The sequence below is a fragment of the Streptomyces sp. YIM 121038 genome (assembly GCF_006088715.1).
Lineage (GTDB): Bacteria > Actinomycetota > Actinomycetes > Streptomycetales > Streptomycetaceae > Streptomyces.
Window position 1 is genome coordinate 969,110 of record NZ_CP030771.1, and the last position, 57,671, is coordinate 1,026,780.

Annotated in this window: 7 protein-coding genes and 1 pseudogene (2 of these 8 running past the window's edge); all 8 read right to left on the minus strand. The window is 77.0% G+C overall.

Features of this window, described 5'->3' with window-relative positions:
* Positions 1–670 carry the 5' portion of an acyl-CoA dehydrogenase family protein gene (locus tag C9F11_RS04065; protein WP_138966028.1) on the minus strand. 470 nt of this gene lie to the left of the window's left edge, so the window shows 670 of its 1,140 coding nt (coding positions 1–670); the start codon lies at positions 668–670; the stop codon falls past the left edge of the window.
* A gap of 43 nt (positions 671–713) precedes the next feature.
* Positions 714–986 (minus strand): acyl carrier protein, encoded by a 273-nt coding sequence (locus C9F11_RS04070; protein ID WP_138957956.1) that lies wholly within the window; start codon positions 984–986, stop codon positions 714–716.
* On the minus strand, positions 986–1,951 hold the full coding sequence (locus C9F11_RS04075; RefSeq protein WP_138957957.1) for a 3-hydroxyacyl-CoA dehydrogenase family protein: 966 nt from the start codon (positions 1,949–1,951) through the stop codon (positions 986–988). Before C9F11_RS04075 ends, C9F11_RS04070 begins: the two co-directional genes overlap by 1 nt.
* A 28-nt stretch (positions 1,952–1,979) precedes the next feature.
* Positions 1,980–8,168, minus strand: a complete 6,189-nt coding sequence (locus C9F11_RS04080) for a type I polyketide synthase (protein WP_138957958.1) — start codon at positions 8,166–8,168, stop codon at positions 1,980–1,982.
* A 25-nt stretch (positions 8,169–8,193) separates the two neighbouring features.
* Positions 8,194–18,384, minus strand: coding sequence for a type I polyketide synthase (locus tag C9F11_RS04085; RefSeq protein WP_249401586.1), 10,191 nt, complete (start codon positions 18,382–18,384; stop codon positions 8,194–8,196).
* Entirely contained in the window at positions 18,381–30,167 is an 11,787-nt protein-coding gene (locus C9F11_RS04090; RefSeq protein ID WP_138957959.1) for a type I polyketide synthase, read from the minus strand. The genes C9F11_RS04085 and C9F11_RS04090 overlap by 4 nt, the downstream gene beginning before the upstream one ends.
* 63 nt (positions 30,168–30,230) lie before the next feature.
* Entirely contained in the window at positions 30,231–45,152 is a 14,922-nt protein-coding gene (locus C9F11_RS04095; RefSeq protein ID WP_138957960.1) for a type I polyketide synthase, read from the minus strand.
* An 18-nt stretch (positions 45,153–45,170) separates the two neighbouring features.
* Positions 45,171–57,671: pseudogene (locus C9F11_RS04100) on the minus strand (type I polyketide synthase); it runs 1,736 nt beyond the window's last position.

The window sequence follows — 57,671 nt, forward strand, 5'->3', positions numbered from 1 at the left end:
CGCCGCCGAGCACATGCGTCGCGGGCACCCGCACCCCGTCCAGGGAGATGTCGGCGTGCCCGGCCGCGCGGCAGCCGAGCGGGTCGGCGACGCGGGTCACCCGGACGCCGGGGGTGTCCGCGGGCACGACCACCGCCACGGCGTCGTCCCCACCGGCCGCCCCCGAGTCCGTCTCCGCGTGCTCTGCGTGCTCCGTGTACTTGCCGAACAGGACGAGGAGGTCGGCGTAGTGCGCGGCGGTGACCCAGACCTTGTGGCCGTCGAGGACGACCGTGTCGCCGTCCCGCCGGACCCGGGTGGTCATCGCGGAGAGGTCGCTGCCCGCGCCGCGCTCGCTGAAGCCCGCCGCGGCGAGTTCGCCGCCGGTGAGCCGGGGCAGGAACGCCGCCTGCTGCTCGGGGGTGCCGAAGCGCTCGATCGTCCAGGCGGCCATGCCCTGGGAGGTCATGACGCTCCGCACCGAACTGCACAGGCTGCCGACGTGCGCGGTGAACGCGCCCGCGGCCGCGCTGTCCAGGCCCCAACCGCCGTACGCCGCCGGGACCTGGGCGCACAGCCGTCCCTCGGCGCCGAGGCCGCGCAGCAGGTCGACGGGCAGCAGGCCCGCACGGTCCCAGGCGTCGGCCCCGGCGGCTATCAGGCCGGTGACGGCGGCGCCGGCCTCGTCCAGAGCGGCCGGGGAGCCCGGGCCCGAGGGGGCGGTCAGGGGGCGGTCACTCACCGGCTCCCCCGTCCGCCGCCGCCCGGAGGCGCCCGACGAGCGCCGTCATCGAGGCGACCGTACGGAAGTTGTCCAGGCGCAGATCGGCGCCGCGCACGGAGACGCCGAACGACTTCTCCAGGTGGACGACCAGTTCCATCGCGAACAGCGACGAGAGGCCGCCGGAGGCGAACAGATCGACGTCGGCCTCCCAGGAGCGCTTGGTGCGCGCCTCCAGGAAGCGCATGATCTCCTTCTCGGTGGCCCCGGTGTCGAAGCTGTTCATCAGTTCTCCTCCTGATACGCGTAGAATCCACGGCCGCTCTTGCGGCCGAGTTCGCCCCGGCGGACCTTGTCGAGCAGCAGGTCGCAGGGGCGGCAGCCGTCGTCTCCGGTGCGCTGGTGCAGGACTTTCAGGGAGTCCACCAAGTTGTCGATGCCGATGAGGTCGGCGGTGCGCAGCGGCCCGGTGGGATGGCCGAGGCAGCCCTCCATGAGGGCGTCGACGTCCTCGGCGGTCGCGGTGCCCTCCTGCACCACCCGGGCCGCGTCGTTGATCATCGGGTGCAGGACGCGGCTGGTGACGAAGCCGGGGGCGTCGCGCACGACGACCTGCTGCCGCCCCAGCGCGGTGAGCAGCGCGCCGGCGGCGGCCATGGTCGTGCCGCCGGTCCGCGCGCCCCGGATGACCTCCACGGTCGGGATGAGGTACGGCGGGTTCATGAAGTGGGTGCCGATGACGTCCTGGGGGCGCTCGGCGTACCCGGCGAGTTCGTCGATGGGAATGGACGAGGTGTTGGAGATCAGCGGGGTGCCGGGGCGCACCCGTGCCGAGACCTCGGCGAGCGCCTTGGCCTTGAGTTCGGCGACCTCCGTGATGGCCTCGATGACGGCGGTGGCGTCGCCGACGCCGTCCGTTCCGGTGGCCCGGGCCAGGGCTCCGGTGGCGGCGCCCGCCGGGAGCCGTCCCATGAGCTGGGCCATGCGCAGCTCGCGGTCGATGTCGTCCTGGGCCCGGTCGAGCCGCTCGGCGTCGACGTCGACGAGCAGGACCGGGACGCCGTGCCCGAGGGCGAGGGCGGTGATGCCCACGCCCATCACCCCGGCGCCGAGGACGGCGATCCGGTGCGGGCCGTGGCCGGTGTCCGGGTCGGGGCCGGTGTCCGGGTCGGGAGCGGTGTCTGGATCGCGAGCGGTGTCCGGGTCGGGGGCGGTGGGCGTCTCGGGGGCTGTGGGTGGCGCTTGCGTCATGCGCCTCTCCTAGGTCGCTGATGGGTGGTCAGGGCGTGGTGCGGGGTGGGAAGTCGACGACCTCGGCGAGCCAGTCGGAGACGGCGTCCGCGGTGGTGGTGACGTGCTCCTCCATTAGGGAGAAGTGGTCACCGGGCACGTCCACGACGGACCGCGCGGTGGGCCAGGTGGCGCGCCAGTCACCCGCGTCGGGGTCCGGTTCGCCGAGCGGCTCGCAGGCGCGGACGAGCAGGGTGGGCGCCCGCACGGCGGGGGGTGTCCAGGTGTCGAGGAGGCGGAAGTAGCGGCCCATGGCGGTGAGCCGGGTGCCGTCCATGGGGGTGGCGCGCTCCTCGCGGGCGAACATCCCGCCGACCAGGACGTCGTTGAACTGCGTCATCCCGGCGTTGTCCGACAGGTACGTGTCGAGCAGGACCACGGCGGCCGGGCCCGCGCCCAGCTCCTCCAGACGGGCCGCGACGCCGTGCGCGAGCGTGCCGCCGGAGGAGGAGCCCAGCAGGACGAGGGGCCGCCCGCCGAGCTCCGCGCGCAGGGTCCCGGCCTGGAAGTCGAGCAGCGCGGCCAGGTCGGCCGGGACCGGTTCGCCGGGCAGGAAGCCGGGGGCAGCGAGGGCGCTGACGCCGTACCGGCCGCGGAACCGCGCGGCGAAGCGGGCGTACTGGTGGGCACCGCCGAGCGCGACGACGGAGCCGAAGCAGACCAGTTCCGGGGCGCCGTCGTGCGGGCACAGGCGCAGCAGTTCGGGCTTGGCCGGGGCCGCGAGGAGTTCGGCGCCGGTGCGGAAGTCGGGGCGCAGCGCGGCGGCGTTCTTCAGGAGGGCGATGCCCTCGTCGACGCGGCCGAGTTCGCAGGCCTGGCGGAAGAGGGTGCCGACGGGGTCCGTGGCCGGGCCCGGCGCGGGCCCGTCGGCGGCGGCCGGTGCCGCCTCCTGGGCCAGTTCGCCGCGGAGCCGCTCGGCGAGGCGGGCGGGGGTGCCGCTGTCGAGGACCGTGGTGGGGCGCAGCCGCAGACCGGTGCGGGCGGCGAGGCGGTTGCGCAGCTCGACGGCGGTGAGCGAGTCGAAGCCGACGGAGAGGAACGCGTCCTCGGCGCCCAGGGCCTCGGGCGTCGCGTGGCCGAGCACGTCGGCGGCCTGGGCCAGGACGAGGCCGAGGAGGATCCGCCCGTGCTCGCCCGGCTCCGCGGCGGCGAGGCGCTGCCGCAGCGGCGCGCTGTCGGCCGCGGGGCGGGGCCCGGCGGGCGCCGCCTTGACGAGGCCGCGCAGCAGCGGCGGCACGGCCTGGTCGCGGTAGGCGGCGAGGTCGAGGTGGACGGGGACGAGGACGGGCTCGGCCAGGGCGAGCGCGCGGTCGAACAGGGCTGCGCCCTCCTCGGCGGAGAGGCCGCGCACACCGCTGCGGCGCATGCGCCGCAGGTCGGTGTCGGACAGCTCCGCGGTCAGGGCGCTGCGCTGCTCCCAGAGGCCCCAGGCCAGCGAGGTGGCGGGCAGGCCGAGGCGGTGGCGCTCCGTCATGAGGGCGTCGAGCGAGGCGTTGGCCGCGGAGTAGGTGGACTGGCCGGGGCTGCCGAAGACGCCCGCTGCGGACGAGTAGACGACGAAGGCCGTCAGGTCGGCGGCCCGGGTCAGGTCGTGCAGGTGCCGGGCCCCGTCCGCCTTGGGCCGCAGCACGGCGCTCAGCCGTCGGGGCGTCTGCGCGTCGAGCAGCCCGTCGTCGAGGACGCCCGCGGTGTGGACGACGGCCCGCAGCGGGTGCTCCGTGGGGATGCCGTCCAGGGCCTGGGCGAGGGCCGCGCGGTCGGCCACGTCGCAGGCCGTGACGGTGACGTGGGCGCCGGACTCCCCCAGTTCCCGGGCCAGTTCGGCCGTGCCCGGCGCCTCGGCGCCCCGGCGGCCCAGCAGCAACAGGTGGCGTACGCCGTGCCGGGTGACCAGGTGGCGGGCGATGATGCCCGCGAGGACGCCGCCCCCGCCGGTCAGCAGGACGGTGCCGTTCGGGTCGAAGGCGGGGCTCGCGGTGTCGGGGGCCGCTGCCGCCCGAGCGAGTCTCGGTGCGTACAACACACCATCGCGTAGGGCGAGTTGGGGCTCTTCGGCGGCCAGTGCCGCGGGCAGGGCGGCGGCCGTGGCGGCCGGGTCGTCGGTGTCCAGGAGGACGAAGCGCCCGGGGTGTTCGAGCTGGGCCGCGCGCAGCAGCCCCCAGACGGCCGCGCCCGGCACGTCCACGGGCTCGGCTCCGGCTCCGGGCCCAGCTCCGGGCCCGGCCGCGCCCCGGGTCAGGACCACGAGCGGAGCCGACGCGGCCGCGGGGTCCGCAAGGCGGGCGCGCAGCCGCTCCAGGACGTCCGCCGTGGCGGTGTGCACCGCTTCGGGCCCTTCGGCCCCGGCGAGGGGCGGGCAGGGCAGCAGGACCGCGTCGGCCTCGGCAGGGTCCGACCCCGCGAAGTCGTCGGGCAGGAGCCGCGCGTCGCGCTCGGCGAGGAGCGCCCAACGCGCCCCGGCCCCGGGCGCGGGCACGGCGGGCCGGTCGACCGGCGACCAGTCGACGCGGTACAGCGAGCGGTCGGCGACGCGCAGCCCGTCGTACGACGCCGCACGCAGCGTCAACGCGCCGATGTCGGCGACGGTCCGGCCGTCCTCGGTGGTGACGCGCACCGTCACGGCGTCGTCGCCGTCGGGCCGCAGGGCCACGCGCAGGGTCCGTCCGGTGCCCGGGCCGAGGGTGACCCGGCTCCACGAGAACGGCAGCGGCACGGCGTCGCCGGTGGCCGCCGCGGTCCGCAGGCCGGTCGTCTGGAGGGCGGCGTCGAGGAGCGCCGGGTGGGCCACGGCGAAGGTGTCCGGCGTTCCGTCGGGCAGGGTCACCTCGGCGTAGAGGTCGTCCCCGTGCCCCCAGGCGGCGCGCAGCCCGCGGAAGGCGGGCCCGTACGCGACACCTCGGGAGGCCATGGCCTCGTACAGGTCGTCGACGTCCAGCGGTGTCGCGCCCGCAGGGGGCCAGGCCGTCCGGGCGGGGGCCGCCCGCTCCGCCGGGGCGGGGGCGAGGGCGCCGCCCGCGTGCTGGGACCAGGGCTCGTCCGCCGCCGCGTCCTCGGCCCGGGAGTGGAAGGCGAGCGTGCGCCGGCCCTCGGTGTCGGCCGGGCCCACGGCGAGCCGGAGGTGGACGCCGCGGGCCGCCTCGTCCCCGTCGGGCAGGAGCAGCGGCGCGGCCAGGGTCAGCTCCTCGACCTGGGCGCAGCCGAGCGGCGCACCGGCGTGGGCCGCCATCTCCAGGAAGGCCACGCCGGGCAGCAGGACGGCACCGGCGACGGCGTGGTCGGCGAGCCAGGGGTGGGCGGCCACCGAGAGGCGGCCGGTGTAGAGGGTGCCGCCGTCCGGCAGGTCCACGGCCGCGCCGAGCAGGGGGTGCCCGGCGGCGCTCTGGCCCGTCGAGGCCGGGTCGCCGGAAGGGGCGGGCGCGTCCAGCCAGTAGCGCTGCCGCTGGAAGGCGTACGTGGGCAGGCCGACGCGGCGCGCGCCGGTGCCCTCGTAGGCGGGCCGCCAGTCGACGGGGAGCCCGGCCGCGTGTGCCTCGCCCAGGGCGAGCAGCAGGCGGTGCGGGCCGCCGTCGTCGCGGCGCAGCGTGCCGATGACCTCGACGTCGGCGGCGTCCGCGTCCGCCGCCGTGTCCGCGATGCCGTAGGTGAGCGTGGGGTGCGGGCTCACCTCGACGAAGGTGCGGTGACCTTCGTCGAGCAGGCGGCGCACGGCCGGGTGGAAGCGGACGGGCTCGCGCAGGTTGCGGAACCAGTACCCGGGGTTGAGGTCGGCGGCGGTGAGCCAGTCGGCGTCGACGGCGGAGAGCAGCGGGATCGCGGGCGTGCGCGGGGCGATGTCCGCGAGCGCGGCGTGCAGTTCGTCGCGCACGGCGTCGACGGCACCGGAGTGGGACGCGTAGTCGACCGGGATGTGGAAGGCCATGAGGCCCTGCCCGGTCAGGTCGGCGACGAGGTCGCGGACGGCGGCCGCGGAACCCGCGACGACCACGACGCGCGGGCCGTTGACGGCCGCGACCGACACCTCGCCGCCGCGCGCGGCCAGCAGCTCCTCGGCCTCGTCGCCGGACATCATCAGGGTGGCCATGCCGCCCCCGCCGGTGACCCGGGACAGGGCGCGGCTGCGCAGGGCGATCACCCGGGCGGCGTCCTGGAGGGTCAGGGCCCCGGCGACACAGGCCGCGGCGACCTCGCCCTGGCTGTGGCCGACGGCCGCCGCGGGCTCGACGCCGTACGAGCGCCACACCTCGGCGAGGGAGACCATCACGGCGAACAGCGCGGGCTGGAGGACTTCCACGCCGTCGAGGAACGGCGCGTCGTCCTCGCCGCGCAGCACCCCGCCGAGCGACCAGTCCAGGTGGGGGGCGAAGGCCTGCTCGCACTCCGCCACGCGGGCGGCGAACACCGGCGAGGCGTCCAGGAGTTCGGCCGCCATGCCGGGCCACTGGGCGCCGAGCCCGGGGAAGACGAACACCGCCTTGCGGCCGCCGCGCGGGGCGGTGCCCGTCACGCCGTGGGTGAGCGGCTCGCCGCGCGCCAGCGCGCCGAGCCCGTCGAGGAGCGCGCCGCGGTCGGCGCCCACGACGACGGCGCGGTCGGCGAACCGGGAGCGCCCGGTGGCCAGGGAGAGGCCGATGTCGGCGGGGCGCAGGGCCGGGTCGGCCAGGACGTGGGCGTGCAGGGCGGCGGCCTGGCCGCGCAGGGCCGCCGGGCCCTTGGCGGACAGCGGCCAGGCGACCGGGCCCGTGGGCGCCGCGGGCTCGCCGTGCTCCTCCGCCGGTTCCTCGGGCGCCGGTTCCTCGGGGGCCTGTTCGAGGACGAGGTGGGCGTTGGTGCCGCTGGCCCCGAAGGAGGAGACCCCGGCGCGGCGCGGGCGGTCCGTCGCGGGCCACGGCGTGGCGGCGGTGAGCAGCGAGACGGCGCCCTCGGTCCAGTCGACCTGCGGGGTGGGCCGGTCGACGTGCAGCGTGCGCGGCAGCAGGCCGTGGCGCAGGGCGAGGACCGTCTTGATGACGCCGCCGACTCCGGCGGCGGCCTGGGTGTGGCTGAGGTTGGACTTGAGCGAGCCGACCCACAGGGGCCGCCCGGCGGGCCGGTCCTGGCCGTAGGTGGCGAGCAGGGCCTGCGCCTCGATGGGGTCGCCGAGGACGGTGCCGGTGCCGTGCGCCTCGACGGCGTCGACCTCGGCGGGGGCGAGTCCGGCGCTGTCCAGGGCCTGCCGGATGACGCGCTCCTGGGCGGGGCCGTTGGGCGCCGTCATGCCGTTGCTCGCGCCGTCCTGGTTGACGGCGGAGCCGCGGACGACGGCGAGCACGGGGTGGCCGTGCCGCCGGGCGTCGGAGAGGCGCTCCAGGAGGACCATGCCCGCGCCCTCGCCGAAGCCCGCGCCGTCGGCGGCGGCGGCGAAGGACTTGCTGCGCCCGTCGGGGGCCAGGCCGCGCTGCCTGCTGAAGCCGACGTAGAGGCCGGGCGTGGCCATCACGGTCACGCCGCCCGCGAGGGCCAGCGTGGCGTCGCCGGAGCGCAGGGCCTGGCAGGCCAGGTGGATGGCGACCAGGGAGGAGGAGCAGGCGGTGTCGAGGGTGACCGCGGGACCTTCGAGACCCAGGGTGTAGGCGACGCGGCCGGAGGCGACGCTGGCGATGGAGCCGGTGCCGAGGAAGGCCTCCAGGTCGTCGGGGACCCGGTCGAGGCGGGAGCCGTACTCGCTGTAGATGACGCCCGCGTAGACGCCGGTGCGGCTGCCCTTGAGGGAGCGCGGATCGATCCCGGCACGCTCGACGGCCTCCCAGGAGGTCTCCAGGAGGAGGCGCTGCTGGGGGTCCATGGCGAGGGCCTCGCGCGGCGAGATCCCGAAGAAGCCGGGGTCGAACGCGCAGGCGTCGTGCAGGAAGCCGCCTTCGCGGGTGTACGAGGTGCCGGGGGCGTCCGGGTCGTCGTCGTACACGCCGTCGAGGTCCCAGCCGCGGTCGGCGGGGAAGGCGGTGACGGCGTCGCGCTCCTTGACGAGCAGCTCCCACAGGTCCTCGGGCGAGCCGACGCCGCCGGGGTAGCGGCAGCTCATCGCCACGACGGCGACGGGTTCGCGGGAGGCGTCGGCGAGGCCGCGGTTCTCCTGGCGCAGCCGCTGGTTGTCGAGGAGGGAGGCCCGCAGGGCCGCCACCACCTGGTCGTCGGTGGACATGTTCTTCCTTTCCTTGCGCGCCGGATCAGGCACGATCGCCGCCGCCCAGTGCCATGCGCACGAGGCCGTCCAGTTCCATCTCCCTGATCGCCGCGGGGTCGTCCGCCGGGTCCGCTCCCCCGCCGTCCGCCCCGGCCGGGGCCCGGTCCCCGGGTTCCGTGAGGCGCAGCAGGGCGTCCAGGAGCCCTGCCTCGCGCAGCCGTGCCACGGGGACGGCTGCGAGGCGGCGTTGGAGCTCCCGGTCGCCGTCCGGGCGGCGGGGGGCGGCGGGCGCGGTGGCCGGGGCGAGGCGCGCGGTCACGTACGCGGCCGCGGCGGCCGGGGTGGGGTGGTCGAAGACGAGGGTCGCGGGCAGGCGCAGGCCGGTCGCCGCGTTGAGGCGGTTGCGCAGGTCGACGGCCGTCAGGGAGTCGAACCCGAGGTCCTTGAAGGCCTGTTCCGGGTCGATGGCGTCGGGGCCGCCGTGCCCGAGGACGTCGGCGACGCGGGCCCGCACCACCTCCTCGATCCGCTCCCGGCGCTCCTCGGCGCCCAGCCCGGCCAACTGCTCGCGCAGCGAGGCCACTTGGGTGGCATCGGTGCCCGTGGCCGCGGGCCGGGCGGCGCGGACGAGGCCGCGCAGGAGCGGGGGCACGGTGCCGCTCGCGGCGCCCGCCCGCAGCCGGGCGGCGTCGAGGCGCACGGGCACGAGCAGGGCGTCGGCGCGGCGCAGCGCCGCGTCGAACAGCGCGAGTCCCTGGGCGTCGGACAGCGCGGTGACACCGCCGCGGGTCATCCGCCGCAGCCCGGTGGCGTCCAGCGTGCCCGTCATGTCACCGGCCTGCTCCCACAGGCCCCAGGCGAGGGACTGGGCGGGGAGCCCGGCGGCGCGGCGGTGCTGGGCCAGGGCGTCCAGGTAGCCGTTGGCGGCGGCGTAGTTGGCCTGGCCCGCGTTGCCGATGACGCCCGCGGCGGAGGAGAAGAGGACGAACGCGGACAGCGGCAGGCCGCGGGTCGCCCCGTGCAGGGCGAGGGCCCCGTCGACCTTGGGCCGCAGGACGCGGTCCAGGCGCTCGGGCGTGAGCGAGGCGAGGACCCCGTCGTCGAGGACGCCCGCGGCGTGCACGACCGCGGTGAGCGGATGCGCGGCGGGCACGCCCGCGACGAGCCGCGCCACGGCGTCCGGCTCCGCGACGTCGCAGGCCGCGAACTCCGCCTGCGCGCCCAGGGCCCGGAGGTCGGCGAGCAGCGCGTCGGCGCCGGGTGTGCCGGCGCCGCGCCGCCCGGCCAGGAGCAGCCGGCGCACCCCGTGCCGGGCCGCGAGGTGGCGGGCCACGAGCCCGCCGAGCGCCCCGCCCGCGCCGGTGATCAGGACGGTGCCGTCCGGATCGAAGGGCACGGGGCCTTCGTCGGCGTCCTCCGGTGCCTCCACCCGGGCGAGCCGGGCGACGCGCACTTCTTCGCCGCGTACGGCGATCTGGGGCTCGTCCAGGTCCAGGGCGCCGGGCAGCACGGCGAGCAGCGCGTCGTGGTCCGGCGCGTCGGCGAGGACGAAGCGGTCGGGGTGCTCGGACTGGGCCGAGCGCACCAGTCCGCGCAGCGCGGCGGCGGCCGGGTCGCTCACCGCGTCGCCCGGCCCGGCGCACACGGCCCCGCTGGTGAGGAACACCAGGCGGGCGTCGGCGAACCGGTCGTCGGCGAGCCAGTCCTTGAGGAGCGTGAGGGTGTCGCGTACGAGGGTGTGGACGGCGGTCGCGTCGTCCCCGGCGGCTTCGGAGCGGGGCACCAGGACCACGTCGGGCACGGGTGCGCCCCGGTCGACGGCCGCGGCGAGGCCCGCGAGGCCCGGGTAGGTGTCGGGCAGCGCCAGGCCGGGGCCGAGCGCGGCCCAGCGGGCGGGCGGCACGGGACCCGCGGGCGCCGGGGCGGGCACGGCGGTCCACTCCAGGCGGTACAGGGAGTCGTGCGCCGCGGGTGCGGTGGCGCCGCGCAGGGCGGCGACGTCGACGGCGCGCACGGCGAGGCCGGTGACCGTGGCCACGGGGCGGCCGGAGGGGTCGCTCGCGGTGAGCGACACCGAGCCGTCACCGCCCTGGGTCAGGCGCACCCGCAGCTCGGTGGCGCCGGAGGCGTGCAGGGTGACGCCGGTCCACGCGAACGGCAGCCGCGCGGTGCCCGGTTCGAGGTCCGGGCCGCTTGCGGTGCCGGGCGCGAGCCACAGGCCCTGGAGCGCGGCGTCGAGCAGGGCGGGGTGGATGCCGAAGGCGGCGGCCGCCGGGTGCTGGTCCTGGCCGAGGGACACCTCGGTGAACAGGTCGCCGCCGCGCCGCCAGGCGGTGCGCAGGCCCTGGAAGGCCGGGCCGTAGCCGTATCCGGACGCGGCGAAGCGCGCGTACAGGTCGCCGACGTCGACGGGCTCGGCACCGGCCGGGGGCCAGCTCCCGGCCGGTGCCGGCGTGTCCTGCCCGGCGGCTTCGGCCAGGGTTCCGGTGGCGTGCGCCGTCCACGGGGCGTCGGTGGCGTCCTCCGGCCGCGCGTGCACGTCCAGGGTCCGGCGGCCGGTGGCGTCCGGGGCGCCCACCCGCACCTGGAGGCGGACGCCGCCGGACGCGGGAAGCACCAGCGGTGCCTGGAGGGTGAGTTCCTCCACGACGGGGCACCCGGCCTCGTCGCCCGCGCGCACCGCGAGGTCGACGAACGCGGCGCCGGGCAGCAGGACCACGCCGGACACGGCGTGGTCGGCGAGCCAGGGGTGGCTGCGCACCGAGATCCGGCCGCTGAGCAGGATCTCACCGGTCTCGGCGAGTTCGACGGCCGCCGCGAGCAGCGGGTGCCCGGTGCTGCCGAGGCCCGCGGCGGTGACGTCGCCGCCGGTCTCCGGGCCGGGCACCGCCCAGTACGCCTGGTGCTGGAAGGCGTACGTGGGCAGCTCGACGCGGCGGGCGCCGGTGCCCGCGAAGAGCGGCGACCAGTCGACGGGGACGCCGTGGGCCCAGGCCTCGCCGAGGGAGCGGAGCAGGCGTTCGGTGCCGCCCTCGCCGCGCCGCAGCGTCCCGAGCACGGCGGCGTCGGCACCGGCCGACTCCAGGGTCTCCTCGACCGCGGGGGTGAGCACCGGGTGCGGGCTGACCTCGATGTACGTGCGGTGTCCTGCGGCGGCGAGCGCGCGCACCGCGGACTCGAAGCCCACCGTGCGGCGGAGGTTGGCGTACCAGTAGCGGGCGTCCATCCGGGAGGTGTCCAGCCACTCGTCCGTCACCGTGGAGTACAGCGGGACGTCGGCGGTGGCGGGTTCGACGTCCTTGAGCGCGCTGAGGAGTTCGGCTTCGAGGCGGTCCATGTGGGCGCAGTGGGAGGCGTATGTGACGTCGACGCGCCGGGCCCGTACGCCGTCCGCCGCGCAGGCCTCCATGAGTTCGTCCAGGGCGTCGGCGTCGCCCGAGACCACCACGGCCGACGGGCCGTTGACGGCCGCGACCGACAGGCGTCCGGCCCAGGCGGCGATCCGGTCGGTGGCCCGCGGCGCGGGCAGCGCGAGCGAGACCATGCCGCCGTGCCCGGCGAGCCTGGCGATCGCGCGGCTGCGCAGGGCGACGACCTTCGCCCCGTCCTCCAGGGTGAGCGCGCCGGCCACCACGGCGGCGGCGATCTCGCCCTGGGAGTGTCCGACGACGGCGTCGGGGACCACGCCGTACGCGCGCCACAGCCGTGCCAGCGACACCATCACGGCGAACAGGACGGGCTGCACCACGTCGACGCGGTCCAGGCCGGTGCCGTCGCGCACCACGTCGAGCAGGGACCACTCGACGTGCGGGGCCAGCGCGGCCGCGCACGCGTGCAGGGCCTCGGCGAACTCCGGTGCCTCGTCGAGGAGTTGGCGGGCCATGCCGGTCCACTGCGAGCCCTGTCCCGGGAACATCAGGACGGTGCGGGCGTCGGGGTCCGCGAGGCCGGTCACGGCGGGGGCCGCGCCCGTGACCCACTCCCGCAGGGCGGGCAGGAGCCGGTCGTGGCCGCCGACGAGGACGGCGCGGTGCGGGAAGGCGGTGCGGCCGGTGAGCGAGAGGGCGACGTCCACCGGGTCGGGCGTGCACCCGCCCGCTTCCGTACCCGCGTCCCCTTCCGCTTCCGTGCCCGTGCCCGTCATGGTGTACGCGGCTGTCGGCCCGTCCCCGCCCGTCAGGTGCTGGAGCAGGCGTCCGGCCTGGTCGCGCAGGGCGTCGGCCGACCTGGCCGACAGGATCCACGGCAGGGCGGGGGCGGTGCGGGTGCGCTCGGACTCCGGGGCGGCGGGCTCCGGGGCCTGTTCCAGGACGACGTGGGCGTTGGTGCCGCTGAGCCCGAAGGAGGAGACGCCCGCGCGGCGGGGCCTGCCCGTGTCGGGCCACTCCTCGGCCTCGGTGACGAGCGCCACGTCGCCCGCGCTCCAGTCCACGTGGGTGGTGGGCTTCTCGGCGTGGAGCGTGGCGGGGACGGTGGCGTGGCGCAGGGCCAGGACCGTCTTCATGACGCCCGCGACGCCCGAAAGGGCCTGGGTGTGACCGATGTTGGACTTCAGGGAGCCGACGAGGAGGGGGCGCCCCTCGGGCCGGTCCTGGCCGTAGGTGGCGAGGAGCGCCTGGGCCTCGATGGGGTCGCCCAGGGTGGTGCCGGTGCCGTGGGCCTCCACCACGTCGACGTCCGCGCCGGAGAGTCCCGCGTCGGCGAGCGCGGCGCGGATGACGCGCTGCTGGCTCGGTCCGTTGGGGGCCGAGAGGCCGTTGCTGGCGCCGTCCTGGTTGACGGCGGAGCCCCGCAGGACGGCGAGGACGGGGTGGCCGTGGCGGCGGGCGTCGGAGAGGCGTTCGACGAGGAGCACTCCGGCGCCCTCGCTCATGCCCATGCCGTCGGCGGTGTCCCCGAACGCCTTGCAGCGGCCGTCGGCGGCGAGGCCGCGCTGCCGCGAGAAGCTGACGAGGGCGCCGGGCGTCGCCATCACGGCGACTCCGCCGACCAGGGCGAGCGAGCAGTCCCCCGCGCGCAGCGCCCGGGCGGCCAGGTGCAGGGCGACCAGCGAGGAGGAGCAGGCGGTGTCGACGGTGACCGCGGGCCCCTCCAGGCCCAGGGTGTAGGCGACGCGGCCGGAGACCACGCTGGGCGCGCTGCCGGTGAGCAGATGGCCCTCGCCCTCCGTGGAGCGGGCCACGGCGGAGGCGTAGTCGCTGTAGTTGACGCCGGTGAAGACGCCGGTGCGGCTGCCGCGCAGGGCCTGCGGGTCGAGGCCCGCGCGCTCCAGGGCCTCCCAGGAGGTCTCCAGGAGGAGGCGCTGCTGGGGGTCCATGGCGAGGGCCTCGCGCGGCGAGATGCCGAAGAACGCCGGGTCGAAGTCGGCGGCGTCGTGGAGGAATCCGCCGTGCCGGGTGGTGACGGTGCCCGGGTTCTCCGGGTCGGGGTCGTAGAGCGCGTCGAGGTCCCAGCCGCGGCCTGTGGGGAAGCCGGTGACGGCGTCCCCGCGGTCGGCCAGGAGCCGCCACAGCGCGTCGGGGGTGGTGATGCCGCCGGGCAGGCGGCAGCCCATGGAGACGACGGCGAGCGGCTCGTCGGCGGCCCCGGGGACGGGCTCCCGGGTCTCCCGCGCCGCTTCCTCCGCTTCCTCCGCTTCCTCCGCGCCGAGCAGGCGGGTCCCCAGGTGGTCGGCGAGGGCGGTGGCCGAGGGGTGGTCGAAGACGAGGGTCGACGGGAGGCGCAGGCCGGTGGCCCGGGTGAGGCGGTTGCGGAGTTCGACCGCGGTCAGGGACGCGAAGCCGAGCTCCTGGAAGGCCCTGCCGGGCGGCACGGCGTCGGCGGAGTCGTGGCCGAGCACGGCGGCGGCGTGCTCGCGGACGAGGCCGAGGAGCAGCCGGGACCGGTCGGCGGGCCGCCGCAGCGCGGCGAGGCGTCCGCGCAGCTCCGCGGCGGCCGGGGCCCGGTCGTCGCCGTCCTGCCCCGCCAGGGCGCGGCGGGCCTCGGCGACGCCCGTCAGGAGCGGGCTGGGGCGGCCGGAGGTGAACACCGGGGCGAACTGGGCCCAGTCGACGTCGGCGACGGTCACGAGCGTCTCGTCGTCGTCGAGGATGTGCTGGAGGGCGGCGAGGGCCCGCTCGGCGTCGATCCGGGGCAGTCCGTGCTCCTCCAGGTTGAACAGGTCGGCGTCCGCGCCGGTGGCGGGCGGCGCCCACGGGTTCTCGGCCCGCCAGATGCCCCAGTCGACGGTGGTCGCGGTCAGACCGCGGCCGCGCCGGTGCTGCGCGAGGGCGTCGAGGTGGGCGTTGGCCGCGGAGTACGCGCCGTGGTCGCCGCTGCCCCACACGCCCGCGATGGACGAGAAGAGGACGAACGCGTCGAGCTCGCGGTCGAGGAGCGCGTCGAGGTGGGCGGCGCCCGCGGCCTTGGCCGCGACGACGTGCTCGTACGCCGCGACGGGGATGGTGTCCAGCGGGGCCAGCGCGATGTACGCGGCGGCGTGCACGACGGCGGTGACGGGGGTGCCCTGGGCGTCGAGTTCGGCGAGGAGCCGCTCGACCTGGGCGCGGTCGGCCAGGTCGCAGCAGGGCATCGTGACCGTCGTACCGAACGCGGCGAGTTCGGCGGTGAGCTCGGCGGCCCCGGGGGCGTCCGCGCCGCGGCGCCCGGGCAGGACGAGGCGGTCGGCGCCGGCGCGCGCGAGCCAGCGGGCGAGGTGGGGGCCGAGGGCGCCGGTGCCGCCGGTGAGCAGGACCGTGCCGCGGGGCCGCCAGGTGCGGCCGGGGCGGGCCGCGGGGCGGGGCGCGCGGACAAGGCGCCGGGCGTACAGGCCGCCCGTGCGCACGGCGAGCTGGTCCTCGCCGCCGACGCCGCCGAGCGCGGCGCACAGCCGTTCTCCGGCGCGGGCGTCGAGTGCCTCGGGCAGGTCGACCAACCCGCCCCAGCGGCGCGGGTGTTCGAGGGCGGCGACCATGCCGGTGCCCCACACCTGTGCTTGCGCGGGCGCCGTGACCGGGTCGCCCGCCCCCGTGGAGACGGCTCCTCGGGTGGCGCACCACAGCGGCGCGTCGACACCCGCATTACCAAGGCCCCCGAGGTCCCCGAGCGCCTGGACGAGGGCGAGGGTGAGGGCGGTGCCGGTGGGGAGCCCCGGGTGGCGGGGGTGCGGCCGGTCGTCGAGCCCGAGCAGGGAGAGGACTCCGGCGAGGGGGCGTCCGTCGGCGGCGGCGGTGAGGGCCTCGGCGAGCCGGACGCGGTCGCTGTCCCCGTCGCCGTCGCCGTCGCCGGTCACGGTGACCTCGGCCGTGAGGACCTCCGCCCCGTGCTCGCGCAGGGCGCGTACCGTGCCGTTCTCCTCGTACCCCTCGGGGGTCAGGACCAGCCACGTCCCGTCGAGCGCGGGCGCTGCCGGGTCGGGGACGGGCTGCCAGTCCACGCGGTAGCGCCAGTCGTCGTACGGGTCCGCGGCGGTGCGGCGCTCGGCGTCGGGCGTGGCGGGCGTGAGCCAGTGGCGGCGCTGCTGGAAGGGGTAGGTGGGCAGGTCGACGCGCCGGGCGCCGCGGCCCTCGTACACGCGGGACCACCGCACGGGGACGCCCCGGACCCACAGTTCGGCCGCGGAGGTGAGGGCGCGGCGCAGGCCGCCCTCGTCGCGGCGGAGGGTGCCGGTGACGACGGGGGCGACGGCGCCCGCGGCCTCGGCGGTGTCCTGGACGGGTCCGGTGAGGACGGGGTGCGGGGACACTTCGAGGAACACGCCGTGGCCCTGCTCGGCGAGGGCGCGGACGGCGGGGGCGAAGCGCACGGTCCCGCGGAGGTTGCGGTACCAGTACGCGGCGTCCATCGTCGTGGTGTCCAGCCACTCCCCCGTGACGGTGGAGAGGAGGGGGATCCGCGCGGCGGCCGGGGTGATCCCGGCGAGGGCCGTCAGGATCTCGTCCTCGACGCGCTCCACGTGGGCGGAGTGCGAGGCGTAGTCGACGGGGATCGTGCGGGCGCGGACGGCGCGCTCCGCGCACCGGGCCGTCAGCTCGGCGAGGGCGGCCGCGTCGCCGGAGACCACGACGGCGGCGGGCCCGTTGAGGGCGGCGACGGACAGGCGTCCGCCCCACGGGGCGATCAGTTCGTCGGCCCGTTCGCGCGGTACGGCGAGGGAGACCATGCCGCCGTCGCCCGCGAGCGCGGCGATGGCGCGGCTGCGCAGGGCGACGACCTTCGCCCCGTCCGCCAGGGACAGCGCACCGGCGACCACGGCCGCCGCGATCTCGCCCTGCGAGTGCCCCACCACGGCGTCCGGCACGACGCCCCAGGAGCGCCAGAGCGCGGCCAGGGACACCATCGTGGCGAACAGCGCGGGCTGGACGACGTCGACCCGGTCGAGCGGCGCCGCACCCGGCGCGGCGCGGACGACGTCCCGCAGCGACCAGTCCACGTGCGGGGCGAGCGCGTCCTCGCAGGCGGCCATGGAGCGCGCGAACTCGGGTGCGCTGTCGAGGAGTTCGCCGCCCATGCCGGGCCATTGGGAGCCCTGCCCGGGGAAGACCAGGGCGATCCGGCCGGGCGCGGGTTCGGCGGTGCCGGTGACGGCGGCCGCGGCGTTCTCCGGGTCGCGGGCCACCTCCGTGAGGAGGGAGAGGAGTTCGTCGCGGTCGGCGGCCGTCACGGCGGCCCGGTGCGTGAAGGCCGTGCGCGTGGTGGCGAGCGCGTGGCCGATGTCGACGGGGCGGGCCCGCGGGTCGGCGGCGACCCGCGCCTTGAGGCGTACGGCCTGGTCGCGCAGGGCGGCGGCGGTGCGCCCCGAGAGCAGGCACGGGACGGCGGGGGGAGCCTCCCGCGTCGGCCGCGGCTCGGGGCCGGGGTCCTGCTCCGGGGGCTCGGGGGCCTGTTCCAGGATGACGTGGGCGTTGGTGCCGCTCATGCCGAAGGACGAGACGCCCGCGCGCCGCGGTCTGTCCGTGGCGGGCCACTGCCGCGCCTCGGTCAGGAGGGAGACGGCGCCCGCGGCCCAGTCCGCGTGCGGCGTCGGCTCGGTGATGTGCAGGGAGCGCGGCAGGAGGCCGTGGCGCAGGGCCAGGACGGTCTTGATGACACCAGCGACTCCGGCGGCGGCCTGGGTGTGGCCGATGTTGGACTTGAGCGAGCCGAGCCACAGGGGCCGTTCGGCGGGCCGGCCCCGGCCGTAGGTGGCGAGCAGCGCGTCGGCCTCGATGGGGTCGCCGAGAGTGGTGCCGGTGCCGTGGGCCTCCACCGCGTCGACGTCCTGTGCCGCGAGTCCGGCGTCGGCGAGGGCGGCCTGGATGACGCGCTGCTGGGAGGGGCCGTTGGGGGCGGTGAGGCCGTTGCTGGCGCCGTCCTGGTTGACGGCGGAGCCGCGCAGGACGGCGAGGACGGGGTGGCCGTGGCGGCGGGCGTCGGAGAGGCGCTCCAGGAGGAGCACGCCGACGCCCTCGCCCCAGCCGGTGCCGTCGGCGGCGGCGGAGAACGGCTTGCACCGGCCGTCCCCGGACATCGCGCCCTGGCGGCTGAACTCGGTGAACACGGAGGGCCGCGACATCACCGTCACGCCGCCGGTCAGGGCCAGCGAGCACTCGTCGGCGCGCAGGGCCCGGGCCGCCTGGTGCAGGGCGACGAGCGACGCGGAGCAGGCGGTGTCGACGGTGACGGCGGGGCCTTCGAGGCCGAGGGCGTAGGCGACGCGCCCCGACATGACGCTCATCGAGTTGCCGGTCATCAAGAAGCCCCGCACGGTGTCGGGCGCGCCCGTGCCCAGCTGGGCGTAGCCCTGGTCGATGGCGGCGGCGAACACTCCGGTGCGGCTGGCGCGCAGGGACGCCGGGTCGATGCCCGCGCGTTCGATCGCCTCCCAGGCGGCCTGGAGCAGCAGCCGCTGCTGGGGGTCCATGGCTACGGCCTCGTGCGGGGACACGGCGAAGAACTCGGCGTCGAAGTCGGCGGCGCCGTCGAGGAACGCGCCCCGGCAGGGCACGCCGTCCGCCGTGAGCAGCTCGGTGTCCCAGCCGCGGTCGCCGGGTACTCCGGTGACGGTGTCGCGGCCCGCGACGAGGAGGTCCCACAGCTCCTCGGGGGTGCGGACGCCGCCGGGGAAGCGGCAGCTCATCGAGACGACGGCGATCGGCTCGTGGCTCCTGGCCTCTGCCTCGCGCAGCCGTCGGCGGGTGTCGCGCAGGTCGATGGTGACGCGGTTGAGGTAGTCGCGCAGCTTCTGCTCGCTCTGCGGGCCCTGGACGGGACTCACGAGATGCCCAGCTCCTTGTCGATCAGGTCGAAGATCTCTTCGTTGGTGGCGGACTCGATGGCGTCGGCCGCGTCCGGTCCCTCCCGCTCCGTGCCGTCGGCCGCGGCCGGTTCGAGGCGGGCGAGGGCGCCGCGCAGCCGCCGGGCGAGGTCCGTGCGCCGCCGCTCGCCGTCGGGGCCGGCGGCGGCCAGTTCGCCGACGAGGGCGTCCAGGCGGTCGAGTTCGGCCGTCCCCGGGGAACCGCCCGCGGGGCCGCCGGTGTCGGCGAGGAGCCGTTCGGCGAGGTGACGGGCGAGCGCTTCGGGTGTGGGGTGGTCGAAGACGAGCGCGGCGGGCAGCCGCGTCCCGGTGCCGGAGGCCAGCCGGTTGCGGAGCTCGACGCCGGTGAGGGAGTCGAAGCCCAGGTCCTTGAACGGCCGCTCCCCGCCGATCAGTTCGGTGGAGGCGTGGCCGAGCACGGCGGCGGCGTGGCCGCGCACCAGGTCGAGCAGGACGCGGTGCGCCTCGGCGGGGGCCAGGTCCGCGAGCTGCGCGGCGAGCGAGGGCCCGGCCGGTGCGGCGGCCGGGCGCGGGGCGGGGGCGCGCCGGGCGGTCGGCAGGAGTCCGCCGAGCAGCGGCGGCAGCGAGGATCCGGCGGCGGCCGCCACCCGCAGGGCCGCGGTGTCGACGGCGGCGGCCAGGACGTGCGGCTGTGCCGCGGTGAGGGCGGCGTCGAAGAGGGCGAGCGCCGCGTCGGTGGTGAGGGCCCCGACGCCGCCGCGCGCCATCTTGCGTACGTCGGCGTCGCTGAGGTGCGCGGTCAGGGCGCTGCGCTCCCGCCACATGCCCCAGGCGACGGACACGGCGGGCAGGCCCGCGGCGCGGCGGGCGGCGGCCAGGGCGTCGAGGGCGGCGTTGGCGGCGGCGTAGTTGGCCTGTCCGGCGCCGCCGAGCAGCGCGGCACCGGACGAGAACAGCACGAAGGCGGCCAGGTCGTGGTCGCGGGTCAGCTCGTGCAGGGCGAGTGCGGCGTCCGCCTTGGGGGCGAGGACGCGGTCGAGCCGCTCGGGGGTGAGGGCGGCGACGGTGGCGTCGTCGAGGGCTCCGGCGGCGTGGACGACCCCGGTCAGGGGATGGGCGTCGGGGACCTCCGCGAGGAGGGCGGCCAGCGCGGCGCGGTCGCCCACGTCGCAGGCGGCGACGGTCACCTCGGCGCCCGCGTCGGTGAGGTCGCGCACCAGGTCCCCGGCGCCGTGGGCCGCCATGCCGCGGCGCCCCGCCAGGAGCAGATGGCGGACGCCGTGCGCGGTGACCAGGTGGCGGGCGACGCGCCCGCCGAGCGTGCCGGTGCCGCCGGTGATCAGGACGGTGCCGTCGGGGTCCAGGGGCGCGGGCAGGGTCAGGACGTTCTTGCCGATGTGCCGGGCCTGGCTCAGGTGCCGGAAGGCCTGCGGGGCCTGCCGCAGGTCCCAGCAGGTGACGGGCAGCGGCGTGAGGACGCCCCGCTCGAACAGGGACAGGACCTCGGCGAGCATGGCGCCCACCCGTTCCGCGCCCGCCTCCATCAGGTCGAAGGCCCGGTAGCGCACGCCGGGGTGGTCGCGGGCCACCTCGTCGGCGTCGCGTACGTCGGTCTTGCCCATCTCCACGAAGCGTCCGCCGCGCGGCAGGAGCCGCAGGGAGGCGTCCACGAACTCCCGTGCCAGACAGTCCAGTACGACGTCCACGCCGCGGCCGCCGCTGGCGTCGAGGAACCGCTCGGCGAAGTCCGGGGTGCGCGTGGAGGCGATGTGCGCGTCGTCCAGGCCGGAGCCGCGCAGCACGTCCCACTTGGCGGGGCTCGCCGTGCCGTACACCTCGGCCCCGGCGTGCCGGGCGAGCTGCACGGCGGCCATGCCGACGCCGCCCGCCGCCGCGTGCACCAGGACCGACTGGCCCTCGCGCAGGCCGCCGAGGCCGAACAGGCCGTAGTACGCGGTGAGGAAGACGATCGGCACCGAAGCGGCCTGCGCGAAGGTCCAGCCCGCGGGGACGCGGGCGAGGGTGCGCCGGTCGGCGACCGCCGTGGGCCCGAAGGACCCGCCGAAGACGCCGAGGACGCGGTCGCCGGGCGCGAGGTCGGCGACGTCCGCGCCCACCTCCAGGACGACGCCCGCGCCCTCGCTGCCGAGGACCGCCTGGTCGGGGTCGAGCCCGAGCGACACCACCACGTCGTGGAAGTTGAGGCCGGCGGCCCGTACGGCGATCCGGACCTGGCCCGCGCCGAGGGGTGCGAGCGCGGCGGGGGCGGGGACGGCCGCGAGCGAGTCGACCGCGCCGTCCCCGGCGAGCCCGACCGTCCAGGCGGCCTCGGAGCCCGCGGGCGGCACGAGGGTGTCCCGGCCAGGGCCCGCGGTGAGGCGCGGTACGAGCGCCTCGCCGTGCCGTACGGCCGTCTGCGGCTCGGCCCCGGCGAGCACGGTGGGCAGGGCGGCGCGGGACTCCGGCAGCCCGTCGAGGTCCACGAGCACGAAGCGGCCGGGGTGCTCGGTCTGCGCGGTCCGCAGCAGCCCCCACACCCCGGACTGCGCCAGGGCGGCAGCGCGGTCGCCGGGCGCGGTGCGCACCGCGCCCCGGGTGACGACGGCGAGGGTGGCGTCGGCGAACCGCGCGTCGGCCAGCCACTCCTGCACCAGGGCGAGGCCGTGGGCGGTGGCGGCGTGCAGCGGCGCGACCTCGTCCCCGGGGTCTTCGGCGCCGTCGGGCCACGGGCAGTCCGCGACGACCACGGCGGGCACGGCGGCGTCCGGGTCGGCGCGCAGGTCCGCCAGGCGGACCCAGCTCCCCTCCCCCAGCGTGACGTCGGCGTCGGGCGCGGGCACCCACTCCACGCGGTGCAGTCCGTCCCTGTCCTGTCCGGCCCGCCGCAGCCCGCCCGCGGCCAGGGGCCGCAGCGCGAGCGAACCGGCCGACAGGACCTCCTGCCCCGCCAGGTCGTACACGGCGAGGGCGACGGCGTCCGGCCCGTCGGCGGTGAGCCGCACCCGGACGGCGGTGGCTCCCGGGTCGCGCGCGGTGACGTCGCTCCAGCTGAACGGGAGGCGCGCGGTGTCGTCGCGGCCCGGCAGCAGCGCGGCCGTCTGGAGGGCGGCGTCGAGGAGCGCCGGGTGCACGGCGTACGCGGGCGCGTCGGCGTGCTGCCGCTCGTCCAGGACGAGTTCGGCGCACACCTCGCCGTCCCGCGCCCAGGCGGCGCGGATGCCCTGGAACGTGGGCCCGTACGCGTACCCGGCGGCGGCGAACCGCTCGTACAGGTCCTCGACGTCCACGGCCTGGGCGCCGGGCGGCGGCCAGGCGATGAGCGCGGGCCCGGCGGGCCGCCCGGCAGGGGCGACGGTGCCGGAGGCGTGCGGCGTCCACGACGGCTGCCCGCCCTCGGCTTCGCGCTCGGCCTCGCGCTCGGCCCGCGAGTAGAGGTCGAGCGCGCGCCGCCCGTCCGGGTCGGGCGCGCCGAGCCGTACCTGTACGAGGACGGCGCCCTCCTCCGGCAGCACGAGCGGCGCGCCCAGGGTGAGTTCGTCCACCGTGGCGCACCCGGCTTCGGCGGCGGCGCGCAGGGCGAGTTCCAGCAGGGCGGTGCCGGGCAGCAGGGCGACGCCCTGGACGGCGTGCTCGGCGAGCCACGGGTGAGTACGCCGTGAAAGCCTTCCGGTGCACAGGAGTTCACCCGTGTCGGCGATCTCCACGGCGGCACCGAGCAGCGGGTGCCCCGTCGTCCCCAGGCCCGCCGACGCGACGTCCCAGCTCGTCGTCGGGACGTCCAGCCAGAGGCGGCGCTCCTGGAAGGGGTAGGTGGGCAGCTCGACGCGGGTGGCATCGGTGCCCTCGAACAGCGGCGCCCAGTCCACGGAGAGCCCATGCACATGCGCCTGCCCGAGCGCGAGAAGCATGCGCTCCAGACCGCCCTCGTCCCGGCGCAAGGTGCCCAGGACCACCGCGGTGCTCTCGGCCGACTCCAGCGTCGCTTCGACCGCCACCGTCAGGACCGGATGCGGACTCACCTCCACATACGCGCCGAAACCCTGCTCCGCCAGAGCGCGGATAGCGGGCTCGAAAGCCACCGTACGGCGGAGGTTGGCATACCAGTACCCGCCATCCATGACCGAGGTGTCCAGCCACTCACCCGTGACCGTGGAGAACAGAGGAACCTCTGACGAGGACGGTGCGATCCCCTTCAAGGCCTCCAGAAGCTCTGTCTCAATGCGTTCCACATGGGCCGAGTGCGAGGCGTAATCCACATCGATACGACGCGCCCGCACCCCCTCCGCCTCACACCCCGCCACCAACTCACCCAGAGCATCGCTATCACCGGACACCACCACCGCAGAAGGCCCATTGACAGCCGCGACCGACAACCGGCCACCCCACCCAGCCAGCCGCTCCTCCACCTCAGCCGACGACAAAGCGAGCGACACCATCCCGCCACTGCCCGCAATCCGCACGATCGCACGACTGCGCAACGCCACCACCCGCGCCCCGTCCTCCAACGACAACCCACCCGCCACCACCGCCGCCGCGATCTCCCCCTGCGAATGCCCCACCACCGCATCCACCACCACACCAAACACCCGCCACAACCGCGCCAACGACACCATCACCGCAAACAACACCGGCTGCACCACATCCACCCGCTCAAACCCCACACCCGAACGCACCACCTCCACCAAAGACCACCCCACATACGGCTCCAACGCCGCCCCGCACTCCCCCATCAACCCCGCAAACACCGCCGACTCATCCAGCAACCCACGCGCCATCCCCACCCACTGCGCCCCCTGCCCCGGGAACACAAACACCGTCCCCCCACACACCAACCCCCCACCCGACACCACACACCCCGACGGCTCACCCACCGCCAACGCCCGCAACCCCGCAAGAAGTTGCTCACGACCACCAGCCACCACGGCCCGGTGCTCGTGGAGTGCCCGGGTCTCGACCAGCGACAGCGCGACGTCGGAGATCCGTACGTCCTCCTCGCCACACACCTCGAGCAGCCGCTCCGCCTGCGCCCGCACCCCCTGCGGCGACCGCGCCGACACCACCCACGCCACCGGCCCGCCCACCCCGCAAGCCCCGGCGACCACGGACTCCTGCGGCACCTCCTCCACGATCACGTGCGCGTTCGTCCCGCTCACGCCGAACGACGAGACACCGGCTCGTCGCGGCCCGCCCCCGGTCTCCCAGGCGCGCGCCTCGTCGAGCAGGCGTACGTCGCCGGTCGACCAGTCGACCTGCGGGGTGGGTGCGTCGACGTGGAGGGTCTGCGGCAGCAGGCCGTGGCGCATGGCCAGGACCATCTTCATGACACCGGCGACACCGGCCGCCGCGGAGGTGTGGCCGATGTTGGACTTGAGGGAGCCCAGCCACAACGGCCGCCCCTCCAACCGCTCCTGACCGTACGTCGCCAGCAACGCCTGCGCCTCGATCGGATCACCCAAGCGAGTGCCCGTACCGTGCGCCTCCACCGCGTCCACGTCCTTCGCCGACAACCCCGCGTCCGCGAGAGCCGCACGGATCACCCGCTGCTGCGAAGGACCGTTCGGAGCCGTCAGACCATTGCTCGCACCGTCCTGGTTCACCGCACTGCCCCGCACCACCGCCAGCACCGGATGACCGTTGCGACGGGCATCCGACAGGCGCTCCAGGACGAGGATTCCAGCGCCTTCGCCGAAGCTGGTGCCGTCCGCGGCGGCCGCGAAGGACTTGCAGCGGCCGTCGGCGGCGAGGCCTCCCTGGCGGCTGAACTCGACGAAGAGTTCGGGGCTCGACATCACGGTGACGCCGCCCGCGAGCGCGAGCGCGCACTCGCCGCGGCGCAGCGACTGCACCGCGGTGTGCAGGGCGACGAGGGAGGAGGAGCAGGCCGTGTCGATGGTGAGGGCCGGGCCTTCGAGGCCGAAGGCGTAGGCGACGCGGCCGGAGACGACGCTGCCGGAGTTGCCGGTGCCGAGGAAGCCCTCGACGTCCTCGGGGATGTGCGGCAGGAGGCGTACCGCGTAGTCCTGCTGCATCAGGCCGACGAAGACGCCCGTGGGGGTTCCGCGCAGCGCGGCCGGGTCGATGCCCGCGCGTTCGAAGGCCTCCCAGGTGATGGTGAGCAGCAGGCGCTGCTGCGGGTCCATGGCGATGGCCTCGCGGGGCGAGATCCCGAAGAAGTCGGCGTCGAAGTCCCCGGCGCCGGTGAGGAACCCGCCTTCGCGCACGTACGAGGTGCCGGTGTGGCCGGGGTCGGGGTCGTAGAGGGCGTCGAGGTCCCAGCCCCGGTCCGTGGGGAAGTCACCGATGCCGTCGGCGCCGGAGGCGACGAGGCGCCACAGGTCGTCCGGGGTGCGGACGGAGCCGGGGAAGCGGCAGCCCATCGCGACGATGGCGACCGGCTCGTCCGCGGCGGACGCCACGGGCACGGGTGCGCTCGCCCCGGTGGCCGTCCCGGCCAGCTCGTCCCGCAGGAGCCCGGCGAGGGCTTCCGGGGACGGGTGGTCGAAGACCAGCGTGGCGGGCAGGCGGAGCCCGGTGGCGGCGCCCAGGCGGTTGCGGAGTTCGACGGAGGCGAGGGAGTCGAAGCCGAGGTCGCGGAAGGCCCGGGCGGGGGCCACCGCGTCGCCGGAGGTGTGCCCGAGGACCGCGGCGGCCTGCGCGCACACCAGTTGGACGAGGGTGCGCCGCTGTTCGGCCTCCGGCAGTGGGGCGAGGCGCTCGGCCAGGGAGGTGCCCGTGTCCGCGGTGGGCGCGGCGGCCGCGGCCCTGCGCACCGGGACCCGTACGAGCGCGCGCAGGAGCGGGGGCACCGGTTCGCCCTCCGCGGCCCGGGCGCGCAGGGCGCGGCGGTCGAGCCGGAGCGGTACGAGCGCGGGCGCGTCGACGGTGAGGGCAGCGTCGAAGAGGGCGAGGCCCTGTTCGGTGGTGAGCGCGGGCATGCCGGAGCGGGCCAGGCGGCGCACGTCGGCGTCGTCGAGGTGGCCGGTGAGGGCGGAGCGCTGTTCCCACAGGGTCCAGGCGAGGGACTGCGCGGGCAGGCCGCGGGCGTGGCGCCACTGGGCGAGGGCGTCGACGTAGGCGTTGGCGGCGGCGTAGTTGCCCTGTCCGGGGCCGCCGAAGGTGCCCGCGGCCGAGGAGAAGACGACGAAGGCCTTCAGGTCCAGGTCCTGGGTGAGTTCGTGGAGGTGGAGCGCGGCGTCGGCCTTGGGGCGCAGGACCGCGTCGACGCGGTCGGGCGTGAGGGAGGTGACGACGCCGTCGTCGAGGGCGCCCGCGGCGTGCACCACGGCCGTCAGGGGGTGGTCGGCGGGCACGCCGTCGAGGAGGGCGGCGAGCGCGGCGCGGTCGGCGGCGTCGCAGGCGGCGACGGTGACCTGGGCGCCGAGCGCGACGAGTTCGGTGACGGCCTCGGCGGCGCCCGGCGCGTCCGGTCCCGAGCGGCCCGCGAGCAGGAGGTGGCGCACGCCGTGGTGGGCCACGAGGTGGCGGGCCACGCGGGAGCCGAGCAGGCCGGTGCCGCCGGTGACCAGGACGGTGCCGTCCGGGTCGAGGGCCACCGGTGCCGGGGCGTCGGCGGGGACCTTGCCGAGGCGCGGGGCGAGGAGGGCGCCGCCGCGCAGGGCCAGCTGCGGCTCGTCGGCGGCGAGGGCCGAGAGCAGGGCTTCCGTGTCCGCGTCGGCGTCCAGGTCCAGTAGGACGAACCGGCCGGGGTGTTCGGACTGGGCGGAGCGCACCAGGCCCCACACGGCGGCGCGGGCCGGGTCGGCGGGGGCCTCGCCGGGGGCCGCGGCGACCGCGCCGCGGGTGACGACGGCGAGGCGGGTGCCGGCGAGGCGCTCGTCGGTGAGCCAGGTCTGGAGGGCTGCCAGGGTCCGGTGGAGGGCGTGGCGCGCCGCGCCCGTGTCGGCGCTGCCCGTCCCGCCCTCGCCGCCGGGGAGTTCCGCCAGCAGGACCGTGCCGGGGGCGGGGGCGCCCGTGTCGAGGGCGGCGAGGAACGCGGGCAGGTCGGGGTGCGGGTGCGTCAGGCCGAAGGAGTGCGGGCCGACGGCCACGGGGGTGGTGTCCGTCCCGGCCCGCGGGCGGGCGACGGGGGTCCACTCCACGCGGAACAGCGCGTCGTGGTGGGCGCGGCCCGTGCCGGGTGCGGGCGCGGCCGGGCGCAGGGTCAGGCACTCCACGGAGGCGACGGGGCTGCCCGCGGTGTCGGTGACGTCGAGGGCGAGGGTGTCGGTGCCGGTCACGGTCAGGCGCACGCGCAGGGCGGTGGCGCCCGAAGCGTGCAGGGCGGCCCCGGACCAGGCGAACGGCATCCGGCCGCCGTCGGCCGCGGCGGCGGTGAGCCCGGTGGCGTGCAGGGCCGCGTCGAGCAGCGCCGGGTGCAGGGCGAACCGCGCGGCGTCCTGGCGGAGTCCGGCCGGGAGTTCGGCCTCCGCGTACAGGTCGTCGCCGAGCCGCCACGCCGCCGTGAGGCCCTGGAAGGCGGGGCCGTAGGCGAAGCCGCCCGCGGCGTAGCGGGCGTACATGCCGTCGAGGTCGAGGGGGGTGGCGCCGGGCGGGGGCCAGGCGGTGGGGGCGGCGGGGGCCGGGGCGGGGGTGCGCGGGGCGAGGACGCCGGTGGCGTGGCGGGTCCACTCCTCGTCCGTGTCGGGGTCGTCGGGCCTGGCGTGCAGGGCGAGGGTGCGGGTGCCGTCGGGGGCGGGCGCGCCGACGGAGAGGCGCAGGACCGCACCGCCGTCCTGGGGAAGCGTCAGGGGCGCTTCGAGGGTGAGGTCGTCGACGCGGGGGCAGCCGGTGTGGTCGCCCGCGAGGACGGCGAGTTCCAGGAAGGCGGTGCCGGGCAGCAGGGCGGTGCCCCGCACGGCGTGGTCGGCGAGCCAGGGGTGGGTGCGCAGCGAGAGCCTGCCGGTGAGCAGCAGTCCTTCGGTGTCGGCGAGGGTGACGACGGCGCCGAGGAGCGGGTGCCCGGAGGGGGTGAGCCCGACCGAGGCGGGGTCGCCCGCGGGCGCGCCGGAGTCCTCCAGCCAGTAGCGCTCCCGCTGGAAGGCGTAGGTGGGCAGGTCGACGCGGTGTGGCCGGTGCCCGGCGAGGGCCGCGTCCCAGTCGACGGACACGCCCCGTACGTGCAGTTCCGCGAGCGCGGTGAGCAGCCGTCGCGGGCCGCCGTCGTCGCGGCGCAGCGTGCCGAGGGCGAGCGCGTCGGTGCCGGTGGCGTCGGCGGTGTCCTGGAGCCCGGCGGTGAGCACGGGGTGCGCGCTGACCTCGACGAGGACGCGGTGCCCGTCGGTGAGCAGGGCGCGCGCGGCCTCGTCGAAGCGCACGGTGCGGCGCAGGTTCTCGTACCAGTAGGAGGCGTCGAGGCGCGCGGTGTCGAGGAGGCCGCCGGTGACGGTCGAGTAGAAGGGGACGTCGGCGGCGCGGGGCGCGATGCCCGCGAGCGCCTGCGTCAACTCGTCCTGGATCTCCTCGACTTGGGGGCCGTGCGAGGCGTAGTCGACGGGGATGGGGCGGGCCCGTACGCCGTCGGCGTCGAGGGCGGCGAGGAGTTCGGCCAGTGCCCCGGGGTCGCCGGAGACGGCGACGGAGGAGGGGCCGTTCACGGCGGCGACGGCGATCCGCTCGCCCCAGGGCGCGACGCGCTCGCGGACCCGGTCGGCGGGGAGCGACACCGACGCCATGCCGCCGCGTCCGGCGAGGGCCCGCAGCGCCTTGGCGCGTACGGCGACGACCTTCGCGGCGTCGGCGAGGGTGAGCGCCCCGGCCACGCACGCGGCGGCCATCTCGCCCTGGCTGTGCCCGACGACGGCGGCGGGCTCGACGCCGTGGGCGCGCCACACCTGTGCCAGCGAGACCATCACCGCGAACAGGGCGGGCTGGACGACGTCCACGCGGTCGAGGGAGGGCGCGTCGGGGGCTTCGCGCAGGACGTCGAGGAGCGACCAGTCGGTGTGCGGGGCCAGGGCCTCGGCGCACTCGGCCAGGCGGGCGGCGAACACCGTTGAGGTGTCGAGGAGTTCGCGGGCCATGCCGGGCCACTGGGTGCCCTGCCCGGGGAAGACGAAGGCGACCGCCTCGCCGGTGCGGGCCGTGCCGCGCGCGCAGCCCGGCGGCAGCGGGTCCGTGTCGCGGGCGAGCGCGTCCAGGGCGTCGAGCAGCGCCGGCCGGTCGTCGGCGACGAGTGCGGCGCGCTCTTCGAGGGCGGCGCGGCCGGTCGCCAGGGTGTGGGCGACGTCCGCCGGGTGCAGCGCGGGGTGCCGCGTCAGATGGGCGTGCAGCGCGGCGGCCTGGGCGCGCAGGGCCCGGGGGTCGCGTGCGGAGACCAGCCAGGGCACGGGTCCGGTGCGGTCGTCCTCGGCGGCGGGCCCGGCGGTGGGCCCGGCGGTGGGCCCGGCGGTGGGCTCGGCGGTGGGCTCGGCCTGTTCGAGGACGACGTGGCCGTTGGTGCCGCTGACGCCGAAGGAGGAGACGGCGGCGCGGCGCGGGCGTCCCGTGGCGGGCCACGGCGTGGCCTCGGTGACGAGCCGCAGCGTCCCCGGCGACCAGTCGACCTGGGGGGTGAGGTCGCCGCCGTGCAGGGACGGCGGCACCTCGCCGTGCCGCATGGCGAGGATCATCTTGATGACGCCGCCGACCCCGGCGGCGGCCTGGGTGTGGCCGATGTTGGACTTCAGCGAGCCGAGCAGCAGGGGCTGTGCGGCGGTGTGCTCGCGCCCGTACGTGGCGAGCAGGGCCTGGGCCTCGATGGGGTCGCCGAGCGGGGTGCCGGTGCCGTGGGCCTCGACGACGTCGACGTCGGCCGGGGTGAGCCGGGCGTTCGCGAGGGCCTGGCGGATGACGCGCTGCTGGGAGGGGCCGTTGGGGGCGGTGAGGCGGCTGCTGGCGCCGTCCTGGTTGACGGCGGAGCCGCGGACCAGGGCGAGCACGGGGTGGCCGTGGCGGCGGGCGTCGGACAGGCGCTCCAGGAGGAGCATGCCGACGCCCTCGCCCCAGCCGGTGCCGTCGGCGGCCGCGGCGAAGGACTTGCACCGGCCGTCCGCCGCGAGGCCGTTCTGCCGGCTCATCTCGACGAACGGCACCGGCGTGGACATCACCATGGCGCCGCCCGCGAGGGCGAGCGCGCAGTCGCCCTGGCGCAGCGCCTGGCAGGCCAGGTGGAGGGCGACGAGCGAGGAGGAGCAGGCGGTGTCGACGGAGACGGCGGGGCCTTCGAGGCCGAAGGTGTAGGCGACGCGGCCGGAGGCGACGCTGTCGGAGCTGCCGTTGCCGAGGTAGCCCTGGACGTCGTCGGGCACCTGGCGCAGGCGCACCGCGTAGTCCTGGTACATCACGCCGGCGAAGACGCCGGTGCGGCTGCCGCGCAGGGCGTGCGGGTCGATCCCGGCGCGCTCGAAGGTCTCCCAGGTGGTCTCCAGGAGGAGGCGCTGCTGCGGGTCCATGGCGAGGGCCTCGCGCGGCGAGATGCCGAAGAAGCCGGGGTCGAACGCGGCGGCGTCGTCGAGGAAGCCGCCCTCGGCGCTGTACGTGCTGCCGGGCCGCTCCCCCGTCGGGTCGTGCAGGGCGGCCAGGTCCCAGCCGCGGTCGGCGGGGAAGGGCGTGATCGCGTCGGTGCCCGTGGAGACGAGCCGCCACAGGTCCTCGGGGGTGCGGACGCCGCCGGGGTAGCGGCAGCCCATCGCGACGACGGCGATCGGTTCCCGGTCCCGCGCCTCGGCCTCGCCGAGGCGCTGCTTGGTCCGGTGCAGGTCGGCGGCCACCCGCTTGAGATAGTCGCGCAGCTTGTCGTCATTCACCGTGCATCGTCACCTTCGGTACGCGGGGCGGTCGGAGGGAGGGCGTGGGGCGGCGGGGTGCCGTCATGGCCTGCCGAGTTCGTTGTCGATGAAGGCGAAGAGGTCGTCGTCGGTGGAGCCCATGCGGTCCTCCACGGCGTCCGCGTCCGGCCCGGTGCCGGGGCGGAGGGTCTCCAGGAGGCCCTGGAGGCGGGTCGTGAGGGCGGTACGGGCGGCGTCGTCGGGCAGGCCGTCGCGGACCGCGGCCTCCAGGCGTTCGAGTTCGGCGAGGGCGGCGGGGCCGGTCCCGGCCGTGCCGTCCTCCGGGGCGATCTCGTCGGCCAGGTGGCGGGCCACCGCGGCGGCCGTCGGGTGGTCGAAGAGCAGGGTCGCGGGCAGGTGCAGGCCGGTGGCGGCGCGCAGCCGGTTGCGCAGCTCCACCGCGGTCAGCGAGTCGAAGCCGAGGTCGAGCAGGGGCTGTTCGGTGCTGAGGGCCGCCGGGTCGGGGAAGCCGAGGACCAGGGCGGCGTGGGTGCGGACCACGTCGACGAGGACCCGGGCGCGCTGTGCCGGGGGCAGTCCCGCCAGACGGCCGCGCAGGGCGTCCGCGGCGTCGGGCCCCGGCCCTTCGCCCGCCGCGGCCCGGCGCGCCGGGGTGCGGACGAGGCCGCGCAGGAAGGCCGGCACGCCACCGGCGGCGGCCTGGGCCGCCAGCGCCCCGGTGTCCAGGCGCAGGGGCAGCAGGGCGGGCGCGTCGAGGCCGGTGGCCGTGTCGAAGAGGGCGACGCCGTCGGCGGGGGTGAAGGCGACGATGCCGCCGCGGGCGATGCGGGCCAGGTCGGCCTCGCCGAGGTGTCCGGTCATGCCGCCGCCGGTGGCCCACAGGCCCCAGCCGAGCGAGGCGGCGGGCAGGCCCCGGGCGCGGCGCCGGTGGGCGAGGGCGTCCAGGAAGGCGTTGGCCGCGGCGTAGTTGGCCTGGCCCATGCCGCCGAAGACACCGGCGATGGAGGAGAAGACGACGAACGCGGACAGGTCGAGGTCCGCGGTCAGCTCGTGCAGGTGGACGACGGCGTCCACCTTGGGGCGCAGCACCCGGTGGAGCTGGTGCGGGGTCATGTCGGCGACGACGCCGTCGTCGATGACGCCCGCGGTGTGCACGACGCCGCGCAGCGGGTGCTCCAGGGCGCCCAGGACCTTCTCCAGGGCCGCCCGGTCGGCGGCGTCGCAGGCGACGATCTCGGCATCGGCGCCGAGGGCGGCCAGTTCGGCGCGGAGCGCGTCCGCGCCGTCGGCGGCGGGGCCGCTGCGGCTGGTGAGCAGCAGGTGCCGTACGCCGTGCTCGCCCGCGAGGTGACGGGCGAGCAGGGCGCCGATGGAGCCGGTGCCGCCGGTGATCAGGACGGTGCCCTCGGGGTCCCAGCCGGGTGCGCGCGCGGGCGTGGAGCCGGGCACCCGGGCGAGGCGCGCGGTGTGCGGCTGCCCGGCGCGCAGGGCGAGTTGGGGCTCCCCCGTGCCGAGGGCCGTGGCGAGCACCGCGGCGAGGGCGGCGTCCGAGGCCGGGGTGCCGTCGGTGTCGAGCAGGACGAACCGGTCGGGGTTCTCGGTCTGCGCGGAGCGAACCAGGCCCCACACGGCGGCCTGCGCGGGGTCGGCCACGTCGTCGTCCGGGCCGACGGGCACGGCTCCGGTGGTGACGAGGGCCAGCGTGGCGCCCGCGTACCGCTCGTCGGCGAGCCAGGCCCGCACCAGCTCCAGGGCGCTCGCGGTGAGCTCGTGGACGGACGCGGCGAGCTCCCCGGTCGTCGGCGGCAGCGCGGTCACGACGAGGGCCGGTACCTCGGCGCCCGCCTCGATCGCCGCTCCCAGGGCGGCGAGGTCCGCGTGGGCGGGCGCGAGGCCGGGCAGGGCGTCGCCGAGCACGGCGCAGGACGCGGGGGCGGTGTCGGCCACCGCGAGGGCGGGCCACTCCAGGCGGAACATGTCCGCGTGGGTGCCGGTGCGGGACTCCTGGATGCGGTCGGCCGTCACGGGCCTGAGCACCAGGGAGCGGGCCGAGGCGACCGGGGCGCCCGTGGGGTCGGCCACCGTCCACGCGACGGCGTCGCGCCCGGCCGGTGTCATGCGCAGGCGCAGCGCGGTCGCGCCCGCGGCGTGCAGCCGTACGCCGCTCCAGGAGAACGGCAGCCAGCCCTGGTCACTGCCTTCGAGGACGCCGAAGGCCAGCGCGTGCAGCACGCTGTCGAGGAGCGCGGGGTGGAGGCCGTAGCGTCCGGCGTCGGAGGCCTGTGCCTCGGGCAGGCGGGCCTCGGCGTAGACGGCGTCGCCCAGGCGCCAGGCGGCGCACAGGCCCTGGAAGGCGGGGCCGTAGGCGAAGCCGCCGTCGGCGAGGCGCGCGTAGAGGCCGTCGACGTCGAGGGGTTCGGCTCCGGCGGGCGGCCAGGCCGTGAGGTCCTCGGGCGGTGTGTGGCCGCCCGGGCTCAGGCGGCCCGTGGCGTGCCGGGTCCAGGGCTCGTCCGGCGCGGCGTGCTCGGGCCTGGCGTGGAAGGCGAAGACGCGGCCGCCGCCCGCGTCGGGGGCCTGGACGGTGAGCTGGAGGGTGACGGCGCCCCGCTCGGGCAGGGTCAGGGGCGCTTCCAGGGTGAGTTCGTCGACCTCGGCGCAGCCCAGCTCGTCGCCCGCGTGGACGGCGAGTTCCAGGAAGGCCGTGGCGGGGAACAGCGCGCCGCCGAGGACGGCGTGGTCGGCGAGCCAGGGGTGGGCGGCCACGGAGAGGCGGCCGGTGAACAGGTGGCCGCCGGTGTCGGCGAGCGGGGCGCCCGCGCCGAGCAGCGGATGCCCGGCGGGGAGCAGACCCGCGGCGGGCATGTCACCGGTGGGCGGGGTGGGCGGGAGCCAGTAGCGGGCGCGCTGGAAGGCGTACGTGGGCAGCTCGACGTGCCCGGCCGGGACCCGTGCGAACAGCGGCGCCCAGTCGACGCGCACGCCGTGGACGTGCAGACGGGCAAGGGCCGCGGTGAACGCGGCCTCCTCCGGCGCGTCCTTGCGAAGCAGCGGGACCGCGGCGACGCCGTCGGCGGGCCCGGTCAGGCACTCCTGGCCGAGCGCGGTCAGGGAGCCGTCGGGGCCGAGTTCCACGTACGCGGTGGCGCCTTCGGCCTCCAGGGTCCGTACGGCGTCGAGGAAGCGGACGGTGGAGCGGACGTGGCGGACCCAGTGGCCGGGGTCGCGCAGCTCCTCGGCGGTGGCGACGGCGCCGGTCAGGTCGGAGACGACGGGGATCCGCGGCGCGTGGTAGGTGACCCGTTCGGCGACGGCGCGGAAGTCGTCCAGCATGCCGTCCATGTGCGGGGAGTGGAAGGCGTGGCTGACGGTGAGGCGCCGGGTCTTGTGGCCCTTCTCCCGCCAGTGGGCGGCGATCTCCTCGACGGGCGCCGCGTCGCCGGACAGGACGGTGGCGGCGGGCCCGTTGACGGCGGCCACCGCGATCTCGCCCTCGCGGCCCGCGAGCTGGGGCAGCAGGTCCGGCTCGGGGACGGTGAGGGAGACCATCGCGCCGCCGCCGGGCATGGCCTGCATCAGGCGGCCGCGCGCGGCCACGAGGGCGGCGGCGTCCGGCAGCGAGAGCACCCCGGCGACGTGCGCGGCGGCGAGCTGTCCCACGGAGTGCCCGGTGACGAGGTCGGGGCGCACCCCGTACGACTCCAGGAGCCGGTGCAGGGCGACGCCGACGGCGAACAGGGCGGGCTGGGTGTAGGCCGTGGTGTGGAGCAGGGCCGCGTCCGCGCTGCCCTCAGGCGCGGTGATCACGTCGCGCAGCGGGCGGTCGAGGAGCGGGTCGAGTTCCGCGCACACCGCGTCGAAGGCGTCGGCGAACGCCTCGAAGCGCTCGTACAGTTCCGCGCCCATGCGCAGGCGCTGGCTGCCCTGCCCGGGGAAGAGGAAGGCGGTCCTGCCCGCCCGGCCGGTGGCGCCCTCGACGACGTCGGTCGAGGGGGTGCCGTCGGCGAGCGCGGCCAGCGCGGCCAGGAGGCCTTCGCGGTCGGCGGCGACGAGGACGGCCCGGTGTTCGAAGGCGGTGCGGCCGGTGGCGAGGGCCTTGCCGACGGCGTCGGGGTGCCGCTCCGGTGCGGCGGTGACGCGGTCGAGCAGGCGGCGGGCCTGGGCGCGCAGGGCGTCCTCGCCGCGGGCGGCGAGCAGCCAGGGCAGACGGCGGCCCGTCGGCGGCGCCGCGACGGGCGGCGCGGGGTCGGGGACGTGCTCCAGGATGGTGTGCGCGTTGGTGCCGCTCACGCCGAAGGACGACACGCCGGCGCGGCGCGGGCGGTCCCCCTCGGGCCAGGCGGTGTGCTCGGTGACCACGTGGACGCGGCCCGCGGTCCAGTCCACGTACGGCGTCGGCTCGTCGACGTGGAGGGTGGCGGGGAGCGCGCCGTGCCGCATGGCCAGGACCATCTTGATGATGCCCGCGATGCCCGCGGCGGCCTGGGCGTGGCCGATGTTGGACTTCAACGAGCCCAGGTACAGCGGGGTTTCGCGCTCCTGCCCGTAGGTGGCGAGCAGGGCCTGGGCCTCGATGGGGTCGCCGAGGCGGGTGCCGGTGCCGTGGGCCTCGACGGCGTCGACGTCGCCGGGGGCGAGGCCCGCGCCCGCGAGGGCCTGGCGGATGACGCGCTGCTGGGAGGGGCCGTTGGGGGCGGTGAGGCCGTTGCTGGCGCCGTCCTGGTTGACGGCGGAGCCGCGGACCAGGGCGAGCACGGGGTGGCCGTGGCGGCGGGCGTCGGACAGGCGCTCCAGGAGCACCATGCCCGCGCCCTCGGCCCAGGCGGTGCCGTCGGCGGCGGCCGCGAACGGCTTGCAGCGGCCGTCGGCGGCAAGTCCGCGCTGGCGGGAGAACTCGACGAACGCGCCGGGCGTGGCCATCACCGTGACGCCGCCCGCGAGCGCGAGGGAGCACTCGCCGGAGCGCAGCGCCTGCGCCGCCATGTGGACGGCGACGAGCGAGGAGGAGCAGGCCGTGTCCACGGTCACGGCGGGGCCCTCAAGGCCGAAGGTGTACGCGACGCGCCCGGAGGCCACGCTGCCCGCGCTGCCGATGCCGAGGTAGCCCTCGAACTCCTCGGACGGCTCGGTGACCCGGGAGCCGTAGTCGCGGTAGCTGGAGCCGACGAAGACGCCGCCGTCGCTGCCCTTGAGGGTCCGCGGGTCGATGCCCGCCCGTTCGAAGGCCTCCCAGGCGGTCTCCAGGAGGAGCCGCTGCTGGGGGTCGACGGCGAGGGCCTCGCGCGGCGAGATGCCGAAGAAGGCGGGGTCGAAGTGGGCGGCGTCGTAGAGGAATCCGCCCTCGCGGGCGTAGGTGCGGCCGACCTTCTCCGGGTCCGGGTCGTAGAGGCCCTCCAGGTCCCAGCCGCGGTCGGCGGGGAACGCGGAGACGGCGTCGGTGCCGTCGGCGAGGAGCCGCCAGAAGTCCTCGGGGGTCTGTACGCCGCCGGGGAAGCGGCAGCTCATCGCGACGATCGCGACCGGGTCGTCGTCGGTCGCGGCCGCCGCGGCGGGTACGGGGGCCGTCGTGGGGGCGGGCGCCGTGCCGAGCAGTTCCTCGCGCAGGTGGTCGACGAGCGCGGCGGTGGTGGGCCGGTCGAAGACGAGCGTGACGGGCAGGCGCAGGCCGGTGGCCCCGGCGACGCGGTTGCGCAGCTCCACGGCGGTCAGCGAGTCGAAGCCGAGGTCCTTGAAGGCACGCTCCGGTGCGATCGCGGCGGGGTCGTCGTGCCCGAGCACGTCGGCGGCCAGGGCGCGCACCAGGTCCGCGAGTTCCTGGGTGCGTTCGGCGTCGCCGAGCCCGGCGAGCCGCGCCACCAGGGCGTTCTCCGCGGCGCCCGGCGCGGCGGCGCGCTCGGCGAGGGCGCCGCGCGCCTCGGGCACGTCGGCGATCAGGGCGCTGGGCCGCAGCGCGGTGTAGGCGCGGACGAAGCGGTCCCAGGCGAAGTCGGCGACGATCAGCCGGGTCTCGTCGTCGGCCAGGGCCTGCCAGAGGGCCTCGACGGCGAGTTCGGGGTCCATGGCGGGCAGACCGTCGCGGACCAGGCGTTCGCTGGTGGCGCCCGCGGCCAGGCTGTCGCCGCCCCACAGGCCCCAGGCCACGGAGGTGGCGGGCAGGCCGTGGTCGCGGCGCGTCTGCGCGAGGGCGTCGAGGAAGGCGTTGGCGGCGGCGTAGCTGCCCTGTCCGGTGCCGCCGAGGGTGCCGGCGAGGGAGGAGAAGAGCACGAAGGCGGTCAGGTCCGCGTCCCGGGTGAGTTCGTCGAGGTGGAGCGCGGCGTCCGCCTTGGGGCGCAGGACCCCGGCGGCGCGCTCGGGGGTGAGCGTGTCGAGGACGCCGTCGTCCAGGACGCCCGCGGCGTGGAACACGGCGCGCAGCGGGCGTCCGGCCGGGACGGCGGCGAGGAGCGCGGCGAGGTCGTCGCGGTCGGCGGCGTCGCAGGCCGCGATGGTGAACTCGGCTCCCAGTGACGTGAGTTCGGCGGCGAGCGCGTCGGCGCCCGGGGCGTCGGGGCCGCGGCGGCTGGTCAGGAGGAGATGCGCGGTGCCGCTCCCGGCGAGCCTGCGGGCGAGCTGGGCGCCGAGGCCGCCCGTGCCGCCGGTGATCAGGACGGTGCCGTCGGGCGTCCAGGCGGGCCCTTCGGGCTCGGTCCTGGGCGCGGCGTGGGCGAGGCGGCGGCCGAACACGCCGGAGGCGCGGATCGCCAGCTGGTCCTCGCCGTCCGGGGCCGCGAGGACCGCGGCGAGCCGGGCGCGGGCCCGTGCGTCGAGGCGGGCGGGCAGATCGACGAGGCCGCCCCAGCGCTCGGGGTGCTCGACGGCGGCCACCCCGCCGAGGCCCCAGTGCAGGGCGCCCAGGGGCGCGTCGAGGCGGTCGGAGCGGCCCACGGCGACGGCCCCGCGGGTCGCGCACCACAGCGGCGCCTTCACCGCGGCGTCGCCGAGCGCCTGGAGCAGCGCGGTGGTGAGCGCGAGGCCGACGGGCAGGGCGGTGCCGTCGGCGTACGGGGCGTCGGCGAGGACGAGCAGGGACAGGACGCCGTCGGCCGGGGACTCCTGGGCGAGGGCGCGCAGGCGCCCGGCGAGCGGGCCGCGTCCGGTCTCCCCGGCGTCGTCCGCGCCGAGTTCCACGACGACGGGGTGCGCGCCGTGCTCGCGCAGGGCCTCGACGCAGGCGGTGACGGCCGGGTCCGCGGCGACGGCCTCGGGCACGGCCACCCACCAGCTGCCGCCGAGGTCCGCCGCGCGCTCCTGGGGCAGGGGCTTCCAGGTGACGCGGTGGCGCCAGGAGTCGAGGGTGGTCCGGCCGCGGCGGCCGTGCAGCCACTGGGAGAGCGCGGGCACGACGGTGCTCATGGCCGCGCGTACGTCGTCGTCCTCGATGCGCAGGTGCCGGGCGAGGGCGTCGGGGTCCTGCCCGGCGACGGCGTCCCAGAAGCCCCGGTCGACGGGGTCCGTGCCGACGGGGGCGGTGGCGGCGTCCCGGGGTGCGGGCCGCATCCAGTAGTGGCGCCGCTGGAACGCGTAGGTGGGCAGGTCGACGCGGCGGGCTCCGGTGCCGTCGAAGACGGCGTCCCAGTCCACGGGGTGGCCCAGGACGTGGAGTTCGGCGAGCGAGGCGAGCACGCGGTCCCGGCCGCCCTCGCCCCGGTGCAGGGTGCCGACGGCGCCGCCGCTGCCGCCCGCGGCCTCCAAAGCCTCCTGGAGCCAGACGGTGAGGGCGGGGTGGGTGCTGGTCTCGACGAACAGGCGGTGCCCGTCGGCGATCAGGGCGCCCAGGGCCCGGTGGAAGTCGACGGGCTCGCGCAGATTGCGGTACCAGTACGCGGCGTCCAGGGCGGTGGTGTCGAGGGCGGCGCCGGTGACGGTGGAGTAGAAGGGCACGCGGGACGGGCGCGGGGCGATCCCGGCGAGCAGGGTGCGCAGTTCGCCGTGGATCTCCTCGACCTGCGGCGAGTGCCCGGCGAAGTCGACGCCGGGCAGCGGCCAGCACAGCACGCCGTCGTCGGCGAGCGCGGCGTGCAGCTCGCCCAGGGCTTCGGGGTCGCCCGAGACGGTCACCGTGGTGGGTCCGTTGACGGCGGCGACGCTCAGCCGGTCCGTCCAGGGGGCGAGTCGGGCCTCGACCCGCTCCGGGGGCAGCGGGATGTACAGCATGCCGCCGCGCCCGGTGAGCGCGCGCAGGGCCTTGCTGCGCAGGGCGACGACGCGGGCGGCGTCCTTGAGGGTGAGCGCCCCGGCCACACAGGCCGCGGCGATCTCCCCCTGGGAGTGCCCCACCACGGCAGCGGGCTCCACACCGTACGAACGCCACACCTCCGCCAGCGACACCATCACGGCGAACAACACCGGCTGCACCACGTCCACCCGCTCCAGCGACGGCGCCTCAGAAGCTTCGCGCAACACGTCCAGCAACGACCACTCCGTGTACGGAGCGAGCGCCTCAGCACACGCCGTGATCCGCGCGGCGAACTCCGGCGAGGAGTCCAGGAGTTCACGCGCCATGCCCGGCCACTGCGAGCCCTGGCCGGGGAAGACGAACACGGCGCGCCGGTCCTGGGCGGTGGTGCCGCGCACGGCTCCGGGTCCGGTGCGGCCGTCGATCAGGGTGTCGAGCGCGGCGAGGAGGGCGTCCCGGTCGCGCCCGACGGCGGCGGCGCGGTGCTCGAAGGCGGCGCGCGTGGTGGCCAGGGAGTGTCCGACGTCGGCGGGGCCGAGGCCGGGCCGGGCCGCGACGTGGGCGCGCAGGCGTACGGCCTGCTCGCGCAGCGCTTCGGGGCTGCGCGCGGAGAGCACCCACGGCACGGCCGTGTCGGGGCGGCCCTGCTCGGCCCCGGCCGGTTCCTCGTCGGCGGGCGGCTGCTCGACGACGACGTGGGCGTTGGTGCCGCTGAGCCCGAAGGAGGAGATCCCGGCGCGCCGGGGGTGGCCGTTCGCGGGCCACGGCGCGGCCTCGGTGAGCAGCGACACGGCGCCCGCGGACCAGTCGACGTTGGGGGACGGCGCGTCCACGTGCAGGGTCGCGGGGAGCACCTCGTGGCGCATGGCGAGGACCATCTTCATGATGCCCGCGACTCCGGCGGCGGCCTGGCTGTGCCCGATGTTGGACTTCAACGAGCCCAGGCGGAGGGGGTTTTCGCGCTCCTGTCCGTAGGTGGCCAGCAGCGCGTCGGCCTCGATGGGGTCGCCGAGGGTGGTGCCGGTGCCGTGGGCCTCCACCACGTCGACGTCGGCGGCGGACAGGCCCGCGTCGGCGAGCGCCTCGGTGATCACGCGCTGCTGGGCGAGGCCGCTGGGGGCGGTCAGGCCGTTGCTCGCGCCGTCCTGGTTGACGGCCGAGCCGCGCAGGACGGCGAGGACGGGGTGGCCGTTGCGGCGGGCGTCGGACAGGCGCTCCAGGAGGAGCAGGCCGACGCCCTCGGCCATGCCGAAGCCGTCGGCGGCGGCCGCGAAGGACTTGCAGCGGCCGTCGGCGGCGAGGCCCCGCTGACGGCTGAAGCCGGTGAAGGTGAGCGGGGAGCCGATGACGGTGGCGCCGCCCGCGAGGGCGAGCGAGCAGTCGCCGTTGCGCAGGGCCTGCGCGGCGGTGTGGACGGCGACGAGGGAGGAGGAACAGGCCGTGTCGACGGTCACGGCGGGCCCTTCGAGGCCGAGCGTGTAGGCGACGCGGCCGGACAGGACGCTGGTGGAGATGCCCGCGACGAAGAGGCCCTCCAGCTCTTCCGGTACGTCGTCCATGCTGCCGCCGTAGCCCTGGTAGGCGGCGCCCGCGAAGACGCCGGTGCGGCTGCCGCGCAGGGTGTGCGGGTCGATCCCGGCGCGCTCCAGGGCCTCCCAGGAGGTCTCCAGGAGGAGGCGCTGCTGCGGGTCCATGGCGAGGGCCTCGCGCGGCGAGATGCCGAAGAAGCCCGCGTCGAAGTGGCCCGCGTCGTAGACGAAGCCGCCCGCCGCCGCGTAGCTGGTGCCGGGCCGGTCGGGGTCGGCGTCGTAGAGCGCGTCGAGGTCCCAGCCCCGGTCGGCGGGGAGTCCGGCGACCGCGTCGCGGCCCTCGGCGACGAGCTGCCACAGCTCTTCGGGGGTGCCGACGCCGCCCGGGTAGCGGCAGCTCATGGAGACGATGACGATCGGGTCGTCGTCGGCCTGCGCGGCGCGCACCACCGGCGCGGTGGCCGCCGGGGTCCGGTCGCCGAGGAGTTCGGCGCGCAGATGACGGGCGAGCGCGCCGGGCGAGGAGTAGTCGAAGACGAGGGTGACGGGCAGGCGCAGGCCGGTGGCCGCGGTGAGCCGGTTCCGCATCTCGACGGCGGTCAGCGAGTCGAAGCCGAGGTCGCGGAAGGCGCGTTCGGGCGCGATCGCCTCGGGCGCGTCGTGGCCGAGCACGGCGGCGGCCTCGGTGAGCACCAGGTCGGACAGGGCGCGTTCGCGCTCGGGTCCGGTCAGGTCGCGCAGCTGGGCGCGGAGGCCGCGGGACGGGTCCTCCGCGGTGTCGGCGGGGGCGGGGTCCGGTGCGAGGGCGGCGCGGGCCTCGGGGACGGTGCCGATGAGGGGGCTGGGCCTGCTGGTGGTGAAGACGGTGGCGAAGCGGTCCCAGTCGATGTCGGCGACCAGGACGAGGGTCTCGTCGTGGTCGAGCACCTGCTTCAGGGCGGTGACGCAGGTGGCGGGCGGCATGAAGAGCACGCCCTGGGCGCGGAGTTGGTCCTCGGCGAGGTTCGCGGCCATGCCGCCGCCGTCCTCGGGGCTCCAGATGCCCCACACCACGGAGGTGGCGGCCAGGCCCCGGGCTCTGCGGTTCTCGGCGAGCGCGTCCAGGTGGGCGTTGGCGGCGGCGTAGGCGCCGTGGATCGCGCTGCCCCAGACGCCGGAGATGGAGGAGAACAGCACGAAGGCGTCGAGCGTGTCCCGGTCGAACAGGGCGTCCAGGTGGTCCGCGCCGAGGGCCTTGGCGTGCAGCGTGTCGGCGAACTCGGCCGCGTCCGTGTCGTCGAGCGCCACGAGGGAGCCCCCGGCGGCGGCGTGCAGCACGGACCGGATCTCGCAGCCGTCGGCCACGAGGCCCGCGACGAGGGTGGCGAGGGCGTGCCGGTCGGTGATGTCGCACGCGGCGACGGTGGTGCGGGCGCCCAGCTCCGTGAGTTCGGCAGCGAGTTCGGCCGCGCCGGGGGCGTCGGCGCCGCGGCGGCTGATCAGGACGAGGTGTTCGGCGCCCTCGCGGGCGAGCCAGCGGGCGATGTACGCGCCGAGGCCGCCGGTGCCGCCGGTGATCAGCGTGGTGCCGCGCGGGGTCCAGGCGCGGCGGGGCGCGGCGTCGCCGAGCGGGGCCCGGACGAGCCTGCGGCCGTGGACTCCCGTGCCGCGCACGGCGAGCTGGTCCTCGTCGCCGGGCGCGGCGAGCACCGCGCACAGCCGGGACGCGGCGCGGGGGTCGAGCTCGGGCGGCAGGTCGAGGAGCCCGCCCCAGCGGCGCGGGTGCTCCAGGGCGGCACACCGGCCGAGGCCCCAGGCCGCGTGCTGCGCGGGCCGCACGGGCGGGTCGGCGGGGCCGACGGCGACGGCGCCGCGCGTGGCCCACCACAGCGGCGCGTCGACACCCGCGTCGCCGAGGGCCTGTACGAGGGCGAGGCTCAGGGCGGTGCCGACGGACACGGCGGGGTGCCGCGGGTGCGGCCGTTCGTCGGTCGCGAGCAGGGACAGGACTCCCGCGGGCGCCCCACCGGCGTCGGAGAGGGCGTCGCGGAGGAGGTCGCGGAGGACGTCGGCGAGCCGGTCGCGGAGCGGACCCCTCTCGGGGTCGGCCACGTCGGGGTCGGCCACGTCGAGGGCCGCCACGTCGAGGGCGGCGCTCACCACGGTGGCCCCGGCGTCCTGGAGGGCGCGCACGCAGGCGAGGGACTGCGGGTCGAGGGCGAGCGGCGCGGGCAGCAGCACGAGCCAGGTGCCGCGGAGCCGGGCGGCGGCGGCCTCGGGCAGCGGCTGCCAGTCGGGCCGGTAGCGCCAGGACTCGACGGTGGTGAGCGCGGCGCGCCGTTCGCGCCAGGCGGCGAGCGCGGGCAGGACGGCGCTGAGCGGCTCCTCGGGCCCGACGCCGAGGGTGGCGGTCAGCTCCGGCAGGTCACCGGCGCGCACGGCCTCCCAGAAGCGGTCCGCCACGGGGTCGGCGGGCGGCGCCGCCGCGGGCGCGGGCGCGGACTCCGGCTCCAGCCAGTACGGGCGGCGCCGGAAGGCGTACGTGGGCAGGCCGGTCGCGGCCGCATGCCCGGCGAACACCCGGGACCAGTCCGGGAACAGGCCGCGGGTGTGGGCCTGGGCGAGGGCGAGCAGGAAGCGCGCGCGGCCGCCCTCGTCGCGGCGGAGCGTGCCGAGCACGGCGACGGGCCGCTCCAGGTCGGCGGCCTCGGCGGTCTGCTCCACGCCGATGGTGAGCACCGGGTGGGCGCTGACCTCGACGAAGTGGCTGTAGCCCTGGCCGAGGAGGCCGCGTACGGCCTCCTCGAAGCGCACGGTCCGCCGCAGGTTGCGGTACCAGTACGCGGCGTCGAGGGCGGCTCCGCCGTCCAGCGGGGCGGCGTCGACGGTGGAGTGGAAGGGCACGTCGGCGGGGCGGGGCGCGAGGTCCGCGAGCGCGGTCAGGAGGCGCTCCTCGATCGCCTCGACGTGGGCGGAGTGCGAGGCGTAGTCGACGGGGATGACGCGGGCCCGCACGTCCTGGGCGACGAGGGCGGCGACGACGCCCTCGACGGCCTCGGGGTCGCCCGACAGAACCGTGGTCGCGGGCCCGTTGACGGCCGCGACGGACAGCCGGTCGCCCCAGGGCTCCAGGTGCGGGCCGAGGTCCGCGGCGGGCAGCGGCACGGACGCCATGCCCCCGCGCCCGGCCAGGTCCGCGAGGGCCCGGCTGCGCAGGGCGACGACCTTGGCCGCGTCGTCCAGGGACAGCGCGCCCGCGACGCAGGCGGCCGCGATCTCGCCCTGGGAGTGCCCGACCACGGCGTCCGGCTCGATGCCGTACGACCGCCACAGCTCCGCCAGGGACACCATCACCGCGAACAGGGCGGGCTGGACCACGTCGACGCGGTCCAGGGACGGCGCGCCGTCGGCGCCGCGCAGCACGGCCTCCAACGACCAGTCCACGTACGGGGCGAGGGCCCGCTCGCACGCGGCGGCGCGAGCGGCGAACACCGGCTCCGCGTCCAGGAGCCCCACCGCCATGCCGGGCCACTGGGAGCCCTGTCCGGGGAAGACGAACGCGGTCTTCCCGTCGGGCCCCGTGGTGCCGCGGACGAGGTGCGGGGCGGTGCCGCCGGAGGCGAGCGCGGTCAGGCCGTCGACGAAGCCCGCCCGGTCGTCGGCGACGACGGCGGCGCGGTGCTCGAAGGCGGTACGGGTGGTGGCCAGGGCCCGGCCGATCGCACCGGCCGTGGTGTCCTCGCCGGTGCCTGCGCCTGCGTCGGTGCCCTCGATGTGCGCGAGCAGGCGCGTGGCCTGGGCGCGCAGGGCGTCCTCGTCGCGGGCGGAGAGCACCCAGGGCAGCGGGCCCGTGGCGGGCTCGGGCGCGGTGGCGTCCGGCGCCGGATCGGCGAGGTCCTGCGGGGTCTCCTCCTCCAGGACGAGGTGCGCGTTCGTGCCGCTCACGCCGAACGCCGACACCCCCGCCCGGCGCGGGCGCCCCGGCGCCTCCCAGGGGCGGGGCTCGGCCAGGATCCGTACGGCGCCCTCCGACCAGTCCACGAACGGCGTCGGCTCGTCGACGTGGAGGGTGCGGGGCAGCCGCCCGTGGCGCAGGGCCATGACCGTCTTGATGACGCCTCCGACGCCGGCGGCGCCGGAGGTGTGGCCGATGTTCGACTTCAACGAGCCGATCCACAGCGGCCGTTCGGCGGGCCGGTGCTTCCCGTACGTGGCGAGCAGGGCCTGGGCCTCGATGGGGTCGCCGAGGCGGGTGCCGGTGCCGTGGGCCTCCACGGCGTCGACGTCGCCGGGGGCGATCCTGGCGTCGGCGAGGGCGTCGGCGATGACGCGCTCCTGCGCGGGTCCGTTGGGCGCGGTCAGGCCGTTGCTGGCCCCGTCCTGGTTGACGGCGGAGCCGCGGACGACGGCGAGGACCTGGTGGCCGTTGCGGCGGGCGTCGGACAGGCGCTCCAGGACGAGGACGCCGACGCCTTCGGACCAGCCGGTGCCGTCCGCGGCGGCGGCGAAGGCCTTGCAGCGCCCGTCGGCGGACAGGGCGCGCTGACGGCTGAAGGCGACGAACGCGTCCGGCGTCGCCATCACGGCGACGCCGCCCGCGAGGGCGAGGGAGCACTCTCCGGAGCGCAGCGAGCGCACCGCGAGGTGCACGGCCACCAGCGAGGAGGAACAGGCGGTGTCGACGGTGAGCGCGGGCCCTTCGAGGCCGAGGGTGTAGGCGACGCGCCCGGAGACGACGCTGGCGGCCGTGCCGGTGTCGAGGAGCCCCTGGAGTTCGGGGACGTGCCGCGACGTGCTGCCGTAGTCGTTGCGCATCGCGCCGACGAACACGCCGGTCCTGGTCGCGCGCAGCGCCTCCGGGTCGATGGCGGCGCGCTCGACGGCCTCCCAGGCGGTCTCCAGGACGAGGCGCTGCTGCGGGTCCATGGCGAGGGCCTCGCGCGGCGAGATCCCGAAGAAGGCCGCGTCGAAGTCCCCGGCCCGGTGCAGGAATCCGCCGTGCCGCGTGAAGGAGGTGCCGGGGTGGTCGGGGTCGGGGTGGTAGAGCGCCTCGGTGTCCCAGCCGCGCCCCGCGGGCCACTCGGTGATGGCGTCGGTGCCGCTGTCGACGAGGTCCCACAGGGCTTCGGGGGTGTCGGCTCCCCCGGGGTAGCGGCAGCTCATGGAGACGATGGCCACGGGGTCGTGGCGGGCGTCCTCCGCCTCGCGCAGTCGGCGGCGGGCGTCTCCCAGGTCGGCGGTGGCGCGCCTGAGGTATTCGAGGAGCTTGTCGTTGTCCGGCATGGGTGTCTCGCTTCTCCCTCAGGCCCCGTAGTTGTTGTCGAGCAGTTCGAAGAGTTCGTCGGCCGTGGCGGTGTCGACGGCGGGTGCGCCGTCGACACCGCTGCCGTCCTGCGGCACCCGGTCGTTCCAGGCGCGCAGCAGGTCCCGCAGGCGGGTGCCGATCGTGTCGGCGCCCGGTGTGTCGGGCCCGGCGGCGGCCAGCGCGGCGGCGAGCCCGTCCAGGTGTTCGTGGACGGGGCGGTCCGGCCGGTCCGGTGCGGAGGCCGCGCACAGCCGCTGGTGCAGGTGGTCGGCGAGCGCGGCGGGCGTGGGGTGGTCGAAGACCGCGGTGGGCGAGATCCGCAGCCCGGTCGCCTCCCCGAGCCGGTTGCGGAACGTCACGGCGAGCATCGAGTCGAACCCCGCGGCGGTGAAAGGCCGCCGTGCCTCCACGGCCGCGCCACCGGAGTGGCCGAGCACGGCGGCGGCGTGCGCGGTGACCAGGTCGAGGACGGCACGGCGCCGGTCGGTGCCGCTCAAAGGGGCGAGCCGGGCGGCGAGTTCGGCCGCGGGGTCGCCGTTCGGCACGGGCGCGGGGGCCTGCGCGGGTGCGGTGGCGGCGACGGCGGCGGTCCGGCCCGGTGTCGCCAGCCAGTAGCGCTCGTGCTGGAAGGCGTAGGTGGGCAGGGGGACGTGGGTGCGGGCGGGCCGGGGCAGGGCGGCGGCCCAGTCCAGGGGCGCGCCGTGGGCCCAGGCCTCGGCGAGCGCGGTGAGCAGCCGGTCGGTGCCGCCGTCGTCGCGGCGCAGCGTGCCGACGGCGGCGACGGGCCGCTCCGCGCGCTCGGCGGTCCCGGTGAGGGCGGCGGTCAGGACGGGGTGCGGGCTCGTCTCGACGAACAGGTCGTGGCCCGCGGCGAGCAGGGTCTCGGTGGTGCGGGCGAACTCGACCGGCTCGCGCAGATTGCGGTACCAGTAGGCGGCGTCGAGGGCGGTGCCGTCGATGACGTCGCCGGTCACGGTGGAGTAGAGCGGGATGCGCGAGGGCCGGGGCCGCACTCCGGCGAGGGCGGTGCGCAGCGCGTCGCCCACGTCGGCGACCTGGGCGGAGTGCGCCGCGTAGTCGACGGGCAGCCGCCGGGCCCGTACGCCCGCCCGCTCGCAGTCGGCCTGCAGGCCGGTCAGCGCGTCGGGCGCGCCCGCGACGACGACGGCCCCCGGTCCGTTGACGGCGGCCACGCCGATCCGCCCGTCGTAGGGCAGCAGCAGTTCCCGTACGTGCTCTTCGGGGGCGGCGAGCGAGACCATGCCGCCGCGGCCCGCGAGCCGCCGCAGCTCCCGGCTGCGCAGGGCGACGACCAGGGCGGCGTCCTTGAGGGTGAGCGCCCCGGCCACACAGGCCGCGGCGATCTCCCCCTGGGAGTGCCCCACCACGGCAGCGGGCTCCACACCGTACGAACGCCACACCTCCGCCAGCGACACCATCACGGCGAACAACACCGGCTGCACCACGTCCACCCGCTCCAGCGACGGCGCCTCAGGAACCTCCCGCAACACGTCCAGCAACGACCACTCCGTGTGCGGGGCGAGCGCCTCAGCACACGCCGTGATCCGCGCGGCGAACTCCGGCGAGGAGTGCAGGAGTTCACGCGCCATGCCCGGCCACTGCGAGCCCTGGCCGGGGAAGACGAACACGGTCCTGGCCTCTCCGGCGCGGCCGGTGGTGGCGCCGGGCGCGGGCGCCCCTTCGGCCAGCGCCGCGAGCGCGGCGAGGAGTTCGTCCCGGGTGCGCCCGGTCACGGCGGCGCGGTGCGGGAACGCGGTGCGCGTGGTGGCGAGCGCGTGGGCGAGGTCCGTGAGGGGCAGGGCGGGGGCGGCTTCGGCGTGCTCGCGCAGGCGGCGGGCCTGGGCGCGCAGGGCGGGCGCGGAGGCGGCCGACAGGGGCAGCGCGACGGCGTCCGTGGCGATCGGATCGACGGCGGGGGCCGGGGCGGCGGGCTCCAGCGGCGGCTCGTCCGGGGCCTGTTCGATGACCGCGTGGGCGTTGGTGCCGCTCATGCCGAAGGAGGACACGCCCGCGCGGCGGGGGCGGCCGGTGTCGTCCCACGGACGGGCCTCGGTGAGCAGGCGCACCGCTCCCCCGGACCAGTCGGCCTCGGTGGTGGGCATGTCCACGTGGAGGGTGCGGGGCAGCAGTCCGTGGCGCAGGGCCATGACCGTCTTGATGACCCCGGCGACGCCCGCGGCGGCCTGGGTGTGGCCGATGTTGGACTTGAGCGAGCCGAGCCACAACGGCCGCTCGGCGGGCCGGTCCTGGCCGTAGACGGCGATCAGGGACCGCGCCTCGATGGGGTCGCCGAGTACGGTGCCGGTGCCGTGCGCCTCGACGAGGTCGACGTCCGCTCCGGTGAGCCCGGCGGCGGCGAGCGCCCGCCGTAGGACGCGCTCCTGCGCGGGGCCGCTCGGCGCGGTCAGGCCGTTGCTCGCGCCGTCCTGGTTGACCGCCGAGCCCCGGACCACGGCGAGCACGGGGTGGCCCCGGCGGCGGGCCTCCGAGAGCCGCTCGACCACGAGCATGCCGACGCCCTCGCCCCAGCCGGTGCCGTCGGCCGCGGCGGCGAAGGACTTGCAGCGGCCGTCGGGCGCGAGGCCTCGCTGACGGCTGAACTCCACGAACACGTCGGGCGACGCCATCACGGCCGCGCCGCCGACGAGCGCGAAGGAGCACTCCCCCGCGCGCAGCGCCTGCCCGGCCAGGTGCAGGGCGACCAGGGACGAGGAGCAGGCGGTCTCGACGGTGACGGCCGGGCCCTCGGTGCCGAGGGTGTAGGCGATGCGGCCGGAGGCGACGCTCGTGACCGTGCCGCTGAGCAGATGCCCCTCGACGGCGGCGGCCGGGTCCTGCGGCCCGGTGCCGTACCCCTGGGCGGCCACGCCGAGGTAGACGCCGCCCTGGCTGCCGCGGACCGAGCCCGGGTCGATGCCCGCGCGTTCCAGGGCCTCCCAGGCGGTCTCCAGGAGGAGGCGCTGCTGCGGGTCCATGGCGAGGGCCTCGCGCGGCGAGATCCCGAAGAAGGCCGCGTCGAAGTCCCCGGCGCCGTCGAGGAAACCGCCGCCGGTCGTGTAGAAGGTGCCCTCGCGCTCGGGGTCCGGGTCGTAGAGGTCGTCCAGCGGCCAGCCCCGGTCGGCGGGCAGCGGGCCGACGGCGTCGCGCTCGCCCGCGACGAGGTCCCACAGGTCCTCCGGGCCGCGGACGCCGCCCGGGAAGCGGCACGCCATCCCGACGACCGCCAACGGCTCGTCGGTGGTGGCGGGCCGCACGGGCTCGTCCTGCGGTGCGGGCGTGGCGCCGGTCAGTTCGGCGTGCAGATGGCCGCCGAGCGCGGTGGCCGTGGGGTGGTCGAAGACGGTGCTCGCGGGCAGGGTCAGGCCGGTGGCGGCGGCCAGCCGGTTGCGCAGTTCGACGGCGGTGAGCGAGTCGAAGCCGATGTCGTGGAAGGGCCGGGCGGCTTCGACGGCGACCGCCGCGTCGTGGCCGAGGACGGCGGCCGCCTCGGCGCGCACGAGGTCGGTGAGCGCCCGCGGTCGCTCGGCGGGGGGCAGCGCGGCGAGCCGGTCGCGCCAGCGGGCCGCGGCGCCGGACAGCGCGTCGTCCGTCTCCCGGCCCGGTTCGGCGGCGGCGTCGGGGAGTTCGGCGAGCAGCGCGCTGTCGCGGCCCGAGCGGAAGGCCGGGGCGAAGCGCGGCCAGTCCATGTCCGCGACGACCATGCCGCTGTCGTCGCGCTCCAGGGCCCGCCACAGCGCGTCGAGCGCCGCTTCGGGCGCCATCGGGACCAGGCCGAGGCGGCGCAGGCCGTCGCCGGTCGCGCCGTGCGCCATGCCCGCCCCGGCCCAGGGCCCCCAGGCCACGCAGACCGCCGCGCGGCCATCGGCGCGCCGCCGCTCGGCGAGGGCGTCCAGGTGGGCGTTGGCGGCGGCGTAGGCGGCCTGGCCCGCGCTGCCCCAGGTGGCGGAGACCGACGAGAACAGCACGAACGCGTCGGGCCCTTCGCCGAGCAGGTCGTCCAGGTGGGCGGCGCCGCGCACCTTGGCCGCGGTCTCCTCGGCGAGCAGCGCGGGGGTGCAGTCCGCGACGCGGGTGTCGGAGGTGACGCCCGCGGCGTGGAAGACGGCCCGTACGGCGTCGCCGTCGGCGGCGAGCCGGTCGAGCAGCTCCGCGAGCGCGTCCCGGTCGGCCACGTCGCAGGCCGCCACGGTGACCCGGGCGCCCAAGGCCTCCAGGTCCGCGGCGAGTTCGGTGGCTCCGGGCGCGTCCGGGCCGCGCCGGCTCGTCAGGACGAGGTGCTCGGCGCCGTCGCGGGCGAGGCGCCGCGCCACATGGGCGCCGAGACCGCCGGTGCCGCCGGTGACGAGGACGGTGCCGCGCGCGGACCACCCGGGCTCGCCGCTTCCTGTCGTACGCGCGTCGTCGGCTGCCGTACGCGAGCCGTACGCCGGTGTCGGCGCGGCCCTCAGGAGGCGGCGTCCGTACAGGCCGTCCGCGCGGAGGGCCACCTGGTCCTCGGCGCAGCCGCCGTCGGTCCGTACGGATCCGGACAGCAGGGCGCACAGGCGGCGCAGCGACGCGGCGTCGGGCCGCTCCGCCAGGTCCGCCAACCCGCCCCAGCGGCCCGGGTGTTCGAGCGCGGCGACCCGGCCGAGCCCCCACACCTGGGCCTGCTCGGGCCGGTCGGGGCCCCGGCCGTCCAGGGCGACGGCGCCGGTGGTGACGCACCACAGCGGGGCGTCACCGCCCGCGTCGCCGAGGGCCTGGACGAGCAGCAGGGTGGCCTCGGTGCCACCGGCGGGAGCTGTGGCGAGCAGCGACAGGACACCGCTCGCTCCGAGCGGTACGAGCGCGGCGAGCCCGGCCCGGTCCGTGCCGTCGGGCACGGCGAGGACGGACACAGCGGCGCCGTGCCCGGCGAGCGCGGCCCGGCAGGCGTCGGCGAGCGGCGTGCTCGCGGCGGCCCCGGGCACGACGAGCAGCCAGGTACCGGTGAGCGCGGGCGCGGCGGCGGGTTCGGGCAGGGCGCGCCAGGCCACGCGGTAGGTCCGGGCGTCCGCCGCGTCGGCGGCCTCGGCGGGGCGCGGGGCCGGCCAGTACCTGCGGTGCCGGAACGGGTAGGTGGGCAGGTCGTCGAGGCGGGGCAGCCGGTCGGGGCAGCCCACGGACCAGTCGACGGCCGCGCCCCGCACGTGCAGCGCGGCGAGGGCGCCCGTGAACGACGCGGTCTCGGGCCTGCCGTCGCGCAGCAGCGGCACCGCGCGGCAGGCGTCGCCGTCGGTCCCGCACGCCTCGACGAGGCCGGACAGGACGCCGCCCGTGCCGAGTTCGAGGCAGCTGGTGGCGGACTCGGCGAGCAGGGTGCGGGCGCCGTCGAGGAAGCGCACGGTGCCGCGCACGTGCCGCACCCAGTACTCCGGGTCGCACAGTTCGTCGGCGGTGGCGCGCGCCCCGGTGAGGTTCGAGATCACGGGGATGCGCGGCGGCGCGTACGTCATCTGCCGGGCCACGGCCCGGAAGGCGTCGAGCATGCCGTCCACGCGCGCCGAGTGGAAGGCGTGGCTGACGGCGAGCTCCTTGGTGCGGCGCCCGCGCGCCCGGAAGGCCTCGGCCAGGCGCAGTACGGGGGCGCGGTCGCCGGACAGGACGGTGGCGCGCGGCCCGTTGACGGCCGCGACGCAGACGCCTGGCTCCCCGGCCTCGGCGAGCAGGGCGCGCACCTCGTCCTCGTCGGCCTCCACGGCCGCCATGGCGCCGCCGCCGGGCAGCGCGTCCATGAGCCGGCCGCGCGCGGCGACCAGGGCGCAGGCGTCGGGCAGGTCGAGGACCCCAGCCACGTGTGCGGCGGCGAGTTCGCCGATGGAGTGGCCGAGCAGCAGGCCGGGCCGCACGCCCCAGTGCTCCGTGAGCCGGAACAGCGCGACCTGGAGCGCGAACAGCGCGGGCTGGGTGCAGCCGGTGCGGTCGAGGAGGGCCGCCGCGCCGGTGCCGGGCGCGGCGAACATGACGTCGCGCAGCGGAAGTTCCAGATCCGGCGAGAGGTGCGGGGCCAGGTGGGTGAGGACGGCGTCGAGCGCGTCGGCGAAGACCGGTTCGCTCCGGTACAGCTCGGCGCCCGCGCCCGCCCGCTGGCTTCCCTGCCCCGGGAAGAGGAAGGCCGTGCGGCCTGGCGCGCCCGCGTGACCGGTGACGAGGCGTCCGGCGGAGTTCCCCTCGGCCAGCGCGGCGAGGGCGGCGAACACGGCGTCGGGGTCCCGGCCGAGGACGGCGGCGCGGTGGTCGAGCGCGGCGCGCCGGGTGGCGAGGGCGTGGGCCGTGTCGGCGAGGGCGCCGGGGGCGGTCCCCTCGTCCGGCGGCCGGTGGCCCGGCTGGTGGCCGCCGAGATACGTACGCAGCCGTGCGGCCTGCGCGCGCAGGGCGTCCGGCGTACGGGCGGAAAGGAGCAGGGGGACGGCGACACCGGTGCGGGGGGCGTCGGGGCGGGGGGCCTCGGAGCCCGGGCCGGGTGCCTCCGTGCGGGGGGCTTCGGCGGCGGGGCCGGGCTGGTCGGCGCGGGAGGCTTCGGCGGCGGGGACGCCGGGCGTGCCCGCCGCTGCCGGGGCGTCGGCGGGCGGTGCCTGTTCCACGATCACGTGGGCGTTGGTGCCGCTGATGCCGAACGAGGAGACCCCGGCCCGGCGCGGCTCGCCCGTCTCCGGCCACGGGGTGCGCCCGGTCAGGAGGCGCACGTCGCCCGTGGACCAGTCGACGTGCGGGTTGGGCTCCTCGGCGTGGAGCGTGCCGGGCAGTTCCCCGGCCTGGAGGGCGAGCACCATCTTCATCAGCCCGGCCACCCCGGCGGCGGCCTGGGTGTGTCCGATGTTGGACTTGACCGAGCCGAGCCACAGCGGTCGTCCGGCGGGCCGCCCCGCGTGGACGGCCTGGAGCGCCTGGGCCTCGATCGGGTCGCCGAGCACGGTGCCTGTGCCGTGTGCCTCCACGGCGTCCACCTGGTCGGCGCGGAGCCCCGCGTCGGCGAGCGCGGCCCGGATGACGTCCTGCTGGGCGGGGCCGTTGGGGGCTGTCAGGCCGTTGCTGGCGCCGTCCTGGTTGACGGCCGAGCCGCAGAGGACGGCGTGGACGGGGTGGCCGTTGCGGCGGGCGTCGGAGAGGCGTTCCAGGAGCAGGACTCCGGCGCCCTCGCCCCAGGAGGTGCCGTCGGCGCCCGCCCCGAAGGCCTTGCAGCGGCCGTCGCGGGCGAGGCCGCGCTGGCGGCTGAACTCGACGAAGAGCCGGGGCGTGCTCATCACCGTGACGCCGCCCGCGAAGGCCTGGTCGCAGTCGCCGCGCCGCAGCGCCTGCGCGGCGAGGTGCACGGCGACGAGCGACGAGGAGCAGGCCGTGTCCACGGTGAGGGCGGGGCCTTCGAGGCCGAGGACGTAGGCGACGCGGCCGGACAGCACGCTGGCCGTGTTCCCGGTGAGGAGGTGGCCCTCGGACACCTCGGGGTCGGCTCCGGCGAGGGCCATGTAGTCCTGCCCGTTGGTGCCCACGAACACGCCGACGCGGCGGCCGCGCAGCGCCTCGGGGTCCTGTCCCGCCCGTTCCAGGGCCTCCCAGGAGGTCTCCAGGAGGAGGCGCTGCTGCGGGTCCATGGCGAGGGCCTCGCGCGGCGAGATCCCGAAGAACTCGGCGTCGAACCCGGCGGCGTCCGTGACGAACGCGCCCCGCGTGCAGTAGGTCGTGCCCGCCCGGTCCGGGTCCGGGTCGTAGAGCCCGGCGGCGTCCCAGCCCCGGTCCGCGGGCCAGTCCGTGACCGCGTCCCGGCCCTCGGCGAGCAGCCGCCACAGGTCGGCGGGGCGCTCGACCCCGCCGGGGAACCGGCAGCCCATGCCGACGACCGCGATGGGCTCCGCGTCGTACGCGGACGGCGCGCGGCCCGCTTCCCGGGCGCCGTCCTGCGGGCTTTCCGCGCCCGTCTCGCCGAGTTCGTCCAGGAGGTGGGCGGCGAGGACGGCCGGCGTCGGCCGGTCGAAGAGCACGGTGGCGGGCAGGCGCACACCGGTGGCGGCCGCCAGGCGGTTGCGCAGCTCGACCGCCGTGAGGGAGTCGAACCCCATGTCGTTGAAGGCCCGTTCGGGCCGTACGGCGTCGGGGGTGGGGTGCCGCAGGACCGCCGCGGCGTGCGTACGGACGAGGTCGGTGACGAACCGCTCGCGCTCGGCGGCGGGCACGGCGGCGAGCCGGTCGCGCAGCGTCCCGTCCGGTGAGCCGGGCGCGCGCTCGCCGCCGTCGCCGTCCGGGCCGGTGTACGCGGCGAGCAGCGCGGTCGCGCGCGGCCCCGTGGCGGCGGCGAAGCGCTGCCAGTCCGCGTCGGCGACGACCACGTGCCCGTCGTCCTCGGCGAGGGCGCGGCCGATGGCCGTCACGGCCGCCGCGGGGTCCATGGAGGGCAGGCCCCGGTCGCGCAGGCGTCCGGCGACGCCGTCGTCGAGCATGCCCTCGCCCGCGGCCCAGGCGCCCCAGGCGAGGGCCGTGCCGGGCAGACCCGCGGCGCGCCGGGCGGCGGCGAGGGACTCCAACGCCGCGTTCGCCGCCGCGTAGTTGCCCTGCCCGGCGTTGCCGACGACGCCCATGACGGAGGTGAAGACGACGAACGCGGAGAGGTCCAGGCCCGCGGTCGCCTCGTGCAGGACGCGGGCGGCGGTCGCCTTGGCGCGCAGCGACACGGCGAGCCGCGCCGGGGTGAGGGCGTCCACCATGCCGTCGTCGAGGACGCCCGCCGCGTGCACGACCGCGGTCAGCGGGTGCTCCCGCGGCAGCGCGTCGAGCAAGGCCGTCACCTGGCCGGGGTCCGCGACGTCGCACGCGGCGACCGTCACCGCGGCGCCCGCGGCGGCCAGTTCGGCCCGTAGTGCGGCGGCCCCGGGCGCCCCCGGCCCGCGCCTGCTGACGAGCAGCAGCTGTCCGGCGCCCTGTGCGGCCAGCCAGCGCGCCACGTGGGCGCCGACGCCTCCGGTGCCTCCGGTGATCAGTACGGTGCCGGTCCCGAAGCCCTCCTCCACGGCGGGGGTGCCGCCGCGCGTGACGGGTGCGGGCAGCAGCCGACGGCCGTGCACCCCGGTCGAGCGGACCGCGACCTGGTCCTCGTCGGTCACCGATGCCAGGACCGCGCACAGCCGTCGCAGGGCCCGCTCGTCCGGCTCGGCGGGCAGGTCGGCCGACCCGCCCCAGCGGTCGGGGTGTTCGAGGGCGACGCACCGGCCGAGACCGGCGACGGCCGCGTGGGCAGAGGGCCCCGGCCGCTCCCCCGCGCCGACCACGGCCGCCCCCCGGGTCACGCACCACAGCGGCGCGTCGATCCCGGCGTCGCCGAGGGCCTGCACGAGCGCGAGGGTCAGGGCGAGCCCGCCGGGCAGGTCGGTGTGGTCGGGGTGCGGGCGGCGCTCGTCCGCGAGCAGGGACAGGACTCCGGCGACGGGCCGCTCCGCCACGGCGTCCGCGAGCGCGGCGGCCAGCCCGGCGCGGCCCTGTCCGGGCCCTCGGGCGGTGACCACGGCGAGGTCGAGCCCGAGCGCGCGGAGGCCGCGCACGATGTCGTCGGCGGATCCTGCTTCGGGGTCTGCCGCCCCTTCCGCGTACGGGGCTCCTTCCGCGTACGCGGGTTCTTCGGGGCGTACGGCTTCAGGGCGTACGGCTTCGGGGCACACCGCGAGCCAGCGCCCCTCGGGCACCGAGCCGGGCGGCAGTTCGAGCGGCTGCCACGCCACGCGGTGGCGCCACGCGTCGACGCTCCGCTCCCGCGCCCGCTCGGCACGCCACGCCGAGAGCGCGGGCAGCACCTCGTCCAGGGCCTGCGGGGTCACCTTCAGCGTCTCCGCGAGCCGGGCGGGCTCCTCGCGTACGAGGGCTTCCCAGAGGTCGTCCGTGTCGGGCGCCGGGGCCGCGCTCTCCTGAGGGCCCAGCCAGTAGCGTTCACGCTGGAAGGGGTAGGTGGGCAGCTCGACGCGGGTGGCATCGGTGCCCTCGAACAGCGGCGCCCAGTCCACGGAGAGCCCATGCACATGCGCCTGCCCGAGCGCGAGAAGCATGCGCTCCAGACCGCCCTCGTCCCGGCGCAAGGTCCCCAGGACCACCGCGGTGCTCTCGGCCGACTCCAGGGTCGCTTCGACCGCCATCGTCAGGACCGGATGCGGACTCACCTCCACATACGCGCCGAAACCCTGCTCCGCCAGAGCGCGGATGGCGGGCTCGAAAGCCACCGTACGGCGGAGGTTGGCATACCAGTACCCGCCATCCATGACCGAGGTGTCCAACCACTCACCCGTGACCGTGGAGAACAGGGGAACCTCTGACGAGGACGGTGCGATCCCCTTCAAGGCCTCCAGAAGCTCTGCCTCGATGCGTTCCACATGGGCCGAGTGCGAGGCATAGTCCACATCGATACGACGCGCCCGCACCCCCTCCGCCTCACACCCCGCCACCAACTCACCCAGAGCATCGCCATCGCCCGACACCACCACCGCAGAAGGCCCATTGACAGCCGCGACCGACAACCGGCCACCCCACCCAGCCAGCCGCTCCTCCACCTCAGCCGACGACAAAGCGAGCGACACCATCCCGCCACTGCCCGCAAGCCGCACGATCGCGCGACTGCGCAACGCCACCACCCGCGCCCCGTCCTCCAACGACAACCCACCCGCCACCACCGCCGCCGCGATCTCCCCCTGCGAATGCCCCACCACCGCATCCACCACCACACCAAACACCCGCCACAACCGCGCCAACGACACCATCACCGCAAACAACACCGGCTGCACCACATCCACCCGCTCAAACCCCACACCCGAACGCACCACCTCCACCAACGACCACCCCACATACGGCTCCAACGCCGCCCCGCACTCCCCCATCAACCCCGCAAACACCGCCGACTCATCCAGCAACCCACGCGCCATCCCCACCCACTGCGCCCCCCCGGGAACACAAACACCGTCCCCACACACCAACCCCCACCCGACACCACACACCCCGACGGCTCACCCACCGCCAACGCCCGCAACCCCGCAAGGAGCTGCTCACGACCACCAGCCACCACGGCCCGGTGCTCGTGGAGTGCCCGGGTCTCGACCAGCGACAGCGCGACGTCGGAGATCCGTACGTCCTCCTCGCCGCACACCTCGAGCAGCCGCTCCGCCTGCGCCCGCACCCCCTGCGGCGACCGCGCCGACACCACCCACGCCACCGACCCACCCACCCCGCAAGCCCCGGCCACCACGGACTCCTGCGGCACCTCCTCCACGATCACGTGCGCGTTCGTCCCGCTGATTCCGAAGCCGGACACTCCGGCCCGTCGTGGCCGGTCGCTCTCGGGCCAGGGCGTCGGTTCGGCGAGGAGGCGGATGTCGCCCGCGCTCCAGTCCACGTACGGAGTCGGCTCGGTGAGGTGGAGGGAGCGGGGCAGCAGGCCGTGGCGCATGGCCAGGACCATCTTCATGACGCCGCCGACACCTGCGGCGGCCTGGGTGTGGCCGATGTTGGACTTGAGGGAGCCCAGCCACAACGGCCGCCCCTCCAACCGCTCCTGACCATACGTCGCCAGCAACGCCTGCGCCTCGATCGGATCACCCAAGCGAGTGCCCGTACCGTGCGCCTCCACCGCATCGACGTCCTTCGCCGACAACCCCGCGTCCGCGAGAGCCGCACGGATCACCCGCTGCTGCGAAGGACCGTTCGGAGCCGTCAGACCATTGCTCGCACCGTCCTGGTTCACCGCACTGCCCCGCACCACCGCAAGCACCGGATGACCGTTGCGACGGGCATCCGACAGACGCTCCAGGAGCAGTACGCCGACGCCCTCGGCGAGGCCGAAGCCGTCGGCCTGTGCGGAGAACGCCTTGCAGCGGCCGTCGGGGGCCAGGCCGCCCTGGCTGCTGAACTCCACGAACATGCCGGGCGTCGGCATCACCGTCGCTCCGCCCGCGAGCGCGAGCGCGCACTCGCCGCGCCGCAGTGCCTGCACGGCGAGGTGCAGGGCCACCAGGGAGGAGGAGCAGGCCGTGTCGACGGTGACCGCGGCGCCTTCCAGGCCGAGGGCGTAGGCGACGCGGCCGGAGGCGACGCTGCCGGTGTTGCCGGTGAGGAGGTGGCCGTTGCCGTCCGTCGCCTCGTGCAGGCGGGGGCCGTAGTCCATGGTCATCGCGCCGATGTAGACGGCGGTGCGGCTGCCCCGCAGCGTGTGCGGGTCGAGCCCCGCGCGCTCCAGGGTCTCCCAGGAGGTTTCCAGGAGGAGACGCTGCTGCGGGTCCATGACGAGCGCCTCGCGGGGCGAGATGCCGAAGAACTCGGCGTCGAAGCGGTCGGCGTCGTGCAGGAAGCCCGCCTCGCGCTGGTAGTGGCGGCCCGGTCCGGTGTCCTCGGGCGCGCAGGCGCCCGCGGTGCTCCAGCCCCGGTCGCCGGGGAACTCCGTGACGGCGTCGGTGCCGTCGGCGAGGAGGCGCCACAGGCGCTCGGGGGTG

Excerpts from the sequence above, each read along its gene's own strand:
- C9F11_RS04070 (WP_138957956.1), bottom strand. The coding sequence starts at position 986 with ATGAACAGCTTCGACACCGGGGCCACCGAGAAGGAGATCATGCGCTTC.
- C9F11_RS04075 (WP_138957957.1), bottom strand. The coding sequence starts at position 1,951 with ATGACGCAAGCGCCACCCACAGCCCCCGAGACGCCCACCGCCCCCGAC.
- C9F11_RS04080 (WP_138957958.1), bottom strand. The coding sequence starts at position 8,168 with ATGTCCACCGACGACCAGGTGGTGGCGGCCCTGCGGGCCTCCCTCCTC.
- C9F11_RS04095 (WP_138957960.1), bottom strand. The coding sequence starts at position 45,152 with ATGCCGGACAACGACAAGCTCCTCGAATACCTCAGGCGCGCCACCGCC.